Raw genomic sequence first — 50,783 nt, 5'->3', positions numbered from 1 at the left:
GCGAGCTTTTATCGCTTTTTTTGTCGAACTAACGTCAGGGTGTACGAGTCAAGCTAAAGCTACGACCTACAAGCGAACCAGCTCCTACTTAGATTTTCCTCTGGTAGAAGCGAGTTCACCTCGCGAGCTTTTATCGCTTTTTGTCGAGCTAAAGCTACGACCTACCATCCAACAAGCTGATAAAGAATGCCATTTCTAGCGCTCTTTCGTGTAAGCTTTTAAATCGGCCGGAAGCACCACCATGACCCGCTTCCAAGTCGGTTTTAAAAATCAGTACGTTATCGTCCGTTTTATATTCTCTAAGCTTAGCAACCCACTTCATGGGCTCCCAGTACTGCACTTGCGAGTCATGCAGACCTGTGGTGACTAGAATATTTGGATAGGCTTTGGCTTCAATATTGTCATACGGCGAATACGCTAAAATAGTCTGGTAGTCCGCTTCATTATTCGGATTACCCCATTCATCATACTCATTGGTGGTCAATGGGATTGACTCATCCAACATGGTAGTTAACACATCCAAGAAAGGCACATGGCAGCCTAACCCTAAATACAGCTCTGGAGCTTGGTTTGCAATTGCGCCCATTAACAGGCCACCTGCACTTCCACCTGATGCAAACACTTTGTCTTTATGGCCGTAGCCCTGCTCAATCAAGGCCTTGGTAACATCAATAAAATCGTTGAAGGTATTTTGCTTATGGGCTTTTTTACCGTGCTCATACCATTCACGACCAAGCATCTCAGAACCTCGAATATGCGCAATCGCGTATACAAATCCTCTATCTAACAGGCTTAGAATTTGACTAGAGAAGTTAGGGTCGATAGTAATACCATAAGAACCATAGCCATACTGCAATAGTGGATTGCTACCGTCTTGATTAAACTTATCTTTGCGATACACCAAAGATACAGGGACTTTAACGCCATCTCTTGCGGTTATGTGCAAACGTTCAGAGTGATAATATTCTGGCTTAAAATCACCTAAAACTTGCTGCTGCTTTTTAAGCGTCTTCTTACCTGTGGTTAAATCACAATCGTACACTGAGCTTGGAGTTGTCATACTCGAGTAGTGAATACGAATATTACTTGAACTTGGCTCCGGATTATTTCCTACCGTGGCAAAGTAACAAGCATCATCAAATCCAAGGTGGTAGCTTTGCCCTTGATAATCATGAACAACAAAGCGGATCTGCCCTTGTTCACGCTCAGTCAGCACAAAGTGACTATTGAACAGCTCCAAGCCTTCTAATAGTACATGGTCGCGATGAGCTATTAACTCTTCCCATTGCTCGACATCACCAACGGTTGCCGCTGTTGCACGCATTAAACGGAAGTTTTTAGCATTCTTATTACTCAGGATGTAAAAGAACTCTCCCATTTTTTCAAGACCATATTCATGGCCAATTTCTCTTGGAATAAGGGTGCTAAACTCACCGCAAGGGTCGTTTGCATCCAGTATTAACTGATCGCTCGTTTCCGTAGCAGCGAGATAGATATAAATAGCGCTTTCGTCACGACTTTTGCCCAACCCCATGTAAAATTGGCGATCTTGCTCTTCAAACACCAAAATATCATCGCTTTGTGGCGTTCCCAATACATGGCGATACACTTGGAAGCCGAGCAACGTTTGCTCGTCTTTTTTGACATAAAATACGGTTTTATTGTCGTTCGCCCAAATTACCTGACCTTCCGTGTTATACAGCACGTCTTGTAGTAATGTATTGGTGTTTAAATCAAGAAACTTGATGGTGTAAATTCGACGCCCGTCCGTATCTTCACTATAGGCAAGCAATTGCTCATCTGGGCTTACGGTAATATCACCGATGTCGTAAAACTCGTTGCCAGCGGCTAACTGATTAATGTCTAACAGTAGCTTTTTATCCGTCAAATCTTCTTGTGATGCGCGATAATACCTAGCATATTCCTCATCACCACTCACTTCACTCACATACCAATAGTTGCCATCTTTTGCGGGCACTGAGCTATCGTCTTTTACGATACGACCTTTCATTTCTTCAAACAGCTGGGTTTGCAGCGCTTGGTGAGGCGCCATTTGCGCTTCACAGTAATCATTCTCTGCTTTGAGGTGTGCCAACATATCAGCATTTTTACGCTCGTCATCACGCATCCAGTAGTAGTTGTCGATACGCTCATGATTATGGTGCAGCAAGGATTTCGGCTGCTTTTTGGCTAGCGGTTGAGTTTTTTCCATCACCAGTTGTCATCCTAAATTCGTTATTTTTCGCCAGTGTATCACAGCAAATTTAGGAATTAACAACCATCTAAAAAGCTTTCTGGTGTTTCCTCTACAGCAACACCCTGAGACTTTGCAACCTGCCACAATTGCTCTCCTTGTGATTTAGGCACAAGCCAATTACAGGCAAAACTCGAATATAGATAAACTTCTTCACCTTCTACAGAAAGTAGCTCAGCCCCAAATTGATCCTGCTTATTTGGATGGCGATAAATACAAAGCTTATTGTTGCTCGTTATTCTATACACTTTCGGCAGTGGTGAGTGCCAGTTATAAATGTGAATTTCACGATTCTCAAAGTTGAGGATTAATGTGTGTTCCAGATAATGATTGCATAAACAATGACACCTGCAGTGAGCAGTAGCATCACTATTATTGCTGGTCTTGCCAAACTAGCATCCACAGTCAATGAATTGCCAGAAACGACATCCTCAACCGTTATCGCATAATAAGTACCCAATGCAAAAAATATAGTGCATGCCAAAATTCGCAAAGGTAGAAGTCTAAAGCTTTTTTTTAATGTAACGCACTGAATCATACTATCCTTTATTTTCTAATCACTGATAATCAACTCTATTGGGATAGCGCATATTAAGACGTTAAATTAGCAACCAGAATGGCTTAGGTGCAGGCTCAACCGCCCTCTTTTTTTCTTTTGCCATTTGCCAAAACAACGCAGCTTCAGCGTCACTGGCTTTCCACTCACACGCACAGCTTAATTTTGGTTCTGTGTCGTTTCGGCAATCATACAACTCCAAACCAAATTGATTTTTATGTCTAGGATGACGATAAATCGCTAACACACAGGCTGGTTTTAGCAAAATAATTTGCACACGGCTGGAAAATTTTGGATAAAAATAAATGCGCCCTTGCTCTAAGTCAATTTCTAGTTTGCGAGGTGCCTTTAAGATATCGTACACAATAAAACAAAGCGCAATGCCAATCAAAAAAAGGGTAACATCTCCTTTAAAACGAACACTAGCGGTTGATGAACCACCTGGATGAAACCCTTCTATCATAAGTGCGTAATATGCCATCACAGCGAAGAAAGAGGTGACAATACCGACTCGCAGCGGCAGCAAGACGGAGCGTTTTGTAAACGTAATTTTTGTCTGCATAAGATAAAACTCAGAAATTTATTACTTAACAAATAATAAGAAATATTCCCTGTACTCATTTCATCAAGATAAATCGTTAAAGACTTGTCTACTGCGGTAATGACTTCACCAACATCAATCATCCCGTTGTGAGAAATAAGTGATACTTTCAAAACAACCCTTAATTAAACATTTTTTTGCAATTATATTAAAATTACCCAAAACAGGTATAGCAAGAAATTATTGATTTACCTTTTTCAGAAACTAACTAGGTTTTTAATACACAAAAAAGGCCGAGCATCACTGCGCGGCCTTTATATTATTGGGTGTAAACGAGGGTTTCTAAGCTTCTGCTTTCTCTAGTTGGTTATCGTCAGATTTAGGCTTGCGTCTGATCTTCGCTTTTAAGCGTGAACCCGCGCCCTGCACATCCGTTAAGATGATGTATAGGGCCGGCACTAACACCAGCGTGATAAGCGTTGCGAATAGCACTGCAAACCCAAGTGATACCGCCATCGGAATAACAAACCTTGCTTGTAGACTCGTTTCAAAGATGATTGGCATGACACCAGCAAACGTCGTGATAGAGGTTAGCGTGATTGCCCTAAAGCGTGCACAACCCGCTTCAATAACTGCCTCTTTAAGCTTAACACCCTCGGCACGTGCTTGGTTGATATAGTCCGTCATTACCAATGAGTCGTTGATCACGACCCCTGCGGCGGCTACTAGTCCAAACATAGACATAGTACTCATATCTAAGCCAAATACTAAGTGACCCCATAGCGCGCCAACTAAGCTAAACGGAATCACCGACATCACGATAAGCGGTTGCGCATAGCTCTTAAGCGGTACAGCCAATAGGATATAAACCATCAACATACCAGCGGCAAAGAATAAGATCTGCTCACTGGTTTGCGCTTGGCGCTCTTCCACACTGCCACCTAGCTTAGTTTTTACGCCTGGGAACTGTTTTAGTAGCTCTGGTAAGATATTTTCTTCGATATTCTTAACCACGGCATCTGGCTCAATCAGCTCTTCATCGATGCTACCGTATACATATACCGTTCTAAAGCCATCTTCACGACGAATATAATTGATACCCGGCTTCTCGGTAAACTCTACGACATCGCCTAGCATCACTTCTTTGCCTTTTGGCGTTGTGATGATAGTGCGCTTAAGTGAAGCCAAAGCTTTACGATCTAGTTCAGGATAACGCACCATCACTTTGATCTCTTCGCCATCACGAATAACACGCTGTGCTTCACCACCGTAGAAGCTATTACCAACCTGAATCGCAACATCAGCAAGTTGCAAGCCAAGCTCATATGCCACTGGCTTAAGCGCGATCTGCATTTCTTTACTCGCCGGGTCAATACTCGAGCTGATATCAAATAACCCAGGTTGCTGCTGCAACATTGAAATAAGCTGTCTGCCCGCCGCGTTGAGGGTCTCGATATCAGAACCTAGCAAGCGATAACCAAATTCACCCTCACCACCACTTTGATCGCCCACACTGTCATACACAATGATTGACTTCACAGCAGTGATCTCAGGCATTGCCTCGCGCCAACGGCGTGCGAGTTCAAAAGCTGTAAATGGTCTTTGCTCTTCGTCAACTAACGTCGATAACACTGAGCCCTTAGTGCGGCTTTGGTTCCAAGAATATACATCTTTAATCATACCTTGACCGAACTCTTGGGCAATCTCTTTATCGACATTGCGTACCATTAACTCAATAGACTGCATCGCTGTAATGGTCTGCTCATCTGATACGTTGTCGTTCATGGTAATTTCGATCTTTGGATAATCTTCAGGCACCTTAGGGAACGGAATAAAACGCACTAAATTCGAAGTCACCAAGCTAAAGCTAAATACCAGCATCGCCACAAAAGTTAGTAATACGGTCCAGCGCCAGTCAACACAGCGCTTAATAAAGCGTCTGTATGGTCCGTTTACAAATGCGAAGAACTTCTTGTTAAATGCAGCACGACGACTGTTTGGACGCAGTGGTTTAATCTTAGTGTGAGCAATGTGCGCTGGCAAAATCCATTTGGATTCAATCAAACTGAATACCAAGCACAGAATAATAACGCCCGAGATTGACTTAAAGAATGCACTTTCTGGACCAGATGAGAACAACATAGGTGCAAACACAGCAATAGTTGTTAATACACCGAAGGTTGCTGGCGTTGCAACACGCTTAGCGCCAATTACCACATTCTTAACGCTGTGGCCTTTGCGTTCAATTTCGGAGTAGGCGGATTCCCCTATGACGATGGCGTCATCCACCACGATCCCAAGCACCATGATAAAGGCGAACAGCGATACAATATTAATACTGATCCCAAGTGCTGGCATAAATAGGAATGCACCAAGGAAACACACCGGCAGGCCAATCATTACCCAGAGCGCTAATTTGAAGCGTAGGAAAATAGTCAGCATGATCGCAACGAGTAACGCACCCTGTAACATATTGCTCTTCATCATCTCGAGTCGAGCATTTAGGTAGTACGTCATATCAACGATTGGTTCTAATCTTAAGCCTGCTGGTAATTCGGCATTTTTCTCTTCGATATATTTATGTACCGCTTTCGCGATTGGGATCATATTTTGGTCTTTAGTCGCTTTAACCGACAGGAATACCGCATTTTCTCCATTCAAACGGAAGTAATATTCACCTTCAGTTAGGCCATCTTTAATTTCTGCGATGTCTTGAAGATAAATTTTGGCGCCGTTATCACCAACCTTAACAGGGATGTTTCTAAACTCGTTACCGCGGTACATTTGGTTTTCAACACGCACTGCAATAATGCCAGACTCTGTTCTGATTTGACCTGCTGAAATGTTGGTTGAGTAACGTCTAATTGCGCTACTTACATCACTAATCGTTAGGTTGTAACGACGCAGGGCATCTGGATCAACTTCAATACCAATCTCATAATCCGGGGTTGAACGATCAACCAATGAAATCGTTGGAATTTCGAGTAATTCATCCTCGATCTCTTTGGCAATTGGCTTGAGCGCATTCAACGGTAGATTACCAGCCAGCGCGACGTTCACCACGTCTTGACGAAACTCTATAAGCTGAACCTGCACAGGCTCCATGGATGCTGGGAAGGTCGCGATACTATTCACACGCGAGCGAATTTTATCTTCTACTTCCGTTAGGTCTTCATCTTTATAGATTTCAAGTTGCGCACTACCGCTGCCTCTAGCGGCACGGTAAACTCCTTTTTTGATTTCTGTAACGTCTTTTAATGCTTCCTCAATTTTGATCAAGATCCCTTCTTCAATTTCTTGAGGAGACGCGCCGGGATATACGGCTGACACCGTCACATAATTGATCTCAAAGTTTGGAAACATTTGTCTTTGGATAGTCATATAACTGATAAAACCCATGATCAGTATGAAGACCATCAACAAATTCGCCGCTACCGTATTATTCGCAAAATAAGCGATAATACCGCGCTGCGATGTTTTTTCTATATCACTCATGGTCGCTCCTTGCTGTTACAGCTTTTCCGGCTGACTACTTGGCTTTGATGACGAGTCCGTGCCAGCAACTTTAACTTCCATGCCTTTTTGTGGATATTCAGGTGGTGTCATGACCACTTTATCGCGACTTGTGATGCCATCGCCGATTAGGAAGAACTCCCCCTCTTCGCGGATAACTTGCACTTTACGTGGCTCAAGCTGGTTATCTTGATTCAGCAACCAAACTGACTGATTGTTCACGATATCTTGAGGTAGACGGTAGATTTGTTTTAAGGTTTTACCCGCAAAACTAACTTGTACATACGTACCGTATTTTATCGCTGGCTGGCGCGTTGTGAGACCATACGGGTCATTGATACGTACCACCAGGTTGTTCATGCGAGTTTGTTGGTCAATAGTACCTAAATCTCTATCAATCACCGCTTCACGAGTGAAGGCATTCACACCACGCTGATAAACCGTGGCAGCTAGCCCCGACACTCGCTCAGGTAAAAATACAGAATCAAAACCCGCGATAGGAATAATCACCTCGGCAGTTTCGATGTTATTAACCGTACCAACTGAGCTCCCCATAGAAACGAACTGGCCAAGACCAACGTCTTTTTTCACCACCAACGCATTATAAGGCGCGATAACTTCGCAGTTTTCTAGGTCTCGCTTTGCACGCTGCAGTGCAGCTTTTGCCGATTTTACTGAGGCTTTGGCACTCATGACCTGCGGTTTACGTAAAAATAGGTCGGTATGCTTTTTATTTGGAAATCTTCTTGCTTCATCAGCAGCTACATCAGCTTGTGCTTGCTCTTCGATAAGCTGCGCCTCGGCTCTGGCAAGTTCTGCTTCTGCTTGTAGTAACGCGGCTTCGTAGTTATCTTGCTCAATACGCAGTAACACTTCGCCTTTTTGTACCACACCGCCTTCAACAAAGTTAGGGTGCCAGTATTCAACTTCGCCCGATACTTGAATAGAAAGTTGTGTACTTTCTAGCGGTTTTACTTCGCCATAGCTTTGGATCACAACTTGGTGATCTTGCGCAGCGAGAGTTTCAACTTCAACAACAGGACGAGAATCGACTTCTTGCTTCTCAGGTTCACTCTTAGCAACGGCATTGACGAACATAAATCCGACAACACCGACTATAAGCACGGTAAAGGGTAGAATCCATTTTAAAGTTTTAACTTGCATGACAGTACCTATTGATAATTTCCTGACCGTATAGTACCAAGTTTAGCGCGTTCTCGGATGTGACATTTGTAAGAATCTGTTACACCTTTAGAACAACTTTTTATAACTATCGAAAAACAGTGGGGATTATAAAGTTATTTCAAACAATTAAGCACCAAACCCTTTGATTTAAAAAGGCCTTTCCAATTATAACTTTTGTGAGTGATATAACAATTTCTTCGGCTTTTTGTCACATTTTTCACTCTAGATCTGCTTAGTGACATGGTGAAGCTCAAGCGCTAGAACTATACAGCCTACCAATTCGATAGCGAATAACAGATAAACCCCAAGCAGCGGACTCACGATGCCAAACATACTCGCCACAACTAAAGATCTGAAAACTGCAATAACCACCGCGACTAACATCAGACTTAGCCTAAGCCTCTATAGCCCCACATAATGTCATGCTTATCCCTTCACTAATTCAGATGGGTTGATTAATGCATTGAGTGGCCTGCGCAGTATCTGTTGTAGTGAAAAATACAAACACAAACTCGACACCAACACTATCCCCACAGCCGCAATCGAAAACTCTGCCACATTAAATGTTTGCTGAAAGTATGGCGACAATAATAAACAGCCTGTCAGGGAGATCATTAACGCAATACCTATGTGTTTAAAGTGGGTAGTAAGATCCTCTCGAGTGAGATCGCTGTGTTTGGCACCCAGCACCATTTTCGTGCCGTAATAAGAAGCTTTGAGTGATTGGCTATAACGAAAGACACCAAACAGGCCAATAATCACGAGCAACAACGCCAACGCAAAGATAAATAGTGCTCCATAGGTGACCAAGGTATCGGTCAACAAGTATTGCTCACGCTGCACCGTAAGTGATTCGAAACTAAAGATTTTCAATGCTGGATGAACTTGTGTAAGCAGCGCTGCAAAATGGGATTTAGTAACTGGCTGCTGAGTCTTAATTAACGCCGTATTGCTTCCTTGTACTGCTCGATACACATGGGGCAGTGCGGGTTCGCCAGGCACGGCTAAATCAGCAACGACACCAATAATTTCAAACGCTGCATCTTCGTCTGTAATGTTGAAACTCAAGCGCTTACCTAGCGCCTTTTCCTCTCCACCTAGCTGCTCAGCAAAGGTTTTATTGATAATTAGCTGCTGCTCACCGCGGCGCACCGCTTCACTATCGAAAAACTGACCTTGTAGTAACGGCAAAGAAAAAAACTCAAGATAACCACTATCCACAACTCGGCCAACCGGATGCACGCGTTCAAGTGTCTCGACTTCTTGCAATGACCAAGTACCAACGCCTTGCCCGATGGGTGAACGGCTTCGACTCACCGCGATTACTTCTGCGGTATTCCCTAGGGCTTCACTGGCTTGACGCATTACCTCTGTGTATTCGTCTCTCGGCATAGTATCAGGAGCATAAAACGTGACTTCGTATTTATTCTTGAGATCTACCGCATAAGCATTGTTGAGATGAGATATGGCAGCAACACCGACATTAAAGCAGAAGAAGGTCAAGATAATAGAAATACTTAACTGACTCACTGCCATGAACCGTTGCACTCGCGCACTCACAACAACGGCATTCCCCTTACCGCTTTGTTTTAGCATGTGTGTTAAGTGACGAAAGCGTATTGCTGACATTCCAGCTAACAACAATAACCAGCTCGTCAATAAAGCGACCAATCCCAGTGCAAGCACACTTTGCCAGGTTAACGAAATCAGCTGCGCTTGCGGCAATAGTCCCACCAGTTCTTTCTGTAGCCACTGGCAGATAACATAAGACGCGCCAATTGCAACCACGAGTGATACTAAGCAAAGTGCTAGCAACGGTAACCACTGCATCAGCGCAATATCTCTTATTTTTGCTCCCACCACCGCTTGAATTGCCAGTCTGCGCTGGATCTGGCTGAGTCTAGCAAGGTATAAGTTACTGATATTTAAGAGCGCTATACCGAGTAAGCCAAGCGATACCACAAACATTCCAAATAACAATAAGGGAGACTTACCGAGCATAATTGATTTCAACGGCATCGCGCGAATGCCAATATGCCACTTCGCAAAATACTCACTGTCGCTCACTTTGCTGCGCCACAGTGTGTTCATTTCGTTGGAAAGCGAGAGGCTGACTTGTTCATACTCCACCCCTGTAGCCAGTTTACCCACCATCAAGTTAAGCGCATAACGGTTCCACCAGTAAGGTTTAGCTTCCTCTGAAGTTAGGTTGTATTGCCAAGGTAGCCATACCGCAGTGTTGTGCGTGAGCTTTTTTAAGTTAGGTTCATAAAACCGCTCTGCCACCACCCCGACAATCGTAAACTCTCGCTCATCCAGACGCAGCGTTTTATTTAAAATATCAGGGTCACCATTGAAGTGACTTTGCCAAGCTTGATAGCTCAGCACAGCGACAGGGCTGCTCTCATCGACAGGTTCAGTAATAACCCGCCCCATCGCAAGCGGCATATCAAAAATACTAAACCACTCGGGCGAAACATAAGCCGATTCAACTTGAGGCGCATCTGCATCTGAGGTAAGCAATTGCTCAGCATAATGCACCATCGCCAGCTGCTCCATTGCGGCAGGTTTATGCTCGTATAAATGCATCAATGATGGGTAATTAAAGGCTTCGCTGCTCTCGTTACCATTTTCATCAAACATTGGGTATTCAAGCTTCACAATATGTTCTGGATCCGGGTATGGTAGCGGTGAAAAATACAGGCTATGTAACATCCCCATTGCGACCAGCATCACAACGAATACGCAGCTCAGCGTAGTCACCACACTAACATGGTAAATATTTGCACGGCCTAAGTTGAACAATTGCATGATGGTGCCCTCTCTATGCTCGTTGACTAACAAATTGAGCAGAAGCGACGGTGCCTAACAGCTCACCATCAAACAATTTCACCTGCCTTGGAGCCATATCGGCATAACGAGGGTCGTGTGTCACCATACAAACTGTGGTGCCTTGCTGATGCAATTCAGCAATCAATTGCATCACCTGATCGCCACTTTTCGAATCTAAATTACCCGTCGGTTCGTCCACCAGAAGAACACTTGGATCGGTTACCAAAGCACGCGCTATCGCGACACGTTGCTGCTGTCCACCTGATAGCTGATTTGGCTTATGTTGAACACGATGCGACAGACCAACCTTTTGTAAACAAGACTCGACTCGCTGCTTTACAGCAACCTTACTCAGCTTTTCAGGGCGATACTTTAGGGGTAAAGCGACGTTATCGAATACCGAGATTTCATCAATGAGATTAAAAGCCTGAAAGACAAATCCGATATGCTCATTGCGAAGCTCAGCTGCCTGATCAAGCGTCAAGGTTGTCACATCATGAGCACCAATCGTATAACTACCACTTGTCGCTTGGTCAATTAAACCAATGATGGATAGCAAAGTAGATTTACCACAACCAGAGGGGCCTGAGATCGAAATAAAATCGCCTTTTGCTATTTCCAGTGAAATATTTCTCAGTGCATGTGTTTGTAGCTCTTCGGTTTCAAACACTTTATTGATATTTTTAAGCACTATCATTTTGATATTCCTACTTTAATAAAATTGTCTCATCTAGACTGGCAAGATAGGCTAGATCAGAAATGATTAATCGTCTCCCGGCTTCAACGCCAGAATCTATAACAATATATTTCCCAGTTGAAGCACCAAAAGTGATTGCTACCGGCTCTGCGGTGTCATCATTACTCAGGGCAAATAAGGTCTGCGTTTGATTATCTTTAGCATTGGCGGGGCGTTGTACATAAGTGGCATTAGCAAGGTGCTTAATGACGATACTGGCGGAGATACTCAGCTGCACTCGCGCCTGCTTCGGTAAGATGTTTGGTAGACTTACCTCTACTTCCACACTATTGTTTGTCACCACGGGGTCAACTCGGAGCACTTTACCTTTTACCGTATTGGCCTGCATCTTCACCATAACGTCTTGGCCGGTTTCAACCCAACGCACTTGAGACTGTGGCACAGACAATAGCGCCACCAACGATTGGTTAGAGCCAATCAATGCTAATTCGTCACCAACATTGACTCGTTGCCCAAGCGCCAGAGGCATGCGCTCAATGATCCCTGATGTACTGGCTCTAACCTCCAGCTGTTGCTGTTTTTCTAGTAAATTATTAAGCTCTTGCTCGCGAATATCTATTTCCTCATTGGCAAGAATAAGAGCCGAATCATGCAGTGCTTGCAACTGTTTAGCTTGCTGCTCTAGCATGGTAATTTCATGTTGCAAGGTATGCAAAGTGGTTTCAGTTTGGGCAAAGTTAAGCGCGGAAATAATGCCTTGTTGTGCGAGGTTTTGCTCCGCGCGGTGACGCAATGCTAAGGTTTTTAGCGCGCCTTGTTTTTGCATCAGCTGTGTTTGTTCGTTTAACAGCTCCCTTTGTTGAGTGAGTAGCAGCTGCTCTTTTATTGTCCGCGACTGACGTAGGGCTTGTTTGGCTTGCTGAACTTGCAACACGAGATCAGGGCTCACAAGCTCGGCTATCACATCACCTTTACGAATAATTGCGCCTGCTTTGTGATGGATCACCTTAACAATAGCCGCACTTTGCGCGTTTAATAAAAACTGCTCAGCACTACGTAATTCTCCAAAACTATCTACTGACAAGGTAAGCGGGCCTTGTTTGACCTCAGCTACCAGTATTTCAGCGCGCCTCACACTGGAATGAGACGCCCATTGTTGCCACAGCAAATAAACAACTATCACCACCATTAAACAGACAGCGACGATGTAATGTTTGGTTTTTTTTGGCTTTGCCGGTTTAACTAGATCCATTTCCCCTCCTAACTGACTAAGCGCTAAGAGCGAGATTTATGCCAAAATTTAATAACTATAAATTTCAAAAAGTTAAAAAACTTATAACTACGAAAGCCAGCTGATATTCCGAAATCGAAAGTTGTACTCCGGAATCGACAATAGATTTCATGTAATTAAAATTTTGTCGTTTATCTTTTGTTACACACCTTTTGCCTAGAGTTTCTGACAGGCTCTGATGTTTTGGGTACACTCAGGTTTTTTACTATTTCGAGTCAACATTATGAAGAAAACGGCACTAAGCATTGCCCTCGCGCTCACCTTCGCAAGCGCTCCAAGCTTTGCTAAGAAAGACACAAAAGAAGAAGAAAAAACCATCGCTTCACTTATCGAAAATAAAACCAGTATTGATGGTCTATTCCCGCTTTATCAAGATAAAGAAAGTGGTGAGTATTTAATGCAACTCAATGAGTCGCAACTCGACACGCCTTTTTTATACTTCGCACATACTGTTGATGGTGTTACCGATGCCGGCCATTTTCGAGGTAACTACCGCGAAACTAAACTAATTGAATTTAGAAAACACTTTGACCGCATTGATATTATCAGCAAAACACCGCGTTTTATTTTTGATGAAAAATCAGCCATCGCAAATGCGAGCGATGCCAACATCAGTGAAGCAGTACTTGCTAGTATCGAAATTGAAAAAGCCGAAGACGGTAACATTTTATTCAAAGCTGATAAGTTATTTTTAAGTGAGTCACTACATAAAGTGTCTCCTTGGAAACGTGCGGATGACAAAAAGGCAAGCAAACGCTTTGCCCTTGGTAAATTAGACGACAAAAAATCTCGCATCGTTAAACACCGTCCATATAGCGACAACTTAGATATCGTTGTTGATTACGTGTTTAGCAACCCAGACCCAAAAGTTGCCGGCTCAAATGCGGTGACTGATTCGCGTTTTGTTTCGCTAAAAGTGCAACACAGCTTTGTCGCTCTGCCAGACAATAACTACCAACCTCGCTACGATGACGCACGTATCGGTTATTTCACTAATCAGTTCGACGTGCAAACTTCACCAGATTGGACGCCATATAAAGACGTTATCAAGCGTTGGAACTTAGTGAAAAAGGATCCGAGCGCAGCGCTTTCTGAACCTATTGAGCCAATCGTATGGTGGATCGAAAATACCACGCCTGTCGAATGGCGCGACACGGTGCGTGACGGTGTACTAGGTTGGAATAGTGCGTTTGAGAAAATCGGCTTTAAAAATGCTATTGTGGTTAAAGTACAGCCTGACGACGCCACTTGGGATGCGGGCGATATCAACTACAATGTTCTACGCTGGACTTCATCACCTCGACCACCATTTGGCGGCTATGGTCCAGCAACTGCAAACCCACTTACTGGCCAAATTCTTGGTTCTGACATCATGCTAGAGTACGTGTTTATGCGTAATCGCTGGATATATGACTCACTTTACTCTCAAGGGCAGATGAGCCATGGTGCTGAGACGTCAAGCGATACACTACACTGCTCGCTTGGACATGAAATGCAGGGCCAATTGATGACGGCAAGCCTTGCAACAGGTGCTGACATCGAACGCAAAGAAATGCTACGACAAGGCCTAGTACAGCTAGTTCTTCACGAAGTAGGACACACCTTAGGCCTAAACCACAACATGAAGTCTTCAATTCTGTGGGGCCCTAAAGAAGTACACGACAAGTCAAAAACACAAGGTATCGTAACAGGCTCTGTGATGGACTACGCACCAGCTAATATCGCCCCTCCAGGCATTGACCAAGGCGATATCTTCCAAACCAAACCAGGTCCATATGATGACTGGGCAATAGAGTTTGGCTATAGCACGGCACTTAACGATAACACCCAAGAGCAACAGCGCCTTGAAAAGATCTTATCTCGCTCTGGCGAACATGGCTTAGCTTTTGGTAACGATGCCGACGATATGCGTGCGCCGGGCCGTCACATTGACCCTCGCGTCATGATTGGCGACTTATCATCCGATCCGGTGGCATACGGCGTTGATCGCATGACTCTGATCAACCATCTATTCACCGAACTCAAAAACAAAGCGCGTGTTGAAGGGCAGTCTAATCAACAGTTATTAACCTCTGCAAATATGCTGTTTGGTCAATACCGTGGTCAAGCAGGTGTGATTTCACGCCAGATTGGTGGTGTATACGTTGAGCGCAGCGTAGTGGGCACAGAAGGCGAAACGAAACCATTTACACCAGTACCGCTTGAGCGCCAAAAAGCAGCAATGACCGCACTGAAGGAAATGGTGTTCGCACCGACTGTGCTTGAAAATATGCAGCCACTGTACAACTACATGCAAGCACAACGCCGTGGCTTTAACCACTATGGTAAGAACGAAGATCCTAAAGTCCATAAGATGGTGCTTGGCATGCAAAAGTCAGTACTAGACCATGTGCTGCACGCGAATGTATTACAACGCATCAGCGACTCTGCGTACTATGGTAACGAATACAGCCTAAACGAGGTTATGAACGACCTGACTGCCGCTATTTTCGTTGCTGATAAGAATGCAACGACACTGAGCCAAAACCTGCAAATAGAGTACGTTTCTCGCTTAATTAATGTTGCAGGCTTGAGTAAAGCGAGCAAATATGACAATTTGGCAAAAGCCGCTGCGCTATTCCAGCTGCAGAGTATTTTGGATAAGAGTACAGCTTGGGGTGCCGATCAGGTCACTAAGGCACATAAAGCGTATATTGATCGTATGATCACAAAAGCGTTAGAAGCGTAACTCAAAAATTTTTGTATTACGCAAATGAAGTGAGCGAAAACGTTAAAGGCTAGCAATTTGCTAGCCTTTATTTTGTCTGTTTATTAATACAGCCATTATGTGACCATACCAAACTCTGGTCGATACTGTTTGTATCACTACGCCAAAGCAGGTTTAGAGCGATAGTACTGAATACAACCTAGTTGCGCGGCATTAGTCAGTAGGATCATCACGAACATCAATACGTGAGCGACACTTACATGACCAAGGCTTAGTTCAGCTGCCAGTCCAATTCCTCCAGCTAAAAACTGCAGTGAGAAATATCTAGCACTTAAATTAGAAACATCACCGCTTTTGATTGTTTTATAGGTCTGTGGCATCACTCGAATTGAGCTCATTACTAGTCCTAAGTAAGTTAACGCATTTAGCAATGCTGCAGCTTCGATGTCCTTTGCCAATAAAAGCACAAATGGCAACGTCGACAAACCAAGCAAGAGCGCTAATTGATTACGCTGCTTCGCGCTTGCGTTGTACCGAATAAAATAATATAAAATAAGTGCACTCAAAGAACCTGTAATAACAAAAGGCAGCACCATAAAAAAACGTTCAAAGAAAACGTTGTAGGCAATGAAATAAGAGCTTTGTGCAACACCAAAACTCATCATTAACAGTGATACACCTGACACACTGCGATTTTTACGGATCTTCCTAATTAAAGGAACAAAGCTTAAAACCAAAACGAAGGAAGAAACGATCGGTAAATATTCGCTCAATGCCAACTCCAAATGTCTAAATTGTTGCAAAGTTAAAGTGCTGTAAAACCTTTAAAAATAAATTGTAAATTTATGATTTTTAAGGTTTTATTTTTGAAGGCGCGCATTTTAAGAGCTAACTTTTAAAATACAACTGGATGCCTAACATTCAACTTTGAATAGATGGCAAGGCTGGAATACAGGTGTATATAAATAAATACAAGGAATTAAGATGAAGTGGCTACTCATTATACTTACTAGCATTGGCTTGAGCGGATGCAATTCCACTTATACCAATACAACAGATATGAAACAGCAGGTAGATGTAACTTCTCTATTCAATCACTCTCTTTTTACGCTGAAATCAGTTCCTTCAGAACAACAAATCTTCACTTTACCTAAGCAAGAAGAAGAAGCTTTATTAACCTATGTCGAGCGGTTCAGAGGTAAAAGTGTAACCAAAGACGAAATTCTTGGTAATTTCCTTCAGGCAAAAATTGGCCACTTTTCTTATGACGGCGAAACATTCATAGCCAGTGAGTCGCTAAATCAGCAGTCCGGAAATTGCATTTCTCTAGCTATATTATCTCAGGCCTATGCCAATATTCTCGGTATTGAAACGAGTTACGCCAAAGTCGATAGCTTTCCCATCTATCAGAAGAATAAACATTTCGTACTCACATCAAGCCATTTTAAGACAAAACTAATTACACCAAAGGAAGAATTAGCAACTCTAAATAACAGACTTTTCTTTAGCGGAACTGTTGTTGATTATTTCCCTGAGCAGGATAGTGTATTCTCAGGAAACGCACAGTATGAAGATTTAGTCGCAAAATTTTATACGAACTTAGCCGTTTCTGCTTTGCTGGAAGCTGATTATGACCTAAGTTACTCTTTATTGTCTGCGGCCCTAAAATACGCTCCAACTGATGCTGAAGCTATCAATATTGCCGCGCTGTTGCATAAGCATGTTGGTGATAGAAATAGTGCGAAGCAAATCTATGATTATGCCTTCAACAATCATCTCACCAGCACCAACTTGTTATTGAATTACCTTAACTATATTCCCAAAGATCAAACAGTGCTCAAGAATATGATTGAGACGAAGCTTGATCGCAGCCCAGCATCCCCTTTCGATACTCTCTCGTTAGCTTCCAGCTATATTGAACAACAACGCTATAAAAAAGCCAAAAAGCTTATTGAGCCCTTATTGTTGAATTATCATTACTTGCCGGAAGTTTATGTCGAGCTTGGGAAAATTGCTTATTTAGAGCGAAGATACCAAACCGCGTTTGAATACTTTGAGCAAGCAGTCAATAAGTCTAGGGAACAGTATAAAAAGGACCTATACACCGCTAAGCAAAGCATGTTGAACCATTTTTTGGTTCATAATGAGGATATAAAATAAGCCATTAAACTAGGGGTGGCATGAAAGGTAAAATCAATGTTAAAAAAATATATATAAAACTTTACAAAACACGTTATTGTTTCTATTTTGGTGTGTGGATGTTCAAAAAACATACCACCAACTGGCCGTGCTCTACAGTGCATCCAAGGCTTGGTATTAAACGACACCCAACTTTTTTTCAAGTTGGATAACCACATACTCAAAAGGAATAACAATGAAACGACACATTCTTGTCACAGCATTAGGTTTAGCATCTGGTATCGCGATGGCACAAGCGCCTTTAACGGAAGCTCAGATGATGGAATATACCAGCAAAGCTAGCAAAGCAATGATTGGTAAAAAGTACGATCTCAACCTTCCACTTATTACTCAAAGCAGTGCTACAAATACTTCAACGTCTACACAAACGATCGTGCAAACAGTTTCACACCCAGATGCAAGCTACATCAAACTACACTTTAAGAACCTCAATCTTGCAAGCGGCGGTAAACTCGTTGTTCGCTCAGAAGACAGTGGCGAGCGCTATGAATACACTCAAGCAAATCTCAGCGCTGCAACAGTTGACCCAAGCCTCGGTGATGACGGCATTAAACAGTTTTCTGCTATGTCAGTCTCTGCTGATAAAGTCATCATTGAATATACCCCAGGCCAAGGTAATGCCAACAAAACACCCGAAATCGATTTTTACTATCATGGTACTGAAGGGCAAGCAACTGTTGAGGGCTTAACCGATGTGACGCCCATGTCAACTTGTGGCGCAATGGAACGTAAAGACGTGCAGTGCTGGGCGCAATCGCATCCGGTAGAATTTGAGCGCTCACGTCCTGTCGCCAGACTACTTATGAACGGCAGTGGTTTATGTACGGGTTGGCGTGTAGGCGCGGATAACCGCATGTTTACCAATAACCACTGCGTGGGGTCGGCATCGGAGCTGGCGAATACCGAGGTATGGTTTAACTATCAAAGTACGAGCTGTAACGGTAGCCAGCGCGAGACTGTGGTAAAGGTCACAGGTAAAGACTTCCTTAAAACAGATTACACGCTAGATTATACGCTGTTTACTATCAATGATTTCGCTAAGGCCCAGCCGTTTGGTTACTTTGGTTTAGATGTGCGAAACCCATCACAGGGCGAGCGTATTTACATCCCTCAGCATGGTTCAGGTAACCCTAAAGAGCTGTCGATTGAGTCTGATCAAGACACCAATGGACTATGCTCCGTTAACCAAGCAACAGCGAATGGTCGAGGTACAGGCACAGATATAGGCTATTACTGCGACACCATTGGTGGCTCTTCAGGTTCACCAGTACTTGCAGCCTCAACTAATAATGTTGTTGCGCTACACCACTTAGGTGGCTGTACCAATAAAGGCGCTAAAATCAGCTTAATTTGGCCTCAGGTTTCTAGTCACTTTGGTGGCCAAATTCCCGTTGGAGATAACGGTCCTACCGATCCATTGCCTGTTGCGTTATTTACTTACAGCTGTAATGACCTAAGCTGCAGCTTCGATGGCTCGGGCTCTAGTTCACCAAATGGTTCTATTACACAGCATAGTTGGCAGTTTGGTGACGGCGCATCCGCTTCAGGCGCGCAAACTTCACATAACTTCACAAATTCTGGCAGCTATACCGTAGAACTCACCGTGACAGATAGTAATGGCGACACCGCGTCAACAACACAGCAAGTTGCCGTGACGCTGCCAGGTGAAGAGCAAAAGCTTATCAAGGGAGTTGCAAAAACGGGGCTTTCTGGAGCGAGAAGCAGTGAGATATTCTTCTATTATGATGCACCTGCAGGCGCGAATACTGTGACATTTAACACTAGCGGTGGCACTGGTGATGCTGACATGTACGTACTAAAAGGTGCAGAGCCCACCACCAGTAATTGGACTTGTCGTCCTTATCGCTCTGGTAATACTGAGTCTTGCAGCCTAAATGAAGGGGCTGGGCGTTATTGGGTGATGATCCGCGGATATAATGCTTACTCAGGTTTGCAAATCGTAGCAGATCACAACTAGCCTAAACTTCGAATAAACAAACTGAATGATTTGCGGGGGCTCCCCCCCCGCTTATTTGATAGCAATCTTATGCGATTATCTACAACTCATACCAAACACTAAACCAGACACGGTTTTCATTAGTCATGTTACGCCCCTCAATGCGACCCACTCCAGCACTAAACTGTAAATCGGTTAATCCTGCAGGAGCAAAATCAGCGGCCTTGCCTAATATCACTCGAGACAAAGGTAAGCGCATCTTAATACCGTAATTTTGTCCAATCACTTCTCCATCTAACTGATGCTGTTTATAAAATAACTTAGGTTTTCCCTGCTGCCATGAAGTTGCAAATTCATAGCCTAAATAGCGGCTTCCCGTTGCAAATAGATGTGGTAACATAGGTTCGCTAACGATGTGTAAACCATTACTAATGCTAGTGCTGGTAAGCGCTCCACCACCTACAGATAGAGGCAATTCGCTGCTGTAGCGGCTATCGACCGATGCATAGAATGGAATTTGCCATGCTTTAGCGAACAAGCTCAGCTGATAATCAAAACCATCTAATTCACCTAGCCACTGAGCCACTGAGACTTGCAGTGCTACACCATGCTGCTGCGTATCCCACATTGCACGACCGTTAAAGCCGTAACGCCCGCCACTCCATGTCTTTTCACCATGTTGCACACGAATAACACCCAATTCAGGAGCGAGGTAATTCAATGCTTCACCAAAACGATAGCTAGATGACAAGGCAAATTGCTTAAAGCTGCTTTCATTCGAAGTATTTGCTTGTGGCGAGCGAGACTGCTTATCCGCTTCTAGCTCTTGATATCCAGCATCAAACGTCGTTTTCCAGTTTTCATGACGATATTCAAGTTGAGCAAATGCACCCATCAACGCGCCATTATTGATGCTTTTCTCGGCTCCAAACTGCCAAGCAAGTTGGCGTAGCACATCCTGCCCTTTTAATGCCACGCCCAAACTATCAAAAGAGGCGCTATTTAATGCGCCTGATAAGGCGACAGAATAAGACTGTTCGAACACAGAATAATCAGAACTGGGCAGCGCGGTTTGATCTATCTTAGCCGCAGGTAATTGATGAGGATGCTGCTCTTTTTGTTCCGCCTCATCCACTTGCTCCAACACGCTCACGGTGCGCCAAGTCGGAGCAACTATTTTATTAACCTTAACACCCTCTGGGGTCGCATAGCTCACCAGTAACTGCTGTGAATGGGTAATAATTTGCTCAAGCGGTTTAGCACTTGCAGGTAAGGTCTCAAGTCTTTTACTCGCCACGTCATAACGCATCACCGCTAAATGGCCTGCGACTCCAGAAATAAAGTACAGCTTGTCATCATCATGAGACCAAGTTAACCCCGAAAGGTATTGATGTGACTTGGGTAAATAAACAATTTTAGTTTTATCGTGGCTAAGATCTTTAACAACAAGTTGCCAGCGTTTGTTAGGTGCAACATGTACATAGGCTAATGTCGCGTTTTCCTTAGAGAGCACTGGAAAGTCATAGACATCCCCAAGCTTACTTGTGGTAATTACAGTTTGCTTTTCTGAGTCCAACTCTATGGTCACTAGCTGTGAGTAACCCAAACGAGACACCTCCGCAATAACGGTATTGGCATCAACAATACTAAAGCGACGAATACCCGCACCTTCGGTTAGCTGCTTAGGTTTTCCAGTACCAACTTTCCATACAAACAAATCATTAATAAAGGTATCGTCTGCAGTCGGCGTTTTTGCAACGAAGTAAATATGGTCTTTATTCAGCCACTGAGGGTAATAGATACCAGCATAATTATGCGCATCAAGCTGTGCAAGTCGCTTTTTTGGAAAGACTTCAGGTGCGATATCCACAATATCTTTAGGATCGGCATTTAGTATTGCTTCATTGCGTTTATTAAATTGCTCAATGGCTTCTACATTTTCTTTGTTTTCATAGATATTAAGTGTGACTTGGCGTTTACGGTTTTGCTCTACCACCAAAAATTGACTGCCATCCGGAGAGAACGCGATATCTCTAGCAGCATACGCGAACCGCTGCCAAAGCTCACTCTGTGTTGGAGCCAAGGCTAGCTCTTGCTGCATAGCCTGGTAGCTATATTCAACAATAAAGCGACGATATAACTGGCTGGCCGGCGCTCCAAAAGCACCACTAAATGCGGTTTCAAAACTGCGCGATTCCACCGCCTGCACTCTTGTCCACACGGCATCTAACGTCTCTGCGCCATAATTATCCTCAAGCCATGCTAGAAAACGTACACCGACTAAGTACGCCATGGAATTGGAAAGGTAAGACTTGTCGCCATTATCTAAGGCGCTATAGGTCGGTAATGCGCCTTGCTGCGCGTAATAACGCACAATGCTCTCACTGTAGTTATCGTATAAACGTCCCCGTCCCGTTAATCTAGACTCCAGCAAGGTAGCATAACCTTCGCTGACCCAACGCGGTAATACCGCATCGAGCAAGTCGGTAATATCGTGCCAATCTCTGAGATGTTGTCGCCATTGATCACGGCTAGGCTGTGATAGATGCACGAGATGAATATATTCGTGTAGAATGAGCAACTGCTGCCAACTGGTGTTATTTGCGATGACGGAATCAGCTTGAGGCGGCGTCGCTTGCAGTGCCATCATTGGTTTATCTGTGCTGGGTAATGCAAAACCATTGCCCGCATTTTCTGGGTCGTAAATAATCACATCAGCACGTCCACTCAGGGCTCTGCCTTGTTGTGCCAGCACTTTATCTCGTACCACCTCCAGCTCATTTGCTGCAGAATACGCCCATTGCTGAAGCGACTGGGGATAATGCACATTGAAGTTTTCGGTTTTGATGGTTTGCCACTTAGCCTGTAAACCAAAGCTAGTAAAAGCAACAAAAATTATCAGTAGCGCTCGCATTACCTTTCCTAAATAAATTCGGTTGCGCTAGCTTAACAAGAGATATAAAGAAAAAGTGTGCTTTTTAGTAACAATTTCTTGCGCACGTTATACCTTAAAATGTCTATTTTGAGGCAAGCAAGATGTGCGTTGCTCTCAATGCACGTAATTTTTCAGTGCTTTTGTGGCTGTGCAAGGGTGATAAACAGGCTAAGTATCGCAAGAGACACTGCAAAGACAAAAAATACCACGGTTGAGCTCAACCCCGCCTGCCATTTTGCCGTGGCGATTAAACCCGCGCTCAATAACACCGCTAGCTTTGCCTTAGTATGCGCATGTGGTTTAAATGATTTGGAGTAGCTATACGCCATAAAAATAAAGCCGCTGGCCAACAGATAAGTGACTAACATGGTAGCTCCTTGCCAAGGTTTTGAAGGAGCTTTAATTATATGCTAATGATAATTATTATCAACAAGGGAAAGTGATTTTTATCAATCCACCAGAGTCTGTGTTGTGACAACTAAGTTGCCCATCATGTAACTCCACAATGGTGCGACTAAAGGTTAAACCTATTCCCTGCCCACCTTCTTTGGTGGAATAGAAAGGAGTAAGCATGTTATCAAGGTTGGCAAAGCCTGGGCCATTGTCTCGTACGTCAATCACCGCTTGTTGCTGCTGATAATAAGCATGTAGCGTCAACTTGGCATTTTCACCACTGGCCTCAATGGCATTTTTAACTAAATTAATCAGCACCTGCTCTACTAAAGCTTTATCAAGATTGAGCGTATTCACGGTGCAGTTTACTTGGATGTCGGTATCTTCAAATAGCGCAGCAACAGAGGATAGTAACAGCATGATGGAAACCGACTCCCTGTCTAGCCTTGGGGTTTGCGTAACCTTGGCGTATTGGCTCACAAATTGTTGTAAATGCTGGCAACGCTGACCAATCACACTTAGCGCATGTTGCTCTTTTTCGTCCTTCGCTCTTGCCAATAAAGTTTGCGCTAGGGAGCTTACGGGCGTCAAACTATTGTGGATCTCATGGCTTATTACTCGGATTAAGTGTTGCCAAGCTGCCAGCTCCTTTTTACGTAATGCCTTAGTGATATCGAGTGCAACCAGTAAAGAAAACTGCTTACCCTCTTGAAAGAATTCACTGTTTTGCAGCTGCCACCGAGATTGCTGCGCTGTATCTGCAAAGTGCCAGTGATTATCTTGTTGCACCAGCCCAAACTGAGCCGCGCTTATTCCCTTACACTCTAACCAAGGGCGATGATAAAGCGACTCAAATGCACCATTGGCATAGGCAAGTTTGAGTTGTTCATCAAACATCATAATAGGCGTATTAAGGCTGTCTATTAGCTGATAAATGATAAACTGCTGACTATGATAGCGGCGCTTTTGACTGTGCAGCTGTGCACTTAAGGCCAGCAAGCGCTGTTCAAATTCAGCCACCACGCCCGCCGTATAATGTGGCTTAATGGTTTGCGTAAAATCACTTTGTGTAATCGCTTCTAGCTGCCAATTAGCACGCATGGCAATACGCTTAAGGTGAGACAATAGTATTTTTTGTAACCCGCCCAATAACCCCAACACACTCACCGATACGACAGCCACCCACATTACCCCAAGCTGTAATTGCAAAAGCAGCAAAGTCAATAAAACCGTACAGCTAATAGTTAACAGCGTACAGTAAGCCTCAAGTCGCCACTCGGCGCTAGCCAGATGTTTTAAGGCCATACTTTTCCAAACGTCGATAAAGAGAAGAAGCCGTGAGCCCAAGTATTTTAGCGGCTTCTGCGACATTACCTTGAGCGCGCTGCATCGCTTGCTCCACCATTTCCTGCTCCACTTGTTGCAAGGTCTTGGTTGGCATATCACTGGTCACTTTAGGTGCAGCGGTAAAGCGTAGTTGGCAATCACTGAGCTCAATCTGCAAGCCCTCCGCCATTAACACGGCACGCTCCATAACGTGACTTAACTCTCGCACATTGCCGGGCCAATTGTGTTCAATCAACGCAGCTTTAACCGCTGGGCTAAGTTCACGAATTGGCTCACCATACTGCGCACAAAACTTAGCGATAAAATACTCAGCCAACGGCACGATATCGCCAAAACGCTCGACGAGCCTCGGCACTTCAATCACAATCGTGTTGATGCGATATAACAAATCTTCTCGGAACTCACCGGCTTTCACTAAGGCGTCAAGATTGGTATTGGTTGCGCAAATAAGACGGCAATCCGCTTGTTGCGTCTGACTGCTCCCCACAACTTCATAACTGCCGTTTTCCAACACCCGCAGTAATTTTGCTTGTAGAGGAAGTGGAATTGTCGCAACTTCATCCAGAAATAGCGTGCCCTGCTTTGCCATTGCAAAACGACCAACACGATGCTGCTTTGCATCCGTAAACGCCCCTTTGCTGTGGCCAAACATCTCACTTTCGAATAATGACTCTGGCACCGCGCCCATATTCACCTCAACCCAAGGTCCTGCTGAACGGTTAGATTGTTGGTGTAACCATTGAGCTAAATGACTTTTCCCCGCGCCACTTGGACCAGTAAGTAGCACTCGAGCATCAGTTTTTGCTATTTTAGCAAGCTGCTTATATAAAGATTGCATCACTTGAGAGCGCCATTGAAACGCGCCGCGCTCGCTTCGGTTTGCTACGATACTCGATTGCTTTAATGATATTTTGAGTTGTTGCTGCACGGCTTCTAGCAGCTGCTGATTGTCCCATGGTTTTTCGATAAAGTCGCTTGCACCTAGCTGCATCGCAGACACCGCCAACGCGACATTTCCCCAACCAGTAATACAGATCACAGGCACATTAAGATTGGAGTCACGTAGCCAGCGCAAAAAGTCTAGCCCTTCATTGCCTGAAGTGGTATCTCGGGAGAAGTTCATATCGAGCAAAGCTAATGACACTTGCTTAGCGGTAAGCAGTGGCTTGGCAAGCTCTAAGGTTGCTGCCTCAATTACATTGAAACCTTGATCTTCTAGAAAGAATACAGCACTGAGGCGTACTTCGGCGTTATCATCGATAACCAGTATTGTGGGCTTTTCCATAGGAAGAATTTTTATTGTTATAGAGTTTCAGCGGAGCATAGTGTGCTCCGCGAATATAAAATTATAACCAACGGATGATTGTACTTAGGGTATGGCTTTCACCTGGTGCAAGTTGCACGGCATCGTCCATTACGTTACACGCTTCTAAACACAACATCTTGTGGTATTCATCATCATTAAAGTTACTTAAACGCTGTGACTTTTCAATCCATGGGTTCCAAAGCACACAAGAAGTTGAGTTTTCACGTTTTACTTCAATAATGCCCGCAGGCGTGTTGATGGTTTGCACTGGGCTTGCTTGGGTGTATACCATATCGGTTTCGCGGGCAAAGCCAACCACTTCAGTTTGCTCAAATGGACCTTCACCAAATTCGATATATTTCGCGCCTTGTAACCCATCTACTGTGGTATTACTTACTTCTGGCGTTGGGAAATACGTGTGTAAGGCTTGCGTTAACGTAAATGGCGCATCACCAATATTGATATTGGTCAGTCGCACTTCAAGCTTGTCTGATAACACAAACTCGACCTCTAATTGTGACGTGTGTGGCCAGTATTGCGCTTCAACTAAGGTCATCGGTAGTGTGAGTTTAACGGTAATTTCATCGCTTTTTTCTTCAACGCTGTGCGCACGCCAAAGTAGCTTGCGAGCAACCCCATGAATTGGCCAATCCGCTTTGCTATGTACGCCAAACCAAGGCCAACAGATTGGAATACCACCGCGTACTGGTTTACCTTCAAGGTAATCTTCCGCCTCAGAAACCCAAATTAAATTGCCTTTTCCTGCTGGTGTAAACTCGGTAAGTTGCGCGCCCTGTAAAAAGATCTTCGCTTGGCAAAATGCACTGTCGACCCAAATATACTCTAGTCCGGACTCAGTGCGCTCGATTGAAACTGAAGGTGATAATTCCATGGTGATTCCTACGTCAACTCAATGATATGCCTACCTTACCACTTAAATACTACGAGTAAACTGTTATCCATCCAATTTGAAAGTTATTCAATTATACCAATGCGGTAGCACCGTGAGAGCGTTGCTCTCACGATTTATGGAACTTGAGGATTGGGCTAAAGCTATACTTTAAATTTGCCCACCAGCTCTGTGAGTGTGCTCGACAATGAATGTAATCTCACGCCATTTTGATTGGTATTCACAGCGATATCACTCACGCTATCCGCAGCATTTTTAATTTCCACCACGTTGCGATTAATGTCTTCAGCAACATGTTGCTGCTCTTCAGCTGCGGTGGCGATTTGCGTGTTAAGGTCGCTAATATTGACAATCGCTTGGGTAATTTCACTAAATTGTTGTTGCGCTGAGTTTGTCAGTTCAACCGTTTGCTCCGTACGCGTTAGGCTGCGCTTCATTTCTCCCGACACCATTTCCGTCATTTTTCTGAGCTTATCAAGCTGAGAGGCTATTTCTTCCGTCGATTCCGAGGTACGCTGCGACAACGCACGTACTTCATCGGCCACAACAGCAAAACCACGACCATGTTCACCTGCCCGTGCCGCCTCTATTGCAGCATTTAACGCTAAAAGATTAGTTTGTTCCGCTATGCCTCGGATCACGCTGAGTATCGACATAATATTTTCGCTTTCGGTGTCGAGTTGCATGATGTCTGCGGTTGCCTTATTGATCACTTCAGATAATGTGGTGACGCTCTCGACAGACTCTGTGATCACCCTTTGGCCCAACTCAGATGCTTGCTGAGTTTGTCCTGCAAGCTCAGCCGCATTGGCACAACTTGCCGCCACTTCATTTGCGGTTGCCGCCATCTCATTAATTGCGGTGGCAGCCATTTCAAGCGCTTGCTGTTGTTGACTGGTAGCACCCGTGAGCTGATCAGACTGCGAAGCGGTTTGTCGTGAGGTTTCGTTAACTTGCTGGGCACACTCATTGATTTGCGTCACCAGCTCAGCAATGAGATTTAAAAACAGATTAAAGCTCGTCGCCAGTTTGCCTGTTTCATCCTGAGCTTTAATGTCTAAACGCTGCGTTAGATCACCACCGCCTTGCGAAATTTCAGTTAAGCCATCACTCACTTCTACAATAGGCGCTGAAATCAACTTAGAAATATAGCTTGCCAGTAACAAGAATACGGTGATCAGGACTGCACTTAGAATCAATATTGTCAGCGTCATCGCATTGGCTGCAGCCATTACCTCACCTTTTTCAACTAAGCCAATAAACTTCCAGCCTAATTTGGGTGCTGTATAGATGTTGGCAAAATAGTCTTGCCCGTTAATTTCGAGCTCAAATAGCCCATCTTTATTTTGAGCCAACTCACGATAGCGGCCGTTAGCAATGTCTGCCAACTTTTTAAATCTATGTTCGGAGAATTTGGCATCGACCAACACATTTCCAGTGTCTTCTACTAGCATCAAATAGCCGGTTTCACCCAATTTGATATTTCGGATAATTTTGGTCAATCCTTGCAGTGACACATCCATACCTTGGACACCCACGGTTTGGCCATTGGCAGTTATCGCTTTTACCGTCGACACAATCACCATATCATCCGGCGCCCAGTAATAGGCACTAGTGCGGATCGTCTCGCCATTTCCCGATTGTCCTGTTTGATACCAAGGACGCTGCCTAGGATCGTAGTTTGCATTTACTTCACCTAGAGGCCATTGAATATAACCACCTTGCTGATTTCCCATGTAAATATAGGCAATACCGGGGTGCGTGTTACCAAAGTGCTCAAATAACGAATATGCTGCTTGCTCTGTTTTGCTTCCTGCTTTCGAATTAAGTCGAGTGGTGCTGGTTGAATCCATATAAGTTTTCACGTCTTGCTGCGCACTCAAGACTTGTGCATGGGTTGCTAAATAGTCTACGTTTTTTGCAATTTCATCAAAAAACATCAGGATACCATTCTCAACCTGTAACGCCTCTCGATCACTGAGCTCCGAGAAAGTCTCTATCCCCTGCTGCCGAGTTTGGCTGATAATAAGCCCCGCGATGATTAACAAAGGAAGCGCGATTGCCGTTGCGAAAGACAGCTTTAATTTTTGCGATATATTCATGAATAAACACCATTTCACAGATAGTAAAAATATAGTGAGGGATAGGCTATTGGGCAAGAATGACATACAAATGTGATCACTTGTTCGTCTTATATTCATCTTGGGTATGGTTAAATGTTGGGTAACTTTGAGGTCAAATAGGCCGCAGTGTTACTATGGATAATTCAATCAAGGACCATAAAATTTATCTGCTTTCTGCAAGGATAAGTTTGGTGGTCTACAATTTGTAAGAGGTTTTTGCGCTCAACCATTTAACAACGGGATAAATATGTTAAAACTTTCAACCATCTCACTCGGATTAGGTCTAGCACTTTGCTCTAATTCAGTGCTTGCCGAAAACTCAGAAATTGACGCGTTAAAACGCCAATTAGCTGAACTTCAGAAGAAACTCACGCAGCTAGAACAAAAAGAGCAGGCGCGGGCACAACAGGAAAAGATCGCTAAGGCTGAAAAAGCCGAAACTAAAACTCAAGTTGCAGCTGCTGAAACAAAACCGACTATCAAAGTTGGCGGCGCGATCAGAACCAACTACAGCCATACGTCTTATGACGATGACAACAAGAACCGTGGCGGCGATTTTGACTTCGATATTTTCAGATTGAACTTCTCTGGCAATGTCGGTGGCTTTGGTTTAAATGCCGAAATCCGCTTTTTCGACTATATGACTGCGGTAAAATACGCTTACCTCGACTATGACTTTGCCGACCATTGGCAAGCTCAGGTTGGTATGACTAAAGTACCTTTTGGTAACTCACCTTACAATTCGCACAACTGGTTTTTTAACACTACCTATTACATTGGTCTTGAAGATGACCACGACATGGGGGTGGTATTTAAACGTAAAGTGGCAGACAACTGGCAGCTTGACCTTGGCTTTTTCAAAAACGATGAGCTAGGTGGTGTCGATGGTTACGTGGATGACCGCAGCGATCGCTACTCTTATGACGTGGTAGGTTTCCGTAAAGCGGGCGATGGCGTTTATGACGACCCAACGCAACCAATCGGCGAATACAACACCTTTGTTGGTCGTTACGCGTATCATATTGAACATAGCGGTGGCACAACTGAAATTGGCGTCTCCGGCCTTGCCGGTGGCCTTCACGATGGTAATGACCGAGCAGGTGATTACAACGCGTGGGCACTACACTTAAATAGTAACATTGGCCCTTGGAACTTACAGTTACAACACGGTGAATACCAGTACGATATTGACGATGTAAACCGTATGGCGGTAGGCGCTTATGCGTTTTATGATTCCATCGCGGCAGAAGCCACCATGTCGAACTTTAATGTAGCGTACAACCTGCCAGTTGAATTAGGCCCAATTACCGATCTGCAATTTTATAACGACTTCGGTATTATTTACGACAAATCCGATAACACCGAAGACACTTGGATGAATGTTACAGGTGTGTCACTCGCTGCGGGTGCGTTCTTCACCTATGTTGATTTAGTTCACGCGAAAAACCAGCCGTTTATTGGTGGTTCAATCGCAGGCGATAGTGACGAAAGCGAGCGTCGCTTCAACATTAACTTCGGTTATTACTTTTAATCTTTGGGATTAACCTTAGGTATTAAATCAAAAAGACGATGCACTAGTTGGTGCATCGCCTTTTTATTTCCTTGTTTTCTGTAATACCAATACGATCAGCCTCTACTCTGTGGCTGCCCTCCAACCAAGGCGCTCTGCTTCAGCGGCAGCAAATTGAGGTAAATCTGCGGCGATAAATTGTTTGTGCAGTATTTGCACACCAAGCAAATGATTGATCACGGCATCTAGTTGCACTTTGAGTGAATCATCGGCGTCTGGTGAATCATGTAACTCAAATAGCGTATTTACCGCTTCAAAGTCTAATAAACCTGCGGCTTCTACAGCTTGTCTAGATAAGTACTTATCAGCCAACACGCGCATTGCAGCCCACTTTTTCTCATCTGAGTGCGCCGGTGGTGCCATAAAAGCAAACTTTTCTCGCTCATACAGTACTTCTGGCAGCAATCCTTTCATCGCTTCGCGTAACACGTACTTTTCTTTACGATCTTTAATGCGATATTGCGGGGGAATGGTAAAGGCAAACTCTGCGAGGTGATGATCTAAAAAGGCAGGCCTTGCCTCCATCGAATTGGCCATGTCGACCCTATCACCGCCCCAAGTTAATATTTGCCCTTCAAGCATGGTTTTAATCCATACATACTGGGCTTTATCAAGTGGATGGCGAGACTCCAACATGGCATCATCTAAAGTCTCAGCGATTGCTTTGCCTGCGTCATAACCCGTGAGTATTCCTCTGTGTTCGGCGGCAACGAGTTGATGGGCAAAGTGACTGCATGACAGCCAAGGCTGCAAACAACTTGGTGTGAAACCAACCACCTCATCTAATGCTGCACTATCGTATTGCTCACGGGAAAGCATAGCCCCCTTAAACAACTTATTGCTGTCTTCCAGCATGGTTTGCCACTGAGCTTTTTCGGTGTCATCAAGTTCATCTAAGCCATATAAAAACAGGTCTTTTCTAAATGCGGGATAACCCGCAAAAAGCTCATCGGAGCCTTCTCCGGTCATCACAACTTTATAATTAGACTCGTTAACTTGCTGGCTCATCAAGTATTTCGCAACACCAAGCGTGTTATAAATGGTTCTTTCGGTATGCCATAAAGTTCGTTCAAAATGGCCATATAGCTCGTCACCGCTCAACGACATAATATGATGATCGGCCTTGGTGGCTTGTGCCATCTGTTTTGCAATCGGCGTTTCGTCGTACTCAGCACTATCAAAGCCTATGGTAAAAGCCTTAATTGGTGCTTGCGCCGCAGCTGAAGACAAACCCAAAATAGCGCATGAATCTATGCCACCACTTAAGTAACACCCTACCGGGACGTCTGCGGTGAGTCTCAACTGCACCGCTTCTAGCAGCTGTTTGCGCACGCCATCAATGTAGTATGCTTCATCTTTGCTATTTAAATACGCTTGCGCCTTCGGAAAGTTAACATCCCAATAAGGTCTATCTTCAATGCTAAAACCTTGTTCGCTTCTGGTGATACTAACAACATGTCCAGGTTTGATTTGATGTACATTCGCAAATGCCGTGCTGCCGGGCACCATGACTTGGATCAGTTGATGAAATAGGCCTTCACTTGAGAATCGGCGTTTAACTTTAGGGTTGGCAAACAGCACTTTCAGTTCTGAGCCAAACACAATTTCGTCTTCTGTTTGGGTGTAGTACAAAGGTTTAATACCAAAGCGGTCTCTAACTAAGTGCAACGTATCGGTTTGTTGGTCATACAATGCAAACGCAAACTCACCGCGCAGATGCGTCAGCATCTCATCAAGGCCAAGCTGCTGATATAAGTGCATGGCAATTTCTGAGTCGCTTTTACTTTGGAACCTTGCCCCTTTTGCTACCAGCTCAGCTCGGATCCGCGCGTAATCGTAAAATTCGCCATTGTGCGCCAACATTAGGCGCTTATCAGAACTTATAAAGGGCTGTCGACCTCGTTGCTCGTCAAGGTCGATTATCGACAGTCTGGCGTGACTAAATCCCACGCCAGCCATTTGTTTATAGCCAAAACCATCGGGACCACGATGATGTTGAATGGCTGCCATGTTTACCAATAATTGATTATCTATTTGTGTTTGCGCTTGCGTTGAAAAAATACCAGCAATTCCGCACATAATATCTCCCTAAACCACATCCATCACAGTACTGGCGCGCTGCACCATACAGGTCAATAAGGCTTGGCGTAAAAAGACGGCACCACGTGCCTGACTAAAATACCAATTGTGTGGCGTGGCATCTAAACTGGTGCACAGCTCTTCACCTCGAGCCAGAGGATGAAGCACTATCGCATCGGGCTTAAAGGGGGAGTCTGCGCTCAATTTAAACGACTTTCCATAGGTTTCGAAGCTTTCACCAACCCATGCAATTGAGTTGATATACACCACATCAAGCTCAGGCAAAACGGCGTTCAAGTCATGGCCGATAGACACCTTAACCCCCGCTTCCTCTAGCTGGGCTAATTGCTCGCTCGACACCGCTTCCTCGACACTCTCGTCGTAGAGCAGGAATATTTCGTCCACAATGCGCGGAAAATGCGTAAACATTTTCAGCAGGCTACGTACCGTACGCATTTGACTCGGCACGCCAATCACACCAATTTTTATAGGGCTAAAGGCTTCGCTGTCAGGGAGTAATAACGACGGCCGCCATTTGAAGATAGTGTAGAGATCGGACATCGCTTGTGTTGGGTGCTCATCAATGCCATTACCAGCGTTGATAATTGGAATGCGTAGGCTGTGGATCATCTCTTCAATAGACTCCACTGAGGTGTCACGTAAGACAACACAATCGCCATAATTATTGAACATCTCGGCGACATCCTGCAGCGACTCTCCTTTCGCAATGCCCGTTGAGGAACGATCGGTGATCGACATAATATCGCCCCCTAAGCGGTGCCATGCACTTTCAAACGACAGCCGGGTACGGGTGCTGGGTTCATAAAACGCACTGATCAAAATTTTGCCACTGAGCGGCGAGCTGAACCTTGCTGGATTACTTTCATATTTCGCGGCGAGGCGGAATAACTGGATCAGCACGTCTCGATCAAGATGGTCGACACTGATAATGTGCTTGTTCTCCAAACAATGCAGCCTGTCACCGTCTTCTTGTATCGCTCTGAGTAATGCTTTGGGATGTGCATCCCCGTAAACATCCGGCTGCGCTCGATTAAACTCTACTTGCTGCGCACTTACCATAACTGCCTCTTTTTAAAGTCAATAAGGAACATAACGACAAGGACAACAGGACATAAACAACTGAGCACTATGGCCAGCCAAATTAAACTAGAAAATGCGCCCAATGAGATCATACATCCTCCACTTTGCTTTGCGTGCCCAACGCTTGCCAATGGAATGATTGCTGACTAAAACGCCAAGCAATCACACAAATTAATAACGACACCGCACAAGAAACTAATGCAGCGACATAAAAACCAATATAAAAATACCCAATCAAACCTGATACCGTGCCAAACAACATAGCCCAGCCAGCGCTATTTCCCGTCATTCGCGCAAAGTACAAACCAAATACGATAGGCCAAATGGTGCTGGCGACGAAGGCACCAGCGAAGTTCAACAAGGCACCCAGCGTGGCGATTTTTGGTAAACACAAAAGCCAAGTTACTACACCTAAGATGACAATAATCCACTTAGCACTTTTTAAGCGTTCGCTATCGCTCGCCTTTGGTTTGATGTACTGCAGATAAATATCCTGATTGATGAGATCTGACGTTGCGGCGAGCAGAGAGTCCAAACTCGATGCTAGCGCTGAGAACACCACAATGAACAGAATGATCGAGCCGGTATAGCCGAGCACTTGGCTTGCAACCAAGGGTCCCACCATATCGGCGCTAGCGGGATACAAACCTAAACTCGGCGCTGCCAGCGCAATAAACCCAGTTACGATGGGGATCGGTAGCCACAGGAGTCCCGCGATAAAATACGCCTTTTTGCCCACCCCACCTTTAAATGCAAACGCCCTTGACCACCATACGTTGCTGTGAAAAATTTCTCCTAAACCAAAAAAGATATTGTTGAATAAAAACATCACAGCGGCAGGAAAAAGCAGGTCGAGTAGCTTGGGGTGGTCGCTACTGAGTTTTTGGTGAATTGGTTCAAGCCCAACATTCATCGCCACGACAATGGCAATTCCGACGACACCTGCCAAAATAATAATGGCTTGTAGAAAGTCCGTGGCGATCACCGCTTTTAGACCGCCAAAGAGCGTGTAGACCACACACATCAGCAGAATAATCGACATACCAAGGTGATAATCAAGGCCACTTAGGGTGTGTAGCAAGATGCCACCGGCCATGCCTAGGCTGACGAGCCAGCTCATGGCATACACGAAAGAGATCAGCAAAAAGACCCACCAAGTAAAACGCCCAAACCGCAACCGCATAAAGTCACCACTGGTGTAGCCGTGGGGTAGTAAAGTTTTGATGCGTTGACTAAGCGGCGCAAATAGCAGCAATCCGAATGCAGCACAGGCGTAGCCTATCATGCCCCAAATGCCAAACTGATAAGTGAGCTGTGGCGCAACTAAAGTGGTGTTACTGGTGACCCAAGTTGCCATCGCAGTGGCGCAAGCAAAGGCCAATCCGACATTCCTACCGGCCAGCGCAAATTCATTATGTGACTGCACGCGCCTGCCAATCCACCAGCCAAAAAATACCCATAGCAAAGCAAACGCTAGGGCGAGACCGAGCGCCAACGAAGCATTTATCATACGCTTTCCTTATCGTGCGCTTGCTTATTGCCTACCACAATCATTCCTACAAGCAGCACAAATAGACACAAGCCCAGTACAAACAGCACAAGCGCCAACGTTAACTGATGATGTTTGACTGAAAATGAGACCGACGTTTGTGCCGAGTTAGCAGAAGAGCTATCTAAGGTTGCGAGATAATCACCATCGGCCAAGCCACTAATGGTTACCGCTTGTTGAGTCGGCTGAAGCGAAAGGGAGAGGGAGTAAGGCTCTGAAAGATGTTGAATGGATAGCTGTGTTGATTGTTGTTGAGGTGGACCCGTACGCTCAATGTGCAGCGTAATAAACCCAGCAGTCACGACCTCATCGCTCACCCTCAGCGAGGCGGCAAGCCCATTACAGCTTGCAGCAACTAAGACTAAGGTTACTACTCGGGCGATCCACATCCTCATAATCCCTAACTGCGGTTATCCAAGCCTGAATTCACCGCAAGTATTGCTATCCACGTTATTCTAGTAGTAACAAAGACTAGCCCAAGGATCAAATTTGTCTAGTATAGACTCACCCAATTTCATCCTCACTTTACATTTATTCTTCTGTTTTTATTGCTCTTTTTTGAACACATTGCAGCAGTAAATTACTCCCAGCTTCGACATCATGCCAATGACTCCATTCATCTGGCGCATGGCTAACGCCGTTGAGTGATGGAATAAATATCAGCCCCGTGGGACACACTTCTGAAAAAAACTGGCTATCGTGACCAGCACCACTTGGCATGATTTGATAATTCAGTGACAAGGCCTCTGCCTGTTGGCTAATAAATTCAACCATCTCAGGTGTGCACTTCATTGGAGACAACCAACTCACCTGCTCGTATTCAAACATTAAATGGTGTTTCCGAGCGATGGCAGAAAGCGCTTTACGACAGGCAATTTCAAGGTTCTCCATCACCGTTTCGTCCATATCACGCGCGACGATGGTGAAATCCACCTCTCCAGCAATCGTATGTGCAAAACCCGGCTTTAATTCTGCCTTACCGACGGTGATCCTCGTGGTATCTGTGCCGTCCTCTGCAATAATGCGGTCTAACTGGTAGGCAAAATCAGCCAGTCCCATAAAGGCGTCGCTGCGCATCTCCATAGGTGCCGTGCCTGCGTGGTCGGCCTTCCCAATTAATTTCACCATCCATTTAAATACCCCTGAAATCCCTTCCACCACACCAATTTGAATGCCTTTTTGATCAAGCACAGGTCCTTGCTCTATATGTAATTCAAAAAAACTATTTATTTGCTCAGGTTCTAGCCTCGCATTCAGTGCATCCATAGGGTCTAACCCTTGCGCGCGCATGGCATCGCTAAGCATACAGCCATCCGCATCATGACTTGTGAGCAATTGATGAGGCGTTAATTTTCCAGTGAGCGCTTGCGCCCCGATCATGCCACCAAAACGCCCTTCTTCTTCACTGGTACCGATGACCCAAATCGGTCTATCTAATTGCACATTGTGCTCTTTTAAAATACGAATACACTCAAACCCCGCAATGACGCCCAAGGTGCCATCAAACATGCCACCTGCTGGTACACTATCGAGATGAGAGCCAATGATCACCGCGGGTTTTGCTACAACCTCCGGGCTGGTCATTTCAATAATCACATTGCCAGCGCCATCCATACGACTCACAAACCCTTCGCTTTGTGCGCATTCCATCAGCCATTTACGCGCTGCAAAATCCTCATTGCTAAAACCTTGGCGATAAATTCCCTTATCCTCATGGTTATAGCCGAACTCCGCGAGCGCAAATAAGGTAGACTTAAGACGTTCTAAATTTACTTGCATACTTTGCTCCTCAACGTTTCAGTCGCACCACTTCCCTGTATTTAACCTGAGATCAGATTCGCTATTTTAAACACTGACGTCCGACTGAGAATCTCTTTGCTTTAGCTTAGTTGAAAATTCGCGAATTTCAGCCGCTGTGATATGCTTTTAATAATTGGCTGCTGGTTAACAATGTTAGCTCAGATCATCGTGATGCGCTGTCAGTTCAGCACTCCCGAAATATGAGGATGCCTATGCGTAAAAAAATCCCCTTGTTCAATCGTTGTTTTTGGCTTCATATTGCTGGCATCGTCTTTGTAGGTCTTGGCTTTATCGGCATGGCACTGCCTGTTATGCCTACCACCATCTTTTTCATTCTCGCCCTTGCTTGCTTTACTCGTTCATCTCCCAAGCTAGAGAATTGGCTACTCAACCACCCAAAATTTGGCCCGAGTCTAGTTGCATGGCGACAACATCAAGTGATCCCCATAAAAGGCAAGGTTGGCGCTGCGGTTGGTATGAGTGTTGGTTTACTGGCTTTGAGTTTTAGTGGCGCACCTGTTTGGGTGATTTGGTCTGTCGCGATAACTGAGGCTGCAGTACTCAGCTATATTTTTACACGTCCATCAGCCATCCCTGTGGCGTAAAAAAGCAACACTTATAACAAACAAAATAAAAACAAGATAAATACATATACAACCCACCATTTACATTGAGTACCTTTTTGAGGTATACAGTTTGTTCTTGTAAAAGAAACAATAACAAGTTGAGATACCATGAAAATAAAAATAACTTACCTAGCCACTTTGCTAGGGTTACTACACGGCACAGCAAATGCCCAACAGGAATACCCTCTATTTCCTGGTGATCCACTCGTCGACCAGCAATGGCACTTGAAAAATACAGGGCAGAGCGCATTCTCTGATCGCGGCGGTATTGCAGGAGAAGACTTAAACCTCAGCCTTACCCATGCGCTTGGAATCATGGGAACTGGCGTAACCACCGCAGTCATTGATGGTGGTGTCGAGCTAACTCACCCTGACCTCATTGGCAACGTAAAACCTGGTTCATGGGATTTTCTCACTGACTCTCCTGATTTAAAACCAGCCAACAGTGGGGATAGCCACGGGACTGGTGTAGCAGGTATTATTGCCGCAAGCGCATTTAACGGTATTGGTGGCCGTGGTGTTGCACCAAGAGCAGGACTCGTCGGATTTAATTTACTCCAAAATGGTAACATGGAGAACTGGTTACAGTCTCACGGTATGTACTCTGACGGTTTCAATAAAGCTTCCTTTGATTTTCCTCGAGTATTTAACCAAAGCTATGGCCGTACCCTTTCATCGCCGCAGACATTCAATTATGACTTTTCTCCTTGGTTACAAACTTATGAAGAGGCTCAAGAAGAGATCACTACCACAAGTCATAGTGGCCGCGGTGCTATTTTCGTAAAATCTGCTGGTAATGGTTATCAAGTGCAAAGTTTTAACGCTAGCGGATTAGGTCCTGGCTACCTATGGTTCTCCAATCGCAACCATGGCTTACCAATGCAAAACGTTAACTTAGAGCGTATTGATACCAGCTACTGGAACTTAGTCGTCTCAGCGTACAATGCGGATGGTAAGCGTTCCTCGTATTCAACAGTAGGCTCTAGTGTGTTCGTCAGTGCGCCGGGGGGAGAGTATGGCTCAACAACACCAGCGATTATCTCAACCGATATCAGTGGCTGTGATTGGGGCAGAAACCCAGCGAACCTTCGTAATAGTTTACATGGTGGGCACCCGCTCGATCCAACCTGTGATTATAACGCGACTATGAATGGCACCTCTTCTGCAGCACCCAACACGACTGGTGCAATTGCGCTAATCATGTCTGCAAACCCCGCGTTAACTTGGCGCGATGTTAGACACATTTTAGCTTCAACAGCGCGTAAAATTGACCCAGACCAGCCGGGCGTTACATTGACCTTTAACAATGTAGCTGGTGAGGCACAACAATATGATGCTATCCCAGCATGGCAAACTAATGCGGCAGGGTATGACTTCCATACCTTCTATGGTTTTGGCGCCATTGACGTTGATGCGGCAGTAAATATGGCTCGTTTCTATAATGTGGACAGGGGTAATTTCACGATTACACCTTGGCAGCAAGTTAATGCGAATGTCACCATTCCTGACGGTAGCCTTGCTGGCGCAGAAAGCTCGCTACAAGTTGACAACGATGTCACCGTTGAAGCGGTACAGATCCGAGTGACCGGTGAGCATACCAGTACCCGTGACGTTGCAATTGAACTCATTTCTCCATCAGGTACTCGTAGTGTGTTAATGACACCAAGAACAGGTACAATTTCAGGACGTAATGGTTTTAACGATATGCAAATGCTATCACACCACTTCTACGGCGAGTCAGCACAAGGCCAGTGGACCCTTCGGTTAATTGATACCCAAGGTGAGGACGAAGCTTTTATCTTTGATCCACGTAACGGCGCTCCGGATATTCAAGCGGTGCATCGAAATAACGCACAAGATGGCGTGTTAACCTCTTGGCAAATTCGTTTTATTGGTCATAACTAAGGAGAACCACTATGAAAGCATTCGTTTTAACTGCCTTACTACTTAGTGGCCAAGCACTTGCGGCAAACGATGGATTAATTGAGTTAACTGAAGCGCCACAAGGTGCGGAAATAAAGATCAACAATCAATCATTTGTTTCACTTGAGGAAAGCAACACCACACTGGTTAAAGGGTTGAAACTACAATCACCAGTAACTGGGGAGGTGTATACCGTAACCGGTGAGATTATCGTTGAACACCTTACGATGATTAACGCCAATACTTTCGCTAGCGACAATAATCTAATTTTAAGCTACGTCCGTGGTAACCGAGCTATCTATCGCCACGCCGACGCACACACTGACCTCACAACTTTGAATGCATATTTACGTGTACAAGCAGGAGTACTGAGCACTCAGATAGGCTTACAGCTTGACGGTTTGGAAAGCGAGTAATACTTAGTAGAGAGGCTAAATGCCTCTCTACTGATTAGCCAAACGCTTTAAAAGCATCATCCAGCGGAGTATGCGCGATATGATTCACGTAGTTACTCATGACCTTTTGACTTAGCGCTAAGATAATTTCCAGCAGATTTTGTTTGGTATAACCTGCTGCAAAAAATGCTTTGGTTTGCGCATCGCTCAACTTGCCACGTTCGCGTAGCATTTCAAGTGTTGTTGCACGCAGCACTTCTAGCTTCTCATCGCCAAGTGGTGCTTGCTCACGCAGCGCTTTGACCAATTCATCACTTACTTTCATTGATTTTGCAATGGCAGCATGAGCTGGCACACAGTAGTGACACTCATGTTCTACATTAATCGCTTGCCACACCACAGTTTTTTCGTCGTTATTGAACGAGCTATTTAAAAAAGCCTCATGTAACACTTGATAACCGTGCAGGTGCTCTGGTGATTCCGCCATTACCCCATGAAGATTCGGAATACGTCCAAACGCTTGCTGGGACTTCTCAAGTAATGGTTTACCTTTTTGCGGTGCAGATTCTACGGTATGGATTGTAAAGTCAGTCATCAGTTGCTCCTCTTGGTGCATTTTGTATTGGTATAACCTGAGATCTAACAAACCTCAGGTTAACTACTCATTGGGTGCTAGACTAACCTTACTTGAATGACCATTCAAATAACTATTCGCTATAGTAAACACAATAACTGTCTAAATTAATATGAAATTTAATTAGCTACTGACTGGTCGAGCGCCAAGCCAGCAGCGTTGGGATCAAAAGTAAATTTTGTTCTCAGCGTAGTCGATAATGAGCTTATCATCGTTAAAGTTACTTAAACCCAGCAGGATAAACGGCTCATCTTTATATCCAAGCACCTCAAACACAGGCATATCCGATAAGTGGCTTTCGGTATTGATGATTTCCTTGCCTCCTAAGCTAAAGCGCAGTGATCCTATGGCCACCTTTTTAGTTGCTTGGTCGTTTAACCCGCGGCTGATATCTTCTTCGCCCAGCGTTAATGTTAGTTTATTGGCCAAGTGTGAGTTGATGTAATTGGTTGGAGCGCCGGTATCAAGCACGGCGTCTACTTCTACGCCATTAAAACTTGCTGTCAGCTTGATAAAATTGTTATCTATTTTAAAACTTTCACTCTCCAAGCCCTGTGTCACACTACTTGGGCAAGCCCCTTGATACAAACTCAGCTCATTATTTTTAAAATCAAACACATTACAATATTGCGACATATATCCATGCCCCAAAATTCCAGGCAAGACGCCTTCCACATCTAAGCGGGTCATATCTTTAAATACATAAGGAAGCGACTCTGCTGCTAAGTGGCCGACGCTGGTGTGGTCTATCGTTGCCAATACTAGCTCAGAGCTGCCACTTGCGCCTTGCACGTCCATTTTGCTTAGCTTATCTTCTGGCAAGGCAAGTGCTGCTTTCAGATTAACCGGTAAAATACCAACATTCGCAGCACTGTCTAAAATCATAGGATGGGTAACCGTATGGTTAAGCGTTGCCATCACATAGGCATGACCTTTCTCGGTATATTTCATCGGTAAGGTGAGCGATTGTGGCGCGGTAGACGCGGTGATCCCACAACCAACGGTGGTACATGCCAATGCTGATAAAATAATTGCTCTCATAATCTTGCTCTCAAACTGTTGATGTCGTTGTTGAGCTAACTATGCCGAGCAATTGTCAAGCAATTATCAAGTTAGTCGAGAAAACCTCAGCGAAAAGCTAGCGCCTTGATTTTCAGCACTGGTCGCGGTCAATGTCGCCCCCATCAACTCGGCAAGTTGACGGCAAATTGGTAAACCGAGCCCCAAACTGGATGTATCGTGGCGCGACCCCTGCGCACGATAAAAGCGCTCAAACACCTGCTCGAGTTGATTAGGCGACATACCTTGGCCGCAGTCAGCAACCGTAATCACCAGTTCATTGTCTTGATAGCTGAGCTGTAAGGTCACAACGCCACCATCAGCGCCATATTTAAAGGCATTATCTAATAAGTTCACCACTATCTGTCTGACTCTTCCGGCATCAAGCGTCACGCTCACATCTTCTTGAATATCTGCGTCCAATTTCACGCCTCGCGCTTCGGCCTGTGCTTGGTAACGCACTAAGGTCGATGTTAACAGCTCAGAGAGATTTACTCGTGTTGATGCCAACGTCAGCTGCTTTGACTCGGTTAATGACAACAAACACAGGTCGTCGATAATACGGTTAACGTTGTGAAGGTCTTGGGTTATCACCGCTAACTGAGCCTTATCCATCGGGACTATACCGTCTTCCATCGCCTCCAAGCGCGAACGAATGCCGTTAAGTGGTGTTCTAAGCTCATGAGATAAGTCGGAGTTCATTTGTTTATATTGCTGATGCAAACCTTGTAGCCAAGCCGCAAGATTATTGAAACTACTGATGATTTCACCCACTTCATCATGACGTTTTAGCGCTAAGCGGGTGTCTAACTCGCCCGACTCTATCGCCTTAAAGCTACGTTTGAGCTGTTTAAGTGGCGACAAAAAGTACCACGACCCCAACCAAGCAAGTAATGCAGCAATAATCGATAAGATGACCAAAGTAAGCATAAAATCATCCAGCATAGCTTGCTGCAGCGCTTCCTTTTCAAACGACCTATCTAGCAATACTTCAGGCAACCAAAACAACTCACTCTGTGGTGATAACACATATTGTGCCTCATTAAATTGCACCACAAACGCCGCAACACCGGGATGATGAATTGAAAATTGATGACCGGATTTGACCTGCTCATAGTCTATGGTGAGATCGGGGTTGAGGATCTTTACATCCGCTGTTGAGTTAGCATCTCGCCAAATAAATAGCTGCTCAGGAAAGGTTGATGCTAAAAACGTTAACGTCGCTTCTGGGCTTGCAAAGGTGTTGCCAGCCAATGCTTCTTCCACTAAGTCATCATCAAGCAATGAATGACCAAACGTTACCGCACTTTGCTTATTAAATGCTAAAAAAGTGCGCTCGGCTGAGTTTTTAGATAGTTGATAAAAGCTTCCGAGTAGCGCAAAGGTGCAAAGCGCCACAAGTAAGGTAAATTTGGTTTTTAGCTTCATGAAGACACCTTACGCGCAATAAATTGATAGCCTTGCCCGTAACGCGTGGCGATAAACTTGGGCTCAGCCTTGCTATCACCCAGTTTTTTACGAAGGTTTGCTAAATGAGTATCGACTGCCCGATCCGTAATAGGCGCATCACTTCCCCATACTTGTTCGATTAATTGCGCGCGGCTAAATACTTGTTGCGGCTGCTTGGCCATGGTCAGTAATAACTCGAACTCCACCGCCGTTAACGCTGGTGTTTGCTGTGTTACCGTCACCGATTTGCTCTCAAGGTTGATACTTAAGCCATCAAACAACAAAGCGGCACTCTGCTGACCGCGATAGCTACGTTTACATAGTGCCTTTGCTCTTGAGATCACTTCTCGTGGGCTGTAAGGCTTACATACATAATCGTCCGCACCAAGCTCAAATCCCTCAAGACGATCGGTTTCAGACACTTTGGCGGTCACCATAATGGTAGGAATGTTGCGCGCAACGGCGTCTTTAAGTAACTCACGGCCATCACCGCCGGGTAGCATGACATCTAAAATAGCGAGTTGAAATGTTAGGTTTTGTAGGGCTCGGTGGGCATCTGGGGCGTTATCGAAATGGACAACCTGCATATCCGCTTGTGCCAGATATAAATTTAATATCTCAGCACTGCTTGGGTCATCTTCTACATATAAAACTGTATATTGGTCAGACATAGGGAGGCGCTTTTTGTCCTGATTGTAATTATTAGATGTAAAATTGTGAAGCACAAAAGTCTTGGATAATCAGGCAAGAATGTTGGGGTTAATTGTGCGCGATAGGAAATATCGCTTTTTACCACTTTGGAGCGAGAAGAAACGTCGCAACTTTTGACTTTCTACTACGGCAACTTTTGCATGACCCTACATACTCTCTTTTCACCTGTACTGCAGTACAAAATATCGCCTTTTGGATTTTCGAATTTTAGGGATTTAGCATTAGAGAGAAGTGTACTCATATTTGAAATATTGACAGCCAGGTCATCTTTACAACTTTTGTCGCACTCCCCCAGCAAGAATCGGTATTCTTTTTGATATTCAAATGTTTGCCCCTTCACAGAAAGCGACTTCTCCATTATATCGTTAGAATATTTGATTGCGCCATGCTCAACTTTTAAACCAGTAATTTTCGTAATTGCGCTCACATACTTATCAATGTTTTGCGCGGGTAATAAAACAAAATAGGGACCAAAGTCTTTCAGCATTTTTTCAATACTATTCTCAAATTTGTTGTATTTCCCAATAATAGACCAACTTTGCAACCAGCTGTCAGACTGTTCTTTTAATGGATAAACCAACAAGCTTTTAATAGAGCCTAAATTTAAAACTTGACCATGCTCAGTATAAATTTCAGGAAATTCATGTCCACTATCTCTGCTCCAGTACCCTAAACACGACTCTGCTTGGTCACCCCGTCCGATTTCTTCGCATAACCTATAATAGTGAGGAGTTCTAAAAAGTACCGAGCCATTTTTAAAGCTCTCTAGATGCTCCCTACAGGAAAAAAACTTAATGAGTGAATATGCTGTTTGTTCCTCTATATTTCTCATAGCCGACTTTCTCCTAAACTGACTTTTTTTCTTCCCATTAGTATCCGCGCCAAACAAAGTCACTTCAATGCATCCACCGCCATCAGTAACCGCATGATATGAGAAGCATTGGTCACTCTGGCTGTGATTTGCACTTTTTCGCAATCACGGAAATCAAATGCTTTGAAACGAATATGCTCTTCCCCACCAGAGAAGGTAAATGCTTCATATTGAACATCTTTTTTGTTTCCAGAGAATTCATAACTCGTGACTTTCATAACCTTTCCTTAATAATGTCCCTAAGACACAAATAAGGTATCAAACATTTTTTGATCAATCAACAACTTTGTGTCTAAAAGACATTCAATGTTTATTTTTAACATAGGGATATTCAGTATATTTGCCATACTGGCTACAATTGTTTATTGTGTCCAAAAGACACAAACTAAAAATATCATGAGCCCTGATTACGATTTAACCCAATACCAAAACCCACTGTTCACGGTAGACAGCGTGTTATTTACAATTTTGCAGGACAGCTTAAAAGTGCTGCTGGTGAAACGCGCTAACGCTCCCTTTAAAGGCCGCTGGGGATTACCTGGAGGGTTTGTTGATGTTGAACTGGATGACAACACGGATATGAGCGCGTTGCGTAAGATCAAAGAGAAAACCAGTGTTGCCCCACAATACCTAGAGCAACTTCAGGCTTTTTCTGGGATCAACCGTGATCCGCGAGGCTTTAGTGTCACCTTGGTTTATTACGCCTTGATTTCACCTCAGCAAGTGGCAACGCAAATAGACTCGGTAGATGATGTGAGATGGGTGGATCTTAGCGAGATCCCAGATCTCGCCGTGGCTTTTGATCATAAACACATTATTGAAAAGGCCAAGGCAAGGCTGCAGCAAAAGGCGTTATATTCCATGATCCCGGTTTATTGTTTGCCAGATCAATTTACCATTGGACAACTCAAAACCGCCATCGAAGCCATTATCGCCAAACCCATTCAGCGCAAGAGCTTGGTAAGACGCATCGAAGCCTCAAACATGTTTGAAGCACTGGATGAAAAGGTAAAGTCAGGCGGACGTTTAGCGCAGCTCTATAAGCTAAAGCCTGATGTCGATATTGTGCATTTTGAGCGCAATCTGAGCTTAGGATAAAATGCGATTGTGCGGTGTTCATTACAGAGCTATCACTGCCCCTTGCAGATAATCAAGCTCCTGACACCGCATTTGCAGTAACTCAATAAAATCTCTGGTGTAAGTCGGTGGAGTTCGTTGATTTGGCCAAAGCGCGTAGATGTTGCGAGTAAATTGGCAGTCACCGATATAGCTAAATGCGGTTTGAGGTTGCGCTGCCAACGCTGCAATTTCTGTCATCGGCAAGACGCCAGCACCGTTAGCCGAGCCTACCAATTTACGCACTAAGGTAATATCACCCACATAAGAGACGTGACTAAACTGCGCCAGCAGTGCTCGCCACTCATCGGTTGCAGGCAGTTGCGATGCTTTAAAGGGCAAAAACAGGGTTTGTGTAGTCGCAATTTCCTTGGCGACCACCGCTCTTACCGCAATTTGCCCCAGCCGCTTTTGATAGACGCTTGAATCATCCAGCTCCCCAACTCGGACGGTTAAATCAAACCGCTTTTGGCTGAGTAAGGCCACACTATTAGCAGGCTCCACATGCAATTGGATCTCAGGATGCTGGGCCTGAAACGATTGCAGCGCATTATACAAAGGACCAATCATTAAGTTTTGCGGACATAACAGGTGAAAAGTGGACGCTTCTAGTGTTGATAGCGCCTCACTTTGCGCTTGCAAGGCGAGCAAAGACTCCGCCATTTTATCCACCACTGCCTGACCATGATTCGTTAATGTAAGTCCTCTGGCGCTACGCAGTAAGAGCGGATAACCGAGTTTCTCTTCCAGCGCTAACATCCGCTTAGATAAGGTCGGCGCGCCTATGCCAAGGTCTTCTGCCGCCTTGGCAAAACTTCCTCGGCGGCTTACCTCAACAAAGAGTCGTAAGTCATCTAGCATAGTTATCTCCGCAATCTTAGCTTTCCATTTTTGCCATTCTGATCGGCTGGCAACTCCCTACAATCATACCAACAGCCAGAGGAGGAAACATGCAAAAACTCATTTTTACATTACTGCTGTCATTGTGCCTGTCGTTTATGGTGTCTGGATGGGTTACGTACATCAATTTGGGATTAGTAGCGGACTTTACTACGCGATGGGCGCATGCCTTTGCCAATGCTTGGCCGGCCTCTTTCATCGCCGCCTATGTTTTATCAGCCCCAGTTACCGCCGTTACTAAACGCATTATGGAGAAATACCATGACCAACAGCCACAATAACGTCAACTTTATCGCCCATATCACACCTAAAACCGAGCACTATCAAGATTGTATTAACGCAATCCAAGAGATCTTGCCAGCCACTCGAGCAGAAGTCGGATGTTTACGCTTTGAACTTTATGAAAGTGAAAACCGCACCCAGCTTACCTTAGTTGAGCGCTTCATCGATCAAGCCGCGTTCGATTTTCATCACCAGCAAGCTTACACCAAACGGGTATTTACACTGTATCAAGGATGGTTGGCAAAAGCGGTGGATATTACCTCTTTATCGCCTGTAAGGTGATTAAAGTGAGGATCAACATAGAGTAAACTGAAAGCCTTGTTTAAGCATAAACAGCGAATAAATACTGCTTTTCCAGTTACTACTTCCGGAACTACTAAAGTTGCATTTAGGACTCACCCTAAATGCAACCCTTTTAGCTCATTTCTGACCCAGCCTTCAGATTAATTAATAAAATCAATAGTTGGTGCGTATATGATGCGCAAAGAGGTGGTAAACCCGTCAACGTCAATTTGATTATCACCTTCACTTTGATTCTTATGCCATTTTACATCTATAGTCATATATAGCTCATCTACAAATTCAAATTCATAGTAAGCACCATAATATATTGTTTGAAAGTTAAGGCTTCTTGATGTTGAGAACGAAGTTCCTGCGCTGAGTTCATTAAAAGGTGTGTTATCTGTGCGAAAACGCAAATCGGTAGTGAACTCATCCTCTATTTTAAATCCAGTTAAACCCAACAACAGTCCCCAATCCATTTGGCTATTTCTTGGATTCGAAAACCTTAGTTTTTTATATCCCCCTAGCAACGGTAGCCTAAAAGAGAAGTCATATTCCATTTTTATTGTTGATTCTAAGGTGGTTCTAAAAGCAGCCTCTCTGTCACTTATGTCATCTAGTTTTACAAACTGGACCGGAGTAGTTATTGATGAGTCTTCGCTAGATACAGGAACACTAATGCCTAACTCAACCCATGGCATTTTCGCCGCAACTTCAAAGCTTGGAAAGCTAGAGTTTGCAAAACTTTGAGTAAAGCTAGCTTTATTTACTCCACCAATAGCATCTGGGGTGAAAGGTGATAAATCAAGCACATTATTAGCGCGGTAGTTAATTTTAGGAGTATACGCATATGAAAAGCCTAGGCCTGCTTTAAACCGGCTTGTACTAATGTATTTATCAGTAAACAAACGTAGTTCCTTTTCAAAATCCTCTTTTCTGTAATTTAACTGTTCATCTGATGCGCTTGTATCATTCAGCAATAAGCTAGCCTTTACTATTATTGGCATCCTCGTTCTTAATTGATAACTGAGATTAGTGTTATAATGAATTTCGTCGGCATAGCTACTTGCACGCAGATCAGACGTCAGCTCTCTCATTCTACTAACAAATTTCTTATCTGGTAATTGACTTAGGTTGGCATCTAAAGTCAAAACATAATTATAAAGTAGATCCGTATCTATTGTCTTTTTCAGCAATAAGTAATTCACAAATTCAGCGCTCTGAGTAACCAACTCATCAGGTATATTTGAAACAGAGGCTATATTTAATATCCACTCGTAGGTAGTAATAGCATTTCTATCTGATTGATCTAACTCTACAGGAGTATTACTCTCATCAATCACTGATACCTTTTGCTTTCCTTTGTCTGTTATTACATCTGTTTTCCTCACCGGATCCTTGGCCTGTGATATATTACTGAATAGAATTAGCGAGATTGTTGATATGGCTATAAGCGTTTTCATGTTTTATCCTTCATAGTGATGAAAGATAAAAATAGTACAAAAAATAAACAAGTGTAAAATAGTGAAATCAATCGTAATTTAATTGATCTTTATTTACTATCTAAGGACCTTTTCTGATATTTAAAACATGACGTTTTTACGAACTGTGCTCTCGCTGATTGAATGCTTAACCAGATCAGTTTTCAGCTTTATATCTTCGATTATTCATGTCTTCATAAGTCGAAGAGCGCTATAGACCCCCTCTATAAGCCACAGCAACCAACCACACTGACACGACAATACTGATGAGTAATTAAGGAAAACAAATATGACGCAATTCTATTTTGGAGGTTGGTATAACGAGGTCACTCCAACTCACCTCGATGCCTTAAAACAAGCTTTATCTCGACAAGATAAGGCAAAGGTAGAAACCTTATCGGAAGCCCTGTTTGAAAGTTATTTGGATGTCACCGCAGCACTCACGAAAGCACAAGTGATTCAGTATGCCTACTTGATGGGTGATGAGTTGAGTGCGATAGAGCTCGATATTTGTATGGGAGAATTAGTTGATCATCACCACCCAAACGATATCAAAACGGCCTGTCGTCATTGCCTCGAACTTGGTATTGGTTTTCCATTCGCCGACTACTTTTTGATGGAAATGACGGCGAATCGCTCAGAGTTCGATATTGAGTTTTTTGAGCGCATCGTAGCCCCCTCTTTTGTGGAGCTGCGCAAAGCAGGCAAAATGTCTGTCACAGACAACTTTGCACTGATGTGCGAAGTTGTTTGTCGCCTTGATAAGTGTGAATATGGCGCGAATTGTTTAGAAAAGTTACTTAAAGACCCAGAACTCGATTTAAGTCAGCTAACCGAAAACGACTATACTGCGTGTTTAGATACCTGCCACTACGGCTACTTTCTCAAACCTGAACTGTTTCGCTTGTTTGTGAAGAAAGCGAATGGTCGCCAAGTAATCGAATCCACAACAGAATGGCAAGAATCGGGGGAGTACTTTCTTATCACCTATCAATTTAAGTCCATTTTCGGTGAAGCCAATGCATATTGTGGCGGCTGGGAAGAATATAAAGACAGTTTTACCGATGCCTTTATCGAACTAAAGCGCAGCAACTTAGTTACTCAAGTAGAACAACAAGTTATCGATTGCTTAGAAAGAGATGGTCACCATGATCTTGCCCAAGCTTTTATCACTGCGTAGTCAAGCTAGCTAAATAGAAGTACCTAAAGCAATGGAAGGTGCGCACACTTTCCATTGCAAAATAGCCAAGCTTAGAAGCTTAGCATTTTTTTAACATGACAAACTTGAGGTAATACATTTTTTTGCACCTCAAATTGTACTCTGTCGCCTTCAGAGATAGTCGCTGCGATGTTCGTTACTCTTTCAAGAATAGTAGGATCGCTGTAGCTTACAGTGCCATTCATTACGCAGCGGAACTTACGTCCATTAGAGTCTTGAGCATTAACAGTTAAATGGTTTTCGCTCACATTCATAGAGAAAGTGCCTGCTTGGCTATGGTTTAACACAACATCAGCAGTTTGGATGATCACACTACCATAATCTACTTCTGTGATTTTTACCTCAGCAGCAGAAGCCGACCCTGCAGATACACCTAGCGCTAAAACGGTTGCACCCAAAACTTTGTTCAATACTTTCATTGTATATTATTCCTTTATACATTTATTAAGTTCATTTATTAGAAAAGCCCTTGAAATTTAAGGCATTGCAAACCTAACACACAACAATTCTAAATAAAACAAAACAAGTTTAAATATTTTTTAACACGCTGCGTAGTTAGTTTAAGATTCAATTTGAACAAGCATAAGCAGACAGCATTACCGCATTAATAGCCCGGGGCACAGTATTCCCCGTTGCCGATATAATCGAAACTCTAGAAGAAAACGGCTACCACAGATAGTCAATAAGGTTAGTGTGAGCTCACCAACCTAAGTTCGGGTTAACCGACGTGAACAAATAATAGTGGGTGTTAGCGTTGTTTATCATCCTTGTAGAGCAAAATACGTTGTGAGGGCATTCAGCCCTGCTGTAAAGTTGAATAGTTCCGACTTGGCTCTATTGTTTCTAGATCAATTCACGTTTTAAATACATTTTCTCTGTGGAATTGCAGGTATGGTAAATGCTGTTTTTCAATCTTTAATGATTGACCTTTAGTAATTCCAAAAGCTGTAGAAGGCTCAAATTTACTTGAAATCAAAATCAGCCCATTAT

Annotated in this window: 42 protein-coding genes (1 of these 42 only partly in view); 11 read left to right on the top strand and 31 right to left on the bottom strand. The window is 44.2% G+C overall.

The window, feature by feature from the left end:
* Positions 1 to 154: 154 nt before the first annotated feature.
* From CWC03_RS05455 to CWC03_RS05420, 9 genes are all read right to left on the bottom strand, one after another.
* Positions 155 to 2,212 (bottom strand): S9 family peptidase, encoded by a 2,058-nt coding sequence (locus CWC03_RS05455; protein ID WP_138580896.1) that lies wholly within the window; start codon positions 2,210 to 2,212, stop codon positions 155 to 157.
* A gap of 59 nt (positions 2,213 to 2,271) precedes the next feature.
* A complete protein-coding gene (locus CWC03_RS05450; RefSeq protein WP_138580895.1) occupies positions 2,272 to 2,502 on the bottom strand; it encodes a hypothetical protein in 231 nt (76 codons plus the stop codon).
* 351 nt (positions 2,503 to 2,853) lie between these two features.
* Positions 2,854 to 3,372 carry a hypothetical protein gene (locus CWC03_RS05445; protein ID WP_138580894.1) on the bottom strand — a complete coding sequence of 173 codons (519 nt, stop codon included), beginning with the start codon at positions 3,370 to 3,372 and terminating at the stop codon, positions 2,854 to 2,856.
* Positions 3,373 to 3,693: 321 nt separating this feature from the next.
* A complete protein-coding gene (locus tag CWC03_RS05440; protein ID WP_138580893.1) occupies positions 3,694 to 6,846 on the bottom strand; it encodes an efflux RND transporter permease subunit in 3,153 nt (1,050 codons plus the stop codon).
* A gap of 15 nt (positions 6,847 to 6,861) precedes the next feature.
* On the bottom strand, positions 6,862 to 8,028 hold the full coding sequence (locus tag CWC03_RS05435; protein ID WP_138580892.1) for an efflux RND transporter periplasmic adaptor subunit: 1,167 nt from the start codon (positions 8,026 to 8,028) through the stop codon (positions 6,862 to 6,864).
* 243 nt (positions 8,029 to 8,271) lie between these two features.
* Positions 8,272 to 8,433, bottom strand: coding sequence for a hypothetical protein (locus tag CWC03_RS23405; RefSeq protein WP_171040208.1), 162 nt, complete (start codon positions 8,431 to 8,433; stop codon positions 8,272 to 8,274).
* Between the two features lie 42 nt (positions 8,434 to 8,475).
* On the bottom strand, positions 8,476 to 10,860 hold the full coding sequence (locus tag CWC03_RS05430) for an ABC transporter permease (RefSeq protein WP_138580891.1): 2,385 nt from the start codon (positions 10,858 to 10,860) through the stop codon (positions 8,476 to 8,478).
* Positions 10,861 to 10,873: 13 nt separating this feature from the next.
* Positions 10,874 to 11,578: an ABC transporter ATP-binding protein gene (locus CWC03_RS05425; protein ID WP_138580890.1), complete on the bottom strand. Its 705-nt coding sequence runs from the start codon at positions 11,576 to 11,578 to the stop codon at positions 10,874 to 10,876.
* Positions 11,579 to 11,588: 10 nt separating this feature from the next.
* A complete protein-coding gene (locus tag CWC03_RS05420; protein WP_138580889.1) occupies positions 11,589 to 12,830 on the bottom strand; it encodes an efflux RND transporter periplasmic adaptor subunit in 1,242 nt (413 codons plus the stop codon).
* 262 nt (positions 12,831 to 13,092) lie between these two features.
* Between CWC03_RS05420 and CWC03_RS05415 the strand changes: the two genes are divergently transcribed.
* Positions 13,093 to 15,597, top strand: a complete 2,505-nt coding sequence (locus CWC03_RS05415; protein WP_138580888.1) for a zinc-dependent metalloprotease — start codon at positions 13,093 to 13,095, stop codon at positions 15,595 to 15,597.
* 137 nt (positions 15,598 to 15,734) lie between these two features.
* Here the strand turns inward: CWC03_RS05415 and CWC03_RS05410 are convergent, their stop codons facing one another.
* Complete coding sequence (locus CWC03_RS05410) at positions 15,735 to 16,349, bottom strand: PQ-loop repeat-containing protein (RefSeq protein WP_138580887.1); 615 nt, start codon at positions 16,347 to 16,349, stop codon at positions 15,735 to 15,737.
* A 211-nt stretch (positions 16,350 to 16,560) separates the two neighbouring features.
* On the opposite strand from CWC03_RS05410, the gene CWC03_RS05405 reads away from it, so the two are divergent.
* On the top strand, positions 16,561 to 17,736 hold the full coding sequence (locus CWC03_RS05405) for a tetratricopeptide repeat protein (RefSeq protein WP_138580886.1): 1,176 nt from the start codon (positions 16,561 to 16,563) through the stop codon (positions 17,734 to 17,736).
* Positions 17,737 to 17,950: 214 nt separating this feature from the next.
* Positions 17,951 to 19,753 carry a PKD domain-containing protein gene (locus CWC03_RS05400; protein ID WP_138580885.1) on the top strand — a complete coding sequence of 601 codons (1,803 nt, stop codon included), beginning with the start codon at positions 17,951 to 17,953 and terminating at the stop codon, positions 19,751 to 19,753.
* Positions 19,754 to 19,832: 79 nt separating this feature from the next.
* On the opposite strand, the gene CWC03_RS05395 is transcribed toward CWC03_RS05400, so the two are convergent.
* The 6 genes from CWC03_RS05395 to CWC03_RS05370 form a co-directional block, all read right to left on the bottom strand.
* A complete protein-coding gene (locus tag CWC03_RS05395) occupies positions 19,833 to 22,646 on the bottom strand; it encodes a TolB-like translocation protein (protein ID WP_138580884.1) in 2,814 nt (937 codons plus the stop codon).
* Between the two features lie 152 nt (positions 22,647 to 22,798).
* Positions 22,799 to 23,035 carry a hypothetical protein gene (locus CWC03_RS05390; protein ID WP_138580883.1) on the bottom strand — a complete coding sequence of 79 codons (237 nt, stop codon included), beginning with the start codon at positions 23,033 to 23,035 and terminating at the stop codon, positions 22,799 to 22,801.
* Between the two features lie 58 nt (positions 23,036 to 23,093).
* Positions 23,094 to 24,365, bottom strand: coding sequence for a sensor histidine kinase (locus CWC03_RS05385; protein WP_138580882.1), 1,272 nt, complete (start codon positions 24,363 to 24,365; stop codon positions 23,094 to 23,096).
* Positions 24,343 to 25,692, bottom strand: a complete 1,350-nt coding sequence (locus CWC03_RS05380; protein WP_138580881.1) for a sigma-54-dependent transcriptional regulator — start codon at positions 25,690 to 25,692, stop codon at positions 24,343 to 24,345. Before CWC03_RS05380 ends, CWC03_RS05385 begins: the two co-directional genes overlap by 23 nt.
* A gap of 61 nt (positions 25,693 to 25,753) precedes the next feature.
* Complete coding sequence (locus tag CWC03_RS05375) at positions 25,754 to 26,605, bottom strand: D-hexose-6-phosphate mutarotase (RefSeq protein ID WP_138580880.1); 852 nt, start codon at positions 26,603 to 26,605, stop codon at positions 25,754 to 25,756.
* 161 nt (positions 26,606 to 26,766) lie between these two features.
* Positions 26,767 to 28,725: a methyl-accepting chemotaxis protein gene (locus CWC03_RS05370; RefSeq protein WP_138580879.1), complete on the bottom strand. Its 1,959-nt coding sequence runs from the start codon at positions 28,723 to 28,725 to the stop codon at positions 26,767 to 26,769.
* Positions 28,726 to 28,993: 268 nt separating this feature from the next.
* On the opposite strand from CWC03_RS05370, the gene CWC03_RS05365 reads away from it, so the two are divergent.
* On the top strand, positions 28,994 to 30,277 hold the full coding sequence (locus tag CWC03_RS05365; RefSeq protein WP_138580878.1) for a porin: 1,284 nt from the start codon (positions 28,994 to 28,996) through the stop codon (positions 30,275 to 30,277).
* Positions 30,278 to 30,379: 102 nt separating this feature from the next.
* On the opposite strand, the gene asnB is transcribed toward CWC03_RS05365, so the two are convergent.
* The 5 genes from asnB to CWC03_RS05340 all read right to left on the bottom strand — a co-directional run bounded on the left by asnB (position 30,380) and on the right by CWC03_RS05340 (position 36,824).
* Positions 30,380 to 32,395, bottom strand: a complete 2,016-nt coding sequence (gene asnB, locus CWC03_RS05360) for an asparagine synthase (glutamine-hydrolyzing) (protein ID WP_138580877.1) — start codon at positions 32,393 to 32,395, stop codon at positions 30,380 to 30,382.
* A 9-nt stretch (positions 32,396 to 32,404) separates the two neighbouring features.
* The gene (locus CWC03_RS05355) at positions 32,405 to 33,475 is read right to left on the bottom strand and encodes an aspartate/ornithine carbamoyltransferase family protein (RefSeq protein WP_138580876.1); all 1,071 of its coding nucleotides are present in this window, start codon (positions 33,473 to 33,475) and stop codon (positions 32,405 to 32,407) included.
* A gap of 109 nt (positions 33,476 to 33,584) precedes the next feature.
* Positions 33,585 to 35,006, bottom strand: coding sequence for a sodium:solute symporter family protein (locus CWC03_RS05350; protein ID WP_138580875.1), 1,422 nt, complete (start codon positions 35,004 to 35,006; stop codon positions 33,585 to 33,587).
* The gene (locus CWC03_RS05345; protein WP_138580874.1) at positions 35,003 to 35,434 is read right to left on the bottom strand and encodes a hypothetical protein; all 432 of its coding nucleotides are present in this window, start codon (positions 35,432 to 35,434) and stop codon (positions 35,003 to 35,005) included. Before CWC03_RS05345 ends, CWC03_RS05350 begins: the two co-directional genes overlap by 4 nt.
* Positions 35,435 to 35,576: 142 nt before the next feature.
* Positions 35,577 to 36,824, bottom strand: coding sequence for a Zn-dependent hydrolase (locus tag CWC03_RS05340; protein WP_138580873.1), 1,248 nt, complete (start codon positions 36,822 to 36,824; stop codon positions 35,577 to 35,579).
* A gap of 233 nt (positions 36,825 to 37,057) precedes the next feature.
* Between CWC03_RS05340 and CWC03_RS05335 the strand changes: the two genes are divergently transcribed.
* The 3 genes from CWC03_RS05335 (at position 37,058) to CWC03_RS05325 (ending at position 39,810) form a co-directional block, all read left to right on the top strand.
* Positions 37,058 to 37,450 (top strand): YbaN family protein, encoded by a 393-nt coding sequence (locus tag CWC03_RS05335; RefSeq protein WP_138580872.1) that lies wholly within the window; start codon positions 37,058 to 37,060, stop codon positions 37,448 to 37,450.
* A 129-nt stretch (positions 37,451 to 37,579) separates the two neighbouring features.
* Complete coding sequence (locus tag CWC03_RS05330) at positions 37,580 to 39,376, top strand: S8 family serine peptidase (protein WP_138580871.1); 1,797 nt, start codon at positions 37,580 to 37,582, stop codon at positions 39,374 to 39,376.
* 11 nt (positions 39,377 to 39,387) lie between these two features.
* Positions 39,388 to 39,810, top strand: a complete 423-nt coding sequence (locus CWC03_RS05325; RefSeq protein ID WP_138580870.1) for a serine protease external chaperone — start codon at positions 39,388 to 39,390, stop codon at positions 39,808 to 39,810.
* A 34-nt stretch (positions 39,811 to 39,844) separates the two neighbouring features.
* Here CWC03_RS05325 and CWC03_RS05320 read toward each other — a convergent pair whose 3' ends face one another.
* From CWC03_RS05320 to CWC03_RS05295, 6 genes are all read right to left on the bottom strand, one after another.
* Positions 39,845 to 40,384 (bottom strand): carboxymuconolactone decarboxylase family protein, encoded by a 540-nt coding sequence (locus CWC03_RS05320; RefSeq protein ID WP_138580869.1) that lies wholly within the window; start codon positions 40,382 to 40,384, stop codon positions 39,845 to 39,847.
* Positions 40,385 to 40,588: 204 nt separating this feature from the next.
* Positions 40,589 to 41,464, bottom strand: coding sequence for a retropepsin-like aspartic protease (locus CWC03_RS05315; protein WP_069021170.1), 876 nt, complete (start codon positions 41,462 to 41,464; stop codon positions 40,589 to 40,591).
* Between the two features lie 66 nt (positions 41,465 to 41,530).
* Positions 41,531 to 42,910 (bottom strand): sensor histidine kinase, encoded by a 1,380-nt coding sequence (locus CWC03_RS05310; protein WP_138580868.1) that lies wholly within the window; start codon positions 42,908 to 42,910, stop codon positions 41,531 to 41,533.
* Complete coding sequence (locus CWC03_RS05305; protein WP_138580867.1) at positions 42,907 to 43,602, bottom strand: response regulator transcription factor; 696 nt, start codon at positions 43,600 to 43,602, stop codon at positions 42,907 to 42,909. The genes CWC03_RS05310 and CWC03_RS05305 overlap by 4 nt, the downstream gene beginning before the upstream one ends.
* A 164-nt stretch (positions 43,603 to 43,766) precedes the next feature.
* On the bottom strand, positions 43,767 to 44,474 hold the full coding sequence (locus CWC03_RS05300) for a hypothetical protein (RefSeq protein WP_138580866.1): 708 nt from the start codon (positions 44,472 to 44,474) through the stop codon (positions 43,767 to 43,769).
* A gap of 59 nt (positions 44,475 to 44,533) precedes the next feature.
* Positions 44,534 to 44,731 carry a hypothetical protein gene (locus tag CWC03_RS05295; protein WP_249313953.1) on the bottom strand — a complete coding sequence of 66 codons (198 nt, stop codon included), beginning with the start codon at positions 44,729 to 44,731 and terminating at the stop codon, positions 44,534 to 44,536.
* A 178-nt stretch (positions 44,732 to 44,909) separates the two neighbouring features.
* Here CWC03_RS05295 and CWC03_RS05290 point away from each other — a divergent pair, with 178 nt between their 5' ends.
* Positions 44,910 to 45,611 (top strand): NUDIX hydrolase, encoded by a 702-nt coding sequence (locus tag CWC03_RS05290; RefSeq protein ID WP_010376576.1) that lies wholly within the window; start codon positions 44,910 to 44,912, stop codon positions 45,609 to 45,611.
* A gap of 21 nt (positions 45,612 to 45,632) precedes the next feature.
* Here the strand turns inward: CWC03_RS05290 and CWC03_RS05285 are convergent, their stop codons facing one another.
* Positions 45,633 to 46,490 carry a LysR family transcriptional regulator gene (locus CWC03_RS05285; protein ID WP_138580865.1) on the bottom strand — a complete coding sequence of 286 codons (858 nt, stop codon included), beginning with the start codon at positions 46,488 to 46,490 and terminating at the stop codon, positions 45,633 to 45,635.
* An 89-nt stretch (positions 46,491 to 46,579) separates the two neighbouring features.
* Between CWC03_RS05285 and CWC03_RS05280 the strand changes: the two genes are divergently transcribed.
* Both CWC03_RS05280 and CWC03_RS05275 read left to right on the top strand, forming a co-directional pair.
* Complete coding sequence (locus CWC03_RS05280; protein WP_138580864.1) at positions 46,580 to 46,810, top strand: DUF2798 domain-containing protein; 231 nt, start codon at positions 46,580 to 46,582, stop codon at positions 46,808 to 46,810.
* Positions 46,791 to 47,093 carry a putative quinol monooxygenase gene (locus tag CWC03_RS05275; protein ID WP_138580863.1) on the top strand — a complete coding sequence of 101 codons (303 nt, stop codon included), beginning with the start codon at positions 46,791 to 46,793 and terminating at the stop codon, positions 47,091 to 47,093. Before CWC03_RS05280 ends, CWC03_RS05275 begins: the two co-directional genes overlap by 20 nt.
* A 161-nt stretch (positions 47,094 to 47,254) precedes the next feature.
* On the opposite strand, the gene CWC03_RS05270 is transcribed toward CWC03_RS05275, so the two are convergent.
* The gene (locus CWC03_RS05270; protein ID WP_138580862.1) at positions 47,255 to 48,556 is read right to left on the bottom strand and encodes a hypothetical protein; all 1,302 of its coding nucleotides are present in this window, start codon (positions 48,554 to 48,556) and stop codon (positions 47,255 to 47,257) included.
* Between the two features lie 307 nt (positions 48,557 to 48,863).
* On the opposite strand from CWC03_RS05270, the gene CWC03_RS05265 reads away from it, so the two are divergent.
* Positions 48,864 to 49,754: a hypothetical protein gene (locus CWC03_RS05265; RefSeq protein ID WP_138580861.1), complete on the top strand. Its 891-nt coding sequence runs from the start codon at positions 48,864 to 48,866 to the stop codon at positions 49,752 to 49,754.
* 71 nt (positions 49,755 to 49,825) lie between these two features.
* Here CWC03_RS05265 and CWC03_RS05260 read toward each other — a convergent pair whose 3' ends face one another.
* Both CWC03_RS05260 and CWC03_RS05255 read right to left on the bottom strand, forming a co-directional pair.
* A complete protein-coding gene (locus CWC03_RS05260) occupies positions 49,826 to 50,212 on the bottom strand; it encodes a hypothetical protein (protein ID WP_138580860.1) in 387 nt (128 codons plus the stop codon).
* 434 nt (positions 50,213 to 50,646) lie between these two features.
* A protein-coding gene (locus CWC03_RS05255) for an HNH endonuclease (RefSeq protein ID WP_138580859.1) crosses the window boundary here: on the bottom strand, positions 50,647 to 50,783 show its final stretch. The gene runs 634 nt beyond the window's last position; 137 of the gene's 771 nt are visible here — the last part of the coding sequence; the start codon falls outside the window, past its right edge; its stop codon occupies positions 50,647 to 50,649.

Origin of the sequence: Pseudoalteromonas sp. S2755 (assembly GCF_005886535.1) — a bacterium.
GTDB lineage: Bacteria > Pseudomonadota > Gammaproteobacteria > Enterobacterales > Alteromonadaceae > Pseudoalteromonas.
This window is presented reverse-complemented; position numbering and strand designations above follow the sequence as displayed.

What these genes read in the sequence shown, in the direction of transcription:
- CWC03_RS05330 (WP_138580871.1), top strand. Translation starts at nt 37,580, where the DNA reads ATGAAAATAAAAATAACTTACCTAGCCACTTTGCTAGGGTTACTACAC.
- CWC03_RS05405 (WP_138580886.1), top strand. Translation starts at nt 16,561, where the DNA reads ATGAAGTGGCTACTCATTATACTTACTAGCATTGGCTTGAGCGGATGC.
- CWC03_RS05430 (WP_138580891.1), bottom strand. Translation starts at nt 10,860, where the DNA reads ATGCAATTGTTCAACTTAGGCCGTGCAAATATTTACCATGTTAGTGTG.
- CWC03_RS05425 (WP_138580890.1), bottom strand. Translation starts at nt 11,578, where the DNA reads ATGATAGTGCTTAAAAATATCAATAAAGTGTTTGAAACCGAAGAGCTA.
- CWC03_RS05325 (WP_138580870.1), top strand. Translation starts at nt 39,388, where the DNA reads ATGAAAGCATTCGTTTTAACTGCCTTACTACTTAGTGGCCAAGCACTT.
- CWC03_RS05265 (WP_138580861.1), top strand. Translation starts at nt 48,864, where the DNA reads ATGACGCAATTCTATTTTGGAGGTTGGTATAACGAGGTCACTCCAACT.
- CWC03_RS05435 (WP_138580892.1), bottom strand. Translation starts at nt 8,028, where the DNA reads ATGCAAGTTAAAACTTTAAAATGGATTCTACCCTTTACCGTGCTTATA.
- CWC03_RS23405 (WP_171040208.1), bottom strand. Translation starts at nt 8,433, where the DNA reads ATGTTAGTCGCGGTGGTTATTGCAGTTTTCAGATCTTTAGTTGTGGCG.
- asnB (WP_138580877.1), bottom strand. Translation starts at nt 32,395, where the DNA reads ATGTGCGGAATTGCTGGTATTTTTTCAACGCAAGCGCAAACACAAATA.
- CWC03_RS05295 (WP_249313953.1), bottom strand. Translation starts at nt 44,731, where the DNA reads ATGAAAGTCACGAGTTATGAATTCTCTGGAAACAAAAAAGATGTTCAA.
- CWC03_RS05340 (WP_138580873.1), bottom strand. Translation starts at nt 36,824, where the DNA reads ATGCAAGTAAATTTAGAACGTCTTAAGTCTACCTTATTTGCGCTCGCG.
- CWC03_RS05365 (WP_138580878.1), top strand. Translation starts at nt 28,994, where the DNA reads ATGTTAAAACTTTCAACCATCTCACTCGGATTAGGTCTAGCACTTTGC.
- CWC03_RS05455 (WP_138580896.1), bottom strand. Translation starts at nt 2,212, where the DNA reads ATGGAAAAAACTCAACCGCTAGCCAAAAAGCAGCCGAAATCCTTGCTG.
- CWC03_RS05400 (WP_138580885.1), top strand. Translation starts at nt 17,951, where the DNA reads ATGAAACGACACATTCTTGTCACAGCATTAGGTTTAGCATCTGGTATC.
- CWC03_RS05370 (WP_138580879.1), bottom strand. Translation starts at nt 28,725, where the DNA reads ATGAATATATCGCAAAAATTAAAGCTGTCTTTCGCAACGGCAATCGCG.
- CWC03_RS05345 (WP_138580874.1), bottom strand. Translation starts at nt 35,434, where the DNA reads ATGTGGATCGCCCGAGTAGTAACCTTAGTCTTAGTTGCTGCAAGCTGT.
- CWC03_RS05355 (WP_138580876.1), bottom strand. Translation starts at nt 33,475, where the DNA reads ATGGTAAGTGCGCAGCAAGTAGAGTTTAATCGAGCGCAGCCGGATGTT.
- CWC03_RS05280 (WP_138580864.1), top strand. Translation starts at nt 46,580, where the DNA reads ATGCAAAAACTCATTTTTACATTACTGCTGTCATTGTGCCTGTCGTTT.
- CWC03_RS05335 (WP_138580872.1), top strand. Translation starts at nt 37,058, where the DNA reads ATGCGTAAAAAAATCCCCTTGTTCAATCGTTGTTTTTGGCTTCATATT.
- CWC03_RS05315 (WP_069021170.1), bottom strand. Translation starts at nt 41,464, where the DNA reads ATGAGAGCAATTATTTTATCAGCATTGGCATGTACCACCGTTGGTTGT.
- CWC03_RS05395 (WP_138580884.1), bottom strand. Translation starts at nt 22,646, where the DNA reads ATGCGAGCGCTACTGATAATTTTTGTTGCTTTTACTAGCTTTGGTTTA.
- CWC03_RS05415 (WP_138580888.1), top strand. Translation starts at nt 13,093, where the DNA reads ATGAAGAAAACGGCACTAAGCATTGCCCTCGCGCTCACCTTCGCAAGC.
- CWC03_RS05375 (WP_138580880.1), bottom strand. Translation starts at nt 26,605, where the DNA reads ATGGAATTATCACCTTCAGTTTCAATCGAGCGCACTGAGTCCGGACTA.
- CWC03_RS05275 (WP_138580863.1), top strand. Translation starts at nt 46,791, where the DNA reads ATGACCAACAGCCACAATAACGTCAACTTTATCGCCCATATCACACCT.
- CWC03_RS05290 (WP_010376576.1), top strand. Translation starts at nt 44,910, where the DNA reads ATGAGCCCTGATTACGATTTAACCCAATACCAAAACCCACTGTTCACG.
- CWC03_RS05445 (WP_138580894.1), bottom strand. Translation starts at nt 3,372, where the DNA reads ATGCAGACAAAAATTACGTTTACAAAACGCTCCGTCTTGCTGCCGCTG.
- CWC03_RS05380 (WP_138580881.1), bottom strand. Translation starts at nt 25,692, where the DNA reads ATGGAAAAGCCCACAATACTGGTTATCGATGATAACGCCGAAGTACGC.
- CWC03_RS05260 (WP_138580860.1), bottom strand. Translation starts at nt 50,212, where the DNA reads ATGAAAGTATTGAACAAAGTTTTGGGTGCAACCGTTTTAGCGCTAGGT.
- CWC03_RS05350 (WP_138580875.1), bottom strand. Translation starts at nt 35,006, where the DNA reads ATGATAAATGCTTCGTTGGCGCTCGGTCTCGCCCTAGCGTTTGCTTTG.
- CWC03_RS05440 (WP_138580893.1), bottom strand. Translation starts at nt 6,846, where the DNA reads ATGAGTGATATAGAAAAAACATCGCAGCGCGGTATTATCGCTTATTTT.
- CWC03_RS05285 (WP_138580865.1), bottom strand. Translation starts at nt 46,490, where the DNA reads ATGCTAGATGACTTACGACTCTTTGTTGAGGTAAGCCGCCGAGGAAGT.
- CWC03_RS05300 (WP_138580866.1), bottom strand. Translation starts at nt 44,474, where the DNA reads ATGAGAAATATAGAGGAACAAACAGCATATTCACTCATTAAGTTTTTT.
- CWC03_RS05390 (WP_138580883.1), bottom strand. Translation starts at nt 23,035, where the DNA reads ATGTTAGTCACTTATCTGTTGGCCAGCGGCTTTATTTTTATGGCGTAT.
- CWC03_RS05420 (WP_138580889.1), bottom strand. Translation starts at nt 12,830, where the DNA reads ATGGATCTAGTTAAACCGGCAAAGCCAAAAAAAACCAAACATTACATC.
- CWC03_RS05385 (WP_138580882.1), bottom strand. Translation starts at nt 24,365, where the DNA reads ATGGCCTTAAAACATCTGGCTAGCGCCGAGTGGCGACTTGAGGCTTAC.
- CWC03_RS05320 (WP_138580869.1), bottom strand. Translation starts at nt 40,384, where the DNA reads ATGACTGACTTTACAATCCATACCGTAGAATCTGCACCGCAAAAAGGT.
- CWC03_RS05305 (WP_138580867.1), bottom strand. Translation starts at nt 43,602, where the DNA reads ATGTCTGACCAATATACAGTTTTATATGTAGAAGATGACCCAAGCAGT.
- CWC03_RS05310 (WP_138580868.1), bottom strand. Translation starts at nt 42,910, where the DNA reads ATGAAGCTAAAAACCAAATTTACCTTACTTGTGGCGCTTTGCACCTTT.
- CWC03_RS05270 (WP_138580862.1), bottom strand. Translation starts at nt 48,556, where the DNA reads ATGAAAACGCTTATAGCCATATCAACAATCTCGCTAATTCTATTCAGT.